Source organism: Mycobacterium colombiense, assembly GCF_001665835.1.
Lineage (GTDB): Bacteria > Actinomycetota > Actinomycetes > Mycobacteriales > Mycobacteriaceae > Mycobacterium > Mycobacterium colombiense_A.
Genome location: NZ_LZSX01000091.1, coordinates 1 through 56,107, shown reverse-complemented (window position 1 = coordinate 56,107; position 56,107 = coordinate 1). Strand labels below are relative to the sequence as shown.

Annotated in this window: 55 protein-coding genes, 1 tRNA gene and 1 pseudogene (1 of these 57 cut by a window edge); 36 read left to right on the top strand and 21 right to left on the bottom strand. The window is 68.9% G+C overall.

What is annotated here, in order from left to right:
• Positions 1–77, top strand: partial view of an acid resistance serine protease MarP gene (marP, locus tag A5760_RS23505; RefSeq protein ID WP_155764439.1) — the 3' end only. It extends 1,117 nt beyond the left edge of the window; the window shows 77 of its 1,194 coding nt (coding positions 1,118–1,194); its start codon lies off the left edge, out of view; it ends in the stop codon at positions 75–77.
• A 10-nt stretch (positions 78–87) separates the two neighbouring features.
• On the opposite strand, the gene A5760_RS23500 is transcribed toward marP, so the two are convergent.
• Together A5760_RS23500 and A5760_RS23495 are read right to left on the bottom strand one after the other, a co-directional pair.
• Positions 88–1,047, bottom strand: coding sequence for an alpha/beta fold hydrolase (locus tag A5760_RS23500; RefSeq protein WP_064885286.1), 960 nt, complete (start codon positions 1,045–1,047; stop codon positions 88–90).
• Positions 1,048–1,590 carry a phage holin family protein gene (locus A5760_RS23495; RefSeq protein ID WP_064885284.1) on the bottom strand — a complete coding sequence of 181 codons (543 nt, stop codon included), beginning with the start codon at positions 1,588–1,590 and terminating at the stop codon, positions 1,048–1,050.
• A 251-nt stretch (positions 1,591–1,841) separates the two neighbouring features.
• On the opposite strand from A5760_RS23495, the gene A5760_RS23490 reads away from it, so the two are divergent.
• Positions 1,842–2,540, top strand: a complete 699-nt coding sequence (locus tag A5760_RS23490) for a serine protease (protein WP_155764438.1) — start codon at positions 1,842–1,844, stop codon at positions 2,538–2,540.
• A gap of 10 nt (positions 2,541–2,550) precedes the next feature.
• Here the strand turns inward: A5760_RS23490 and acs are convergent, their stop codons facing one another.
• The gene (acs, locus tag A5760_RS23485; protein ID WP_064885282.1) at positions 2,551–4,503 is read right to left on the bottom strand and encodes an acetate--CoA ligase; all 1,953 of its coding nucleotides are present in this window, start codon (positions 4,501–4,503) and stop codon (positions 2,551–2,553) included.
• A 136-nt stretch (positions 4,504–4,639) separates the two neighbouring features.
• On the opposite strand from acs, the gene A5760_RS23480 reads away from it, so the two are divergent.
• Positions 4,640–5,182 carry a DUF4232 domain-containing protein gene (locus tag A5760_RS23480; RefSeq protein WP_196772189.1) on the top strand — a complete coding sequence of 181 codons (543 nt, stop codon included), beginning with the start codon at positions 4,640–4,642 and terminating at the stop codon, positions 5,180–5,182.
• A gap of 5 nt (positions 5,183–5,187) precedes the next feature.
• Here the strand turns inward: A5760_RS23480 and A5760_RS23475 are convergent, their stop codons facing one another.
• On the bottom strand, positions 5,188–5,721 hold the full coding sequence (locus A5760_RS23475; protein WP_155764437.1) for an LppU/SCO3897 family protein: 534 nt from the start codon (positions 5,719–5,721) through the stop codon (positions 5,188–5,190).
• 179 nt (positions 5,722–5,900) lie between these two features.
• Here A5760_RS23475 and A5760_RS23470 point away from each other — a divergent pair, with 179 nt between their 5' ends.
• Genes A5760_RS23470 through A5760_RS23450 form a run of 5 tightly spaced genes read left to right on the top strand, consistent with a single transcriptional unit; the run spans position 5,901 to position 11,693 of the window.
• Positions 5,901–7,529 carry a peptide ABC transporter substrate-binding protein gene (locus A5760_RS23470; RefSeq protein ID WP_419538273.1) on the top strand — a complete coding sequence of 543 codons (1,629 nt, stop codon included), beginning with the start codon at positions 5,901–5,903 and terminating at the stop codon, positions 7,527–7,529.
• 2 nt (positions 7,530–7,531) lie between these two features.
• Positions 7,532–8,458, top strand: a complete 927-nt coding sequence (locus A5760_RS23465) for an ABC transporter permease (protein WP_064885274.1) — start codon at positions 7,532–7,534, stop codon at positions 8,456–8,458.
• Positions 8,451–9,314 carry an ABC transporter permease gene (locus tag A5760_RS23460; RefSeq protein WP_064885272.1) on the top strand — a complete coding sequence of 288 codons (864 nt, stop codon included), beginning with the start codon at positions 8,451–8,453 and terminating at the stop codon, positions 9,312–9,314. Before A5760_RS23465 ends, A5760_RS23460 begins: the two co-directional genes overlap by 8 nt.
• A complete protein-coding gene (locus A5760_RS23455) occupies positions 9,311–10,930 on the top strand; it encodes a dipeptide ABC transporter ATP-binding protein (RefSeq protein WP_064885270.1) in 1,620 nt (539 codons plus the stop codon). Before A5760_RS23460 ends, A5760_RS23455 begins: the two co-directional genes overlap by 4 nt.
• Positions 10,931–10,934: 4 nt before the next feature.
• Complete coding sequence (locus tag A5760_RS23450; protein WP_064885268.1) at positions 10,935–11,693, top strand: hypothetical protein; 759 nt, start codon at positions 10,935–10,937, stop codon at positions 11,691–11,693.
• Between the two features lie 450 nt (positions 11,694–12,143).
• On the opposite strand, the gene A5760_RS23445 is transcribed toward A5760_RS23450, so the two are convergent.
• Entirely contained in the window at positions 12,144–13,001 is an 858-nt protein-coding gene (locus tag A5760_RS23445; RefSeq protein WP_064885266.1) for an HAD-IB family hydrolase, read from the bottom strand.
• Between the two features lie 490 nt (positions 13,002–13,491).
• On the opposite strand from A5760_RS23445, the gene ssd reads away from it, so the two are divergent.
• The 7 genes from ssd (at position 13,492) to A5760_RS23410 (ending at position 18,078) form a co-directional block, all read left to right on the top strand.
• Complete coding sequence (gene ssd, locus A5760_RS23440) at positions 13,492–14,544, top strand: septum site-determining protein Ssd (protein WP_064885329.1); 1,053 nt, start codon at positions 13,492–13,494, stop codon at positions 14,542–14,544.
• The gene (locus A5760_RS23435; RefSeq protein ID WP_064885264.1) at positions 14,541–15,704 is read left to right on the top strand and encodes a TadA family conjugal transfer-associated ATPase; all 1,164 of its coding nucleotides are present in this window, start codon (positions 14,541–14,543) and stop codon (positions 15,702–15,704) included. Before ssd ends, A5760_RS23435 begins: the two co-directional genes overlap by 4 nt.
• Positions 15,701–16,498 (top strand): type II secretion system F family protein, encoded by a 798-nt coding sequence (locus tag A5760_RS23430; protein WP_064885262.1) that lies wholly within the window; start codon positions 15,701–15,703, stop codon positions 16,496–16,498. Before A5760_RS23435 ends, A5760_RS23430 begins: the two co-directional genes overlap by 4 nt.
• A 110-nt stretch (positions 16,499–16,608) precedes the next feature.
• A complete protein-coding gene (locus A5760_RS23425) occupies positions 16,609–17,202 on the top strand; it encodes a type II secretion system F family protein (protein ID WP_196772188.1) in 594 nt (197 codons plus the stop codon).
• Between the two features lie 18 nt (positions 17,203–17,220).
• Positions 17,221–17,421, top strand: a complete 201-nt coding sequence (locus A5760_RS23420) for a DUF4244 domain-containing protein (RefSeq protein WP_064885260.1) — start codon at positions 17,221–17,223, stop codon at positions 17,419–17,421.
• Between the two features lie 23 nt (positions 17,422–17,444).
• The gene (locus A5760_RS23415; RefSeq protein WP_196772187.1) at positions 17,445–17,747 is read left to right on the top strand and encodes a TadE family type IV pilus minor pilin; all 303 of its coding nucleotides are present in this window, start codon (positions 17,445–17,447) and stop codon (positions 17,745–17,747) included.
• The gene (locus A5760_RS23410; protein ID WP_082279588.1) at positions 17,716–18,078 is read left to right on the top strand and encodes an Rv3654c family TadE-like protein; all 363 of its coding nucleotides are present in this window, start codon (positions 17,716–17,718) and stop codon (positions 18,076–18,078) included. The genes A5760_RS23415 and A5760_RS23410 overlap by 32 nt, the downstream gene beginning before the upstream one ends.
• On the opposite strand, the gene A5760_RS23405 is transcribed toward A5760_RS23410, so the two are convergent.
• Positions 18,075–19,112: a PAS domain-containing protein gene (locus tag A5760_RS23405; protein ID WP_064885257.1), complete on the bottom strand. Its 1,038-nt coding sequence runs from the start codon at positions 19,110–19,112 to the stop codon at positions 18,075–18,077. The genes A5760_RS23410 and A5760_RS23405 overlap by 4 nt on opposite strands.
• 52 nt (positions 19,113–19,164) lie before the next feature.
• Complete coding sequence (locus A5760_RS23400) at positions 19,165–21,558, bottom strand: DEAD/DEAH box helicase (protein WP_231122722.1); 2,394 nt, start codon at positions 21,556–21,558, stop codon at positions 19,165–19,167.
• A gap of 295 nt (positions 21,559–21,853) precedes the next feature.
• Between A5760_RS23400 and cspA the strand changes: the two genes are divergently transcribed.
• The 3 genes from cspA (at position 21,854) to topA (ending at position 25,861) form a co-directional block, all read left to right on the top strand.
• The gene (gene cspA / locus A5760_RS23395; protein WP_007166602.1) at positions 21,854–22,057 is read left to right on the top strand and encodes a cold shock protein CspA; all 204 of its coding nucleotides are present in this window, start codon (positions 21,854–21,856) and stop codon (positions 22,055–22,057) included.
• A gap of 167 nt (positions 22,058–22,224) precedes the next feature.
• Positions 22,225–22,824 carry a hypothetical protein gene (locus A5760_RS23390; protein WP_064885255.1) on the top strand — a complete coding sequence of 200 codons (600 nt, stop codon included), beginning with the start codon at positions 22,225–22,227 and terminating at the stop codon, positions 22,822–22,824.
• 214 nt (positions 22,825–23,038) lie between these two features.
• Positions 23,039–25,861 (top strand): type I DNA topoisomerase, encoded by a 2,823-nt coding sequence (gene topA, locus A5760_RS23385; protein ID WP_064885253.1) that lies wholly within the window; start codon positions 23,039–23,041, stop codon positions 25,859–25,861.
• On the opposite strand, the gene A5760_RS23380 is transcribed toward topA, so the two are convergent.
• Entirely contained in the window at positions 25,862–27,490 is a 1,629-nt protein-coding gene (locus tag A5760_RS23380; protein ID WP_064885321.1) for an adenylate/guanylate cyclase domain-containing protein, read from the bottom strand.
• Between the two features lie 153 nt (positions 27,491–27,643).
• On the opposite strand from A5760_RS23380, the gene A5760_RS23375 reads away from it, so the two are divergent.
• Positions 27,644–28,852, top strand: a complete 1,209-nt coding sequence (locus tag A5760_RS23375) for a DNA polymerase III subunit delta' (RefSeq protein WP_064885251.1) — start codon at positions 27,644–27,646, stop codon at positions 28,850–28,852.
• A gap of 110 nt (positions 28,853–28,962) precedes the next feature.
• Positions 28,963–29,038 (top strand) — tRNA-Thr (locus A5760_RS23370).
• 8 nt (positions 29,039–29,046) lie between these two features.
• Here the strand turns inward: A5760_RS23370 and A5760_RS23365 are convergent.
• Together A5760_RS23365 and A5760_RS23360 are read right to left on the bottom strand one after the other, a co-directional pair.
• The gene (locus A5760_RS23365) at positions 29,047–29,763 is read right to left on the bottom strand and encodes a hypothetical protein (RefSeq protein ID WP_064885249.1); all 717 of its coding nucleotides are present in this window, start codon (positions 29,761–29,763) and stop codon (positions 29,047–29,049) included.
• A gap of 177 nt (positions 29,764–29,940) precedes the next feature.
• Positions 29,941–31,758, bottom strand: a complete 1,818-nt coding sequence (locus tag A5760_RS23360) for a hypothetical protein (RefSeq protein ID WP_196772186.1) — start codon at positions 31,756–31,758, stop codon at positions 29,941–29,943.
• Between A5760_RS23360 and A5760_RS23355 the strand changes: the two genes are divergently transcribed.
• Positions 31,724–32,668, top strand: coding sequence for an NAD-dependent epimerase/dehydratase family protein (locus tag A5760_RS23355; RefSeq protein WP_155764436.1), 945 nt, complete (start codon positions 31,724–31,726; stop codon positions 32,666–32,668). The genes A5760_RS23360 and A5760_RS23355 overlap by 35 nt on opposite strands.
• On the opposite strand, the gene A5760_RS23350 is transcribed toward A5760_RS23355, so the two are convergent.
• From A5760_RS23350 to A5760_RS23340, 3 genes are read right to left on the bottom strand one after another with little or no spacing between them, the layout of a single operon-like run.
• Positions 32,665–33,006, bottom strand: a complete 342-nt coding sequence (locus tag A5760_RS23350) for a DUF2304 domain-containing protein (RefSeq protein WP_064885245.1) — start codon at positions 33,004–33,006, stop codon at positions 32,665–32,667. The two genes, A5760_RS23355 and A5760_RS23350, sit on opposite strands and share 4 nt — an antisense overlap.
• Positions 33,007–33,019: 13 nt before the next feature.
• Positions 33,020–33,721 (bottom strand): glycosyltransferase family 2 protein, encoded by a 702-nt coding sequence (locus A5760_RS23345; protein WP_064885243.1) that lies wholly within the window; start codon positions 33,719–33,721, stop codon positions 33,020–33,022.
• A gap of 35 nt (positions 33,722–33,756) precedes the next feature.
• Complete coding sequence (locus tag A5760_RS23340; RefSeq protein WP_064885240.1) at positions 33,757–35,037, bottom strand: hypothetical protein; 1,281 nt, start codon at positions 35,035–35,037, stop codon at positions 33,757–33,759.
• Between the two features lie 128 nt (positions 35,038–35,165).
• On the opposite strand from A5760_RS23340, the gene A5760_RS23335 reads away from it, so the two are divergent.
• Positions 35,166–36,245 (top strand): DUF475 domain-containing protein, encoded by a 1,080-nt coding sequence (locus A5760_RS23335; protein WP_064885238.1) that lies wholly within the window; start codon positions 35,166–35,168, stop codon positions 36,243–36,245.
• Between the two features lie 4 nt (positions 36,246–36,249).
• Here A5760_RS23335 and A5760_RS23330 read toward each other — a convergent pair whose 3' ends face one another.
• Both A5760_RS23330 and A5760_RS23325 read right to left on the bottom strand, forming a co-directional pair.
• Positions 36,250–36,942 carry a hypothetical protein gene (locus A5760_RS23330; RefSeq protein ID WP_064885236.1) on the bottom strand — a complete coding sequence of 231 codons (693 nt, stop codon included), beginning with the start codon at positions 36,940–36,942 and terminating at the stop codon, positions 36,250–36,252.
• 76 nt (positions 36,943–37,018) lie between these two features.
• Positions 37,019–37,507, bottom strand: coding sequence for an inorganic diphosphatase (locus A5760_RS23325; protein ID WP_064885234.1), 489 nt, complete (start codon positions 37,505–37,507; stop codon positions 37,019–37,021).
• A gap of 106 nt (positions 37,508–37,613) precedes the next feature.
• Between A5760_RS23325 and dacB the strand changes: the two genes are divergently transcribed.
• From dacB to hpt, 4 genes are read left to right on the top strand one after another with little or no spacing between them, the layout of a single operon-like run.
• Positions 37,614–38,999, top strand: coding sequence for a D-alanyl-D-alanine carboxypeptidase/D-alanyl-D-alanine-endopeptidase (gene dacB / locus A5760_RS23320; RefSeq protein WP_155764435.1), 1,386 nt, complete (start codon positions 37,614–37,616; stop codon positions 38,997–38,999).
• Entirely contained in the window at positions 38,996–40,057 is a 1,062-nt protein-coding gene (locus A5760_RS23315) for a zinc-dependent metalloprotease (protein ID WP_064885317.1), read from the top strand. Before dacB ends, A5760_RS23315 begins: the two co-directional genes overlap by 4 nt.
• Positions 40,036–41,010, top strand: coding sequence for a tRNA lysidine(34) synthetase TilS (gene tilS / locus A5760_RS23310; RefSeq protein ID WP_064885230.1), 975 nt, complete (start codon positions 40,036–40,038; stop codon positions 41,008–41,010). The genes A5760_RS23315 and tilS overlap by 22 nt, the downstream gene beginning before the upstream one ends.
• Positions 41,011–41,060: 50 nt before the next feature.
• Positions 41,061–41,672, top strand: a complete 612-nt coding sequence (gene hpt / locus A5760_RS23305; protein WP_064885228.1) for a hypoxanthine phosphoribosyltransferase — start codon at positions 41,061–41,063, stop codon at positions 41,670–41,672.
• Positions 41,673–41,693: 21 nt separating this feature from the next.
• On the opposite strand, the gene A5760_RS23300 is transcribed toward hpt, so the two are convergent.
• Positions 41,694–42,434: an SIMPL domain-containing protein gene (locus A5760_RS23300; RefSeq protein WP_064885226.1), complete on the bottom strand. Its 741-nt coding sequence runs from the start codon at positions 42,432–42,434 to the stop codon at positions 41,694–41,696.
• A gap of 405 nt (positions 42,435–42,839) precedes the next feature.
• On the opposite strand from A5760_RS23300, the gene A5760_RS23295 reads away from it, so the two are divergent.
• Both A5760_RS23295 and A5760_RS23290 read left to right on the top strand, forming a co-directional pair.
• Positions 42,840–43,139, top strand: a complete 300-nt coding sequence (locus A5760_RS23295) for a PE family protein (RefSeq protein ID WP_064885224.1) — start codon at positions 42,840–42,842, stop codon at positions 43,137–43,139.
• An 11-nt stretch (positions 43,140–43,150) separates the two neighbouring features.
• On the top strand, positions 43,151–44,395 hold the full coding sequence (locus A5760_RS23290; protein ID WP_064885222.1) for a PPE family protein: 1,245 nt from the start codon (positions 43,151–43,153) through the stop codon (positions 44,393–44,395).
• 34 nt (positions 44,396–44,429) lie between these two features.
• On the opposite strand, the pseudogene A5760_RS26825 reads toward A5760_RS23290, so the two are convergent.
• The 5 genes and pseudogenes from A5760_RS26825 to A5760_RS23270 all read right to left on the bottom strand — a co-directional run.
• Positions 44,430–44,621: pseudogene (locus A5760_RS26825) on the bottom strand (HNH endonuclease); the annotation flags it as partial.
• A gap of 1 nt (position 44,622) precedes the next feature.
• Complete coding sequence (locus A5760_RS23285; protein WP_064885220.1) at positions 44,623–45,393, bottom strand: alpha/beta fold hydrolase; 771 nt, start codon at positions 45,391–45,393, stop codon at positions 44,623–44,625.
• Between the two features lie 270 nt (positions 45,394–45,663).
• Positions 45,664–46,677, bottom strand: coding sequence for a zinc-binding dehydrogenase (locus tag A5760_RS23280; RefSeq protein ID WP_064885218.1), 1,014 nt, complete (start codon positions 46,675–46,677; stop codon positions 45,664–45,666).
• On the bottom strand, positions 46,677–47,864 hold the full coding sequence (locus A5760_RS23275; protein ID WP_064885216.1) for an LLM class flavin-dependent oxidoreductase: 1,188 nt from the start codon (positions 47,862–47,864) through the stop codon (positions 46,677–46,679). Before A5760_RS23275 ends, A5760_RS23280 begins: the two co-directional genes overlap by 1 nt.
• Entirely contained in the window at positions 47,861–48,826 is a 966-nt protein-coding gene (locus A5760_RS23270; protein WP_155764433.1) for an alpha/beta fold hydrolase, read from the bottom strand. Before A5760_RS23270 ends, A5760_RS23275 begins: the two co-directional genes overlap by 4 nt.
• Before the next feature lie 105 nt (positions 48,827–48,931).
• Here A5760_RS23270 and A5760_RS23265 point away from each other — a divergent pair, with 105 nt between their 5' ends.
• The 8 genes from A5760_RS23265 to A5760_RS23230 all read left to right on the top strand — a co-directional run bounded on the left by A5760_RS23265 (position 48,932) and on the right by A5760_RS23230 (position 56,099).
• Entirely contained in the window at positions 48,932–49,345 is a 414-nt protein-coding gene (locus A5760_RS23265) for a VOC family protein (RefSeq protein WP_064885213.1), read from the top strand.
• A 137-nt stretch (positions 49,346–49,482) separates the two neighbouring features.
• Positions 49,483–51,909: an ATP-dependent zinc metalloprotease FtsH gene (gene ftsH / locus A5760_RS23260; RefSeq protein ID WP_064885211.1), complete on the top strand. Its 2,427-nt coding sequence runs from the start codon at positions 49,483–49,485 to the stop codon at positions 51,907–51,909.
• A gap of 16 nt (positions 51,910–51,925) precedes the next feature.
• Complete coding sequence (gene folE, locus A5760_RS23255) at positions 51,926–52,528, top strand: GTP cyclohydrolase I FolE (protein ID WP_064885209.1); 603 nt, start codon at positions 51,926–51,928, stop codon at positions 52,526–52,528.
• Positions 52,525–53,376: a dihydropteroate synthase gene (gene folP / locus A5760_RS23250; protein WP_155764432.1), complete on the top strand. Its 852-nt coding sequence runs from the start codon at positions 52,525–52,527 to the stop codon at positions 53,374–53,376. Before folE ends, folP begins: the two co-directional genes overlap by 4 nt.
• Positions 53,369–53,770 (top strand): dihydroneopterin aldolase, encoded by a 402-nt coding sequence (gene folB, locus A5760_RS23245; RefSeq protein WP_064885205.1) that lies wholly within the window; start codon positions 53,369–53,371, stop codon positions 53,768–53,770. The genes folP and folB overlap by 8 nt, the downstream gene beginning before the upstream one ends.
• Positions 53,767–54,315, top strand: a complete 549-nt coding sequence (gene folK, locus A5760_RS23240) for a 2-amino-4-hydroxy-6-hydroxymethyldihydropteridine diphosphokinase (protein ID WP_064885203.1) — start codon at positions 53,767–53,769, stop codon at positions 54,313–54,315. The genes folB and folK overlap by 4 nt, the downstream gene beginning before the upstream one ends.
• Entirely contained in the window at positions 54,315–54,791 is a 477-nt protein-coding gene (locus A5760_RS23235) for a DUF3180 domain-containing protein (protein WP_064885201.1), read from the top strand. The genes folK and A5760_RS23235 overlap by 1 nt, the downstream gene beginning before the upstream one ends.
• Positions 54,792–54,917: 126 nt before the next feature.
• Positions 54,918–56,099 carry a DUF6779 domain-containing protein gene (locus tag A5760_RS23230; RefSeq protein ID WP_082279587.1) on the top strand — a complete coding sequence of 394 codons (1,182 nt, stop codon included), beginning with the start codon at positions 54,918–54,920 and terminating at the stop codon, positions 56,097–56,099.
• The last annotated feature ends 8 nt before the right edge of the window (positions 56,100–56,107 follow it).

Genomic DNA, 56,107 nt, shown 5'->3' with positions numbered 1-56,107 from the left:
CCGCCGACGAGGTGGCCAGTCAGCTCTCCAGGATCGGTGACACCCAGCTGGTGGGCACCGGCTCCTGCGTCGGCTGAGCCGGCGCGCTCATCTCGCTCGGGTCAGGTGCACCTGTTCGAGGAATTTCGTCAGGTGCCGGTTGATTTCCTCGGGGGCCTCTTCATGGCTGAAATGCCCTGCGCCCGCTATGGATACGTAGCGGCCCTGGGGCGCATAGCGCCGAGTACGGTCGACCGGGTCGGCCAGCACGTACGGGTCCGCCTCGCCGCGCAGGTGTAACAACGGCACGCTGAGCTGCTGGCTCATCGACCTCATGAAGCGCCGGCCCTCGTCGCGCAGCTGGCTGCGCGCCGCCCAGCGCTGGTATTCCAGTGCGCAGTGCGCGGCCGCCGGGATCTGAATCGCCGTCCGCAGGTGGCCGATGGTTTCGGAGAAGTCTTCGGAGGCAAGCCATTTGCCGCAGCTGCGACTGCGGACCAGTCGCTCGATCTCGGCGCCGTCGTCCCGGGTCAACACGCGCTCGGGCCACAGCGGTATTTGGTACTGAAGCAGCGTCGGCAACAGCGCATAGCCCTGATCGCGTCGCGTCAACGTGGATCGCCGCAACGCCGCCGGATGCGGTGAACTGATCAGCGCGATCGCCGACACCAGCCGCGGATGCAGCAAGGCGGTGGCCCAGCACGCCAGCCCGCCGTCGGCATGGCCCACCAAGGTGGCAGAGGAGTGGCCCAGTGCCCGAATGAGTCCCGCGGTGTCGCCGGCCATCGTCCAGCCGTCGTAGCCGCGGGGCGGCTTATCGGTGCCGCCGTAGCCGCGCAGGTCGACGGCGACCACTCGCGCGCCGCGCAGTGCGCGCAGCTGATGACGCCACGACCACCAGAACGATCCGAAACCGTGCAGCAGCATCACCAGCGGGCGCGCCGTCGCGGGCGTGCCGTCGGCGTCGCTCCGCGCCTCGACGACGTGGAACCGGATGCCATTGGCGTGCACATCGAGATGGCGCCACGGTCCCTCGATGCGGGTTACCGACGGATCCGGCGGCGCCATCTACCAACCCGACGGATCGCCGGCAACGCCGTTGCCGGGCTTCGCGTGCTTGCCTTGGGGTTCGGGGAGCGCCTTGGCGCCGCCGGGGGCCTTGTCGTGGCCCGGCGTCAGCGCGCTGCGCGTCTCCTTGACCGATTCGATCGTCTCGCGCGGTCCGCGGATCCGGCGCACCTTGAGGAAGCCGAACAGGGCCAGCACGGCGCCGACCACCACCATGATCCCGAACACGATCAGGAACGACACCCAGCGCCACAGCCAGGTGTCCAGCAGCTCGGCGAGGAAGAAGAAGAAAAAGAAGGTGGAGTAGAACAGCACCACCAGCGCGGCGATGAAGAAGACGCTGCCGGTGAGACCCTTTTTGACATCCCGGGTTATTTCGGCGCGGGCCAGTTCGACTTCGGCGCGCACCAGCGTGGAGACCTGGGTGGTCGCGTCTTTGATCAGATCACCGATCGACGGCTCGGCAGGTTTGGCATGCGGGTCGGTCAACGGAATCGTGGTCAGGGTGCTGGGCACACCGTTCTTGCCATCGGCTTTGCTCACAGACGGTCCTCTTTCGTCGTCACCCGGCTCGCTGTCGTCGCGGTTTATGTTGCCATGTGGCGCGATGCCAGACGAGGCCAGCCGAGTACCGCGCCGCAGGTTCGAGCGCCCGGCGGCCAGTTCGGTTCGGCCAGAAGGCGGTCGGCGACGACGCGGGGCCACGGCGCTTTCGGAGCGCGAACATCACATCTCGGCCGATTAGACTCGGCCAAGCCGGTCGTGATTTCCGGCCTACTGATTGGAGTAAGGCTGTGCGAAGGGCGCACCGATGCTTCTTGGTGGCGATGGTTGCCCTGCTTGTGGCCACGATGGGTTCGTTTGGCCGCGCCGCCGCGGCTGACGTCCGCATCCCGATGGGCGGTGGAGCGGGCATCGTCATCAACGGGGACACGATGTGCACCCTGACCACCATCGGCGGCGACGCCGCCGGTGAGCTGATCGGCTTCACCTCCGCGCACTGTGGGGGCCCGGGAGCGCAGGTTGCGGCCGAGGGCGCCGAGGGTGCGGGAATCCTGGGCGCCATGGTTTCGGGCAATGACAACCTGGACTACGCGGTGATCAAGTTCGACCCGGCCAAGGTGACACCGGTGGCCAACTACAACGGCTTTCTGATCAGCGGCATCGGACCCGACCCGGCCTTCGGCCAGATCGCCTGCAAACAGGGCCGAACCACGGGTAATTCGTGCGGCGTCACCTGGGGACCGGGGCAGGACCCAGGCACGATCGTCATGCAGGTGTGCGGCCAGCCGGGTGACTCCGGCGCGCCGGTCACCGTCAACAACCTGCTCGTCGGCATGATTCACGGCGCATTCAGTGACAACCTGCCGACGTGCATCATCAAGTACATCCCGCTGCACACCCCGGCGGTGGTGATGTCGTTCAACGCCGCCCTCGCCGACATCAACGCAAAACACCGGCCGGGTGCGGGGTTCAGCCCGCTGCCGGGCTGACCGGCAGCGACTACTTCGCCGCCCTGATCGCGTCGAAGACGCCGGGATCCAGCAGCGTCGAGGTGTCACCCAATTCGCGGTTTTCGGCGATGTCGCGCAGCAGCCGGCGCATGATCTTGCCGCTGCGGGTCTTCGGTAGTTCGGGCACCACGTGCACCTCGCGCGGGCGGGCGATGGGTGAGATCTCCCGGGCCACCTCGACGCGCAACTCGTCGACGATCCCGTCGTGCACTTGGTAATCCGCGCACAAGACGACGAACGCGCAGATGGCCTGGCCGGTGGTCGAATCGGTCGCCCCGACCACCGCCGCCTCGGCCACCGCGACGTGGCCGACCAGCGCCGACTCCACCTCGGCGGTGGACAGCCGGTGTCCCGACACGTTCATGACGTCGTCGATGCGGCCCACCACCCAGATGGCGCCGTCGCGGTCGTAATAGGCGCTGTCGCCGGCGAAATACCAGCCCTGGTCGGCGAACCGGGACCAGTAGGTCTCGACGTATCGCTCAGGATCACCCCAGATGCCGCGCAGCATGGACGGCCACGGCTGGTCCAACACCAGGTAGCCGGTGATGTGCTCGCCCTTGTGGACGCCCGGCACCAGTTGATCGCCGTGGTCGTCGACGATCTTGGCCGAGATGCCCGGCAGCGCCCTCATCGCCGAACCCGGTTTGGCCGCAGCGACTCCCGGCAGCGGGGAGATCATCGTGGCGCCCGTCTCGGTCTGCCACCAGGTGTCGACAACGGGAATGCTGTCGGCGCCGATCACCTTGCGGTACCAGCGCCACGCCTCGGGGTTGATCGGTTCGCCCACCGAACCCAGCAGCCTCAGGCTGGACAGGTCGTGTGCGTCCGGGATCTCGCGGCCCCACTTCATGAACGTGCGAATCAGCGTGGGCGCTGTGTAATAGATTGTCACACCGTACTTTTCGATGATCTCGAAATGCCGGTGCTGGCTGGGCGAGTCGGGCGTGCCCTCGTAGAGGACCTCGGTCACGCCGTTGGCCAGCGGACCGTACACGCCGTACGTGTGCCCGGTGACCCAGCCGATGTCGGCGGTGCACCAGAACACATCGGTTTCGGCCTTGATGTCGAAGACGTAGTAGTGCGTGTAGGCGGCGTGGGTCAGATAGCCGCCGCTGGTGTGTACGATTCCCTTGGGCTTGCCGGTGGTTCCCGAGGTGTACAGCAGGAACAGCGGCTTCTCCGCGTCGAAGGATTCCGGGGTGTGCTCGGCAGAGGCGGCGTCGACGACGTCGTGCCACCACAGGTCGCGCTCGTCGTTCCAGGACACGTCAATTCCGGTGCGCCGCACCACAAGAACGTGCTCGACGGGGCTGTCATCGCCCTTGACGGCCTCGTCGGCCGCGTCCTTCAACGGCGCGGGCTTGCCGCGGCGGAACTGGCCGTCACTGGTGATGAGCAGCTTGGCCTGCGCGTCGGCGATCCGGGCCTGCAAAGCCTTGGCGGTGAAGCCGGCGAACACCACGCTGTGCATCAGGCCCAAGCGTGCGCAGGCCAGCATCGCGATCACCGCCTCCGGAATGAGGGGCAGGTAGATCGCGACCCGGTCGCCGGCGACCAGGCCGAGATCGGTCAGCGCGTTGGCGGCCTTGCACACCTCGGCTTGCAGATCCGAATAGGTCAGGCTGCGGTGATCGCCGGCGGGTTCGCCCTCCCAGTGGATGGCGACCCGATCCCCGTGCCCGGCCTCCACATGGCGGTCCACGCAGTTGTAGGCGACGTTGAGCTTGCCGTCGGCGAACCACTTGGCGAACGGTGCCTCGGACCAGTCCAGCACCTCGCTGAACGGCGTCGCCCACGACAGCCGGTTGGCCTGCTTGGCCCAGAAGGCCAACCGGTCCTGCTCGGCTTCGCGGTACAACTCCTCGCCGGCATTGGCCTGCTCGGCGAATTGCGCGGGCGGCGGGTACGACGACGGACCTGCGGTATTGGTGGCGGTCACTGGGTTCTCCTGTGTCGAGACTGCGCCGTTCGGTGGCCGACTGCGAGCCTAGCCGTGTGAGGTGTAGCTGTGCGAGTGGTAGCCGCGCGCGTGAATCCGGGGTCAAACCGTGCCCCGATGCCGGATAATCACCTGTGTGCCGGGTCATGGGCGGGGCATCCGCCGACTAACCCCCAGCTTTGCCGGGGCCGCAACGATTTACGCGGCGACCACCACGCTGGGATGGCCCGCATCGGCCATGCCTGCCGACAACGCCGACGCGCCGACGCCGTGCTGGTCGGACCAGATCGCCGTCACCGCCTCGCCCGCCGAGGGCGCCGTAGGGCATCGCGCGCTGACCCTGATGTTCAGCCTCGCCGGCGGCGCCGACCCGTGCACGCTCACCGGATACGCCGGGGTCGACTCGGGTGCGGGCGGACCGTTGATTCATGCCCAGCCCTCGCTGCGCGGATACATGGGCGGCCTGCCCGCCGGAGTCACTGAGCCGCCGACGGTCATGCTGTCGATATCGACGCAGGGGCAGGCCATCGTCGAGGGCATCGCCGTCGACGCCGACGGCAAGCCGTGCCCCACCTATACCGATCTGATCGTCAATCCGCCGGACACCACCAATGTGGTGACCGTGTCGGCGACCATCGACGCCTGCGCGTTGCAGGTGCACCCGATCACCGCAGTCTGAGCGACTCAGGAGTCGACGATCACCAAGCAATAGAGGCGCGGGGGCTTGGGGTAGGCGTTGGCCCTGGTTTCGGGCGGGCATTGCATTTTATCCGTGCTGCCGTCGATGCGTTTGTCGACCTTGAACCGTGCGAACCGAGATTGCGTGCAATCGACCGGTGTCCACGTCGCCGTCGTACGCTCGTCGGTCCTGAGGTAGCACTGCCCCTGTTGAAGGTTGGCGGGTTGAAGGTTGGCGGCAAAACGCAGTATGTGGGATTCGTTGGTGAGGCGCGAATAGACAGAGTCATCGCGTTTGCCATCGGGGCACATGGTTGTCGGACCGCCTTTGGCGGCGAGTTCGTAGGTCGCCACAGCATCAGCGCAGTCAGTGGGTCGGTCGAACGAGCCCATGCCGACCTCGAATTCACTGAAGCGCTGACCGATCTCAGGCCCGGCGGTTGCGGTAGACGGAGACGACTGACCGGTAGTGCGCGATGCACGACCGTGCTCCCACAGGACCCGCACTGCGTTGCCGAGGATGCCCAGGACGAGCAGCACAGCACCGATGGTGATGAGCGTGGAGGCCGAGTTCGGCGTCCGCGGCCGCGGCGGATAGCCGGCCGTGTGACCCGGATGGGCCGGATACGGCGGAACCGGATAGCCCGGCGGCGGCAAGCCGTACCGGGCACTTCACCGTCGCGCGACTTCAGGCCCTAGGGTCGGGTGTCATGCGTCGGATGCGGACCCCGGTGGCCTTGCTGGCCCCGGTTGCCGCCGCGATGCTGACGATCGCCTCGCTGGCCGGTTGCGGTGGCGGCGCGCTGAGCCCGGATCTGGTGGTGGTCAACGGCGGGGAACCGCCGAATCCCCTGATTCCCACCGGCACCAACGACAGCCAGGGCGGCCGGATCCTCGATCGGCTCTTCGCCGGGCTGATGTCCTACGACGCCGCCGGCAATCCGTCGCCGGAGGTCGCCCAGTCGGTCGACACCACCGACAATGTCAACTACCGGATCGTCCTCAAACCCGGCTGGACGTTCACCGACGGCTCGCCGGTGACGGCCCATTCCTTCGTCGACGCATGGAACTACGGGGCGCTGAGCACCAATGCCCAACTGCAGCAGAGCTTTTTCAGCCCTATCGACGGGTACGACGCCGTCGCCGGGCTGATCGGCGACGGCAAGCCGACGGCCACCACCATGAGCGGCCTACGGGTGATCAACGACCGGGAGTTCACCGTCCGGCTGAAGGCGCCGACCATCGACTTCAAACTGCGGCTGGGGCACAGCGCGTTCTATCCGTTGCCGCAGGCGGCCTTTCGGGACATGAGCGCTTTCGGGCAGCACCCGATCGGCGACGGCCCGTACCAACTCGCCGACGGTCCCGACGCGCCTGCGTGGGAGCACAACGTCCGAATCGACCTGCGGCCCAACCCCGATTACCGCGGCAACCGCAAACCACACAACAGGGGACTGCGGTTCGAGTTCTACTCGAACCTGGACACCGCCTACGCCGACCTGCTGTCCGGCAACCTCGATGTGTTGGACACGATCCCGTCCAGCGCGTTGACGATCTACCAGCGCGACCTGGGCGGCAACGCCGCCCGCGGACCCGTCGCCGTCAGCCAATCCGTCGACACCCCGCTGCGGCTGCCGCACTTCGGCGGCGAGGAAGGCCGGCTGCGCCGGCTGGCGCTGTCGGCGGCGATCAACCGTCCGCAGATTTGTCAGCAGATCTTCAACAACACCCGCAGCCCGGCCCGCGACTTCACTGCCAGCTCGTTGCCGGGATTCGATCCGAACATCCCGGGCAGTGACGCACTGGACTTCAATCCAAGTCGGGCACAACAACTCTGGGCCCAGGCCAACGCGATCTCGCCGTGGAGCGGGCGGTACGCCATCGCCTACAACGCCGACAGCGGCCATCAGGAGTGGGTGGACGCGGTGGCCAACAGCATCAAAAACGTACTGGGCATCGATGCCGTCGGTGCGCCGCAGCCCACCTTCGCCGGGTTTCGCACCCAGATCACCAACCGCACCATCGACACCGCGTTCCGGGCCGGCTGGATGGGCGACTATCCGTCGATGATCGAATTCCTCGCCCCGCTGTACGCCACCGGTGCGGGATCCAACGACGTCGGATATTCCAGCCGCGAATTCGATGCCGGCCTGGCTGCCGCCGAGGCGGCTCCCGACCTACGGCAGGCCGCCGCGCTGGTCAACGTCGCGCAGCGAATCCTGTTGCACGACATGCCCGCCGTGCCGCTGTGGTACTACATCGCCGTGGTCGGATGGTCGCCGGAGGTCAGCGCCGTCAAGGTCACCTGGAACGGGCTGCCCGACTACGAGAACATCGTCAAGGCGTGAACATGGGTTGGTACATCGCACGCAGGATCGCCGTCATGGTGCCCGTCTTCCTGGGCGCCACCCTGCTGATCTACGGCATGGTCTTTCTGCTGCCCGGCGACCCGCTGGCCGCCATCGCCGGGGATCGCCCGCTGACGCCGGCCGTGGCCGCCGCGCTGCGCGCTCGCTATCACCTCGACGATCCCTTCATCGTGCAGTACCTGCGGTACCTGGGCGGCGTCGTGCACGGCGACCTGGGCCGCGCCTATTCCGGCTTACCGGTCAGTGCCGTTCTCGCACATGCGTTTCCGGTGACGCTCCGGCTCGCCTTGATCGCCCTGGTCGTCGAGGCGGTGTTGGGCGTGGGGTTCGGCGTGATTTCCGGGCTACGCCAGGGGGGACTCTTCGATGCCACGGTGCTGATCGCCGGACTGATCATCATCGCGATCCCGATCTTCGTGCTGGGCTTCCTGGCCCAATTCCTGTTCGGGGTCAAGCTGGGTATCGCGCCGGTCACCGTGGGCGAACGGGCGACCTTCGCGCGCCTGCTGCTCCCCGGAATCGTCTTGGGCTCGGTCTCGTTCGCCTACATCGTCCGGCTGACCCGATCGGCGGTGGCCGCCAATGCGCACGCCGACTATGTCCGCACCGCCACCGCCAAGGGACTGTCGCGGCCACGGGTGGTGACCGTGCACATCCTGCGCAACTCGCTGATCCCGGTCGTGACGTTTCTGGGCGCCGACCTGGGGGCGCTGATGGGCGGGGCCATCGTGACCGAAGGCATTTTCAACATCCACGGCGTGGGCGGCGTGCTCTATCAGGCCGTCACCCGGCAAGAGGCTCCCACGGTGGTCTCCATCGTGACCGTGCTGGTGCTGATCTATCTGATCACCAACCTGATGGTCGACCTGCTCTACGCCGCGCTGGACCCGAGGATCCGCTATGGCTGAGCACTCTGGCTTTTGGGGTGAAACCTGGCGAAAGTTGCACCGCCGTCCGAAGTTCGTCGTCGCCGCCGTGCTGATCCTCCTCATCCTTCTCATCGCACTGTTTCCCGCGTTGTTCACCCACGCCGACCCCGGCTATGCCGATCCCGCCCAAAGCCTGCGCAGCCCTTCGGCGGCGCACTGGTTCGGCACGGACCTGCAGGGCCATGACATCTACGCGCGCACCATCTATGGGGCGCGGGCGTCGGTGACGGTCGGGTTGGGCGCCACGCTGCTGGTGTTCGTCGTCGGCGGGGCGTTGGGCGCGTTCGCCGGCTTCTACGGGGGCTGGCTCGACGCCGTCATCTCCCGCGTCACCGACATCTTTTTCGGGCTGCCGCTGCTGCTGGCCGCGATCGTGCTCATGCAGGTTCTGCACCATCGCACGGTGTGGACGGTGATCGCCATCCTGGCCCTGTTCGGCTGGCCGCAGATAGCCAGGATCGCCCGCGGCGCGGTGCTGGAGGTGCGGGGCAGCGACTATGTGCTCGCGGCTAAAGCGCTGGGGATGAGCAGGTTTCAAACGCTGCTCCGGCATGCCCTGCCCAACGCGGTGGGGCCGGTGATCGCGATGTCCACGATCGCGCTGGGGGCCTTCATCGTCACCGAGGCCACGCTGTCCTACCTCGGCGTCGGCCTGCCGAGTTCGGTGGTGTCGTGGGGCGGCGACATCAACCTCGCCCAGACGCGGCTCCGGGCCGGATCGCCGATCCTCTTTTATCCCGCCGGTGCGCTGGCGATGACGGTGCTCGCGTTCATGATGATGGGCGACGCGCTGCGCGATGCCCTCGATCCGGCCTCCCGGGCCAGGCGCGCATGAGCACGGAGGAAGCGCCGTTGTTGACGGTCGAGGGCCTGGAGGTCAGGTTCGGCGACCACGCCCCCGCGGTGGCCGGGGTGGATCTGAGCGTCCTGCGCGGCCAGACCGTCGCCGTGGTCGGCGAGTCGGGATCCGGGAAGTCCACCACGGCCGCCGCGATCCTCGGGCTGCTACCCCCGGGAGGGCGAATCACGGCCGGCCGCATCACGTTCGACGGGATCGACATCACGTCGGCGGATCGTCGGCTGCTGCGCTCGATCAGGGGACGTCGCATCGGCTACGTGCCGCAAGACCCGATGACCAACCTGAACCCCGTCTGGAAGGTCGGCTTTCAGATCCGAGAAGCGTTGCGGGCCAACACCGATGGTCGTCGGGCCCGGCGGCGGGCGGTGGAACTGCTCGCCCAGGCCGGCATGCCCGATCCGGCCAAGCAGGCGGGCAAGTACCCGCATCAATTGTCGGGCGGCATGTGCCAGCGCGCGCTGATCGCCATCGGGTTGGCGGGTCGTCCGCAGCTGCTGATCGCCGACGAGCCGACGTCCGCGCTCGATGTCACCGTGCAGCGCCAGGTCCTCGACCATCTGCAGCGGCTCACCGACGAACTGGGCACCGCGCTGCTGCTGATCACCCACGATCTGGCGCTGGCCGCCGAACGGGCGGAGCGCGTCATCGTCGTCCACCGCGGCGTCGTCGTGGAAACCGGTGCCGCACAGACTATTCTGCGAGAACCTCAACACGAGTACACCCAGCGGTTGGTGGCCGCGGCTCCGTCGCTGACACGCGCGGGCCGGCCGACGCCCGCCCCGACCGACGACATCCTCGTCGCCTCGGAACTCACCAAGATCTACCCGGATTCGCACGGCGCACCGTGGCGGCGTGGCGAGTTTCGCGCGGTCGACGCGGTGTCGTTCCGGCTGCAGCGGGCCCGCACCCTGGCGATCGTCGGCGAATCCGGCTCGGGAAAGTCAACGGTGGCCCGCATGACGCTCGGCCTGCTCCAACCCACTTCCGGCACAGTCGTTTTCGACGGCATGCAGATCTCCGACGCGGCGGACCGGGACACGATGATGGCCTTTCGCCGGCGCGTGCAACCGGTCTTCCAGAATCCGTACAGCAGCCTGGACCCCATGTACTCGGTGTTTCGCGCAATCGAGGAACCGCTGCGGATCCACCGCGTGGGCGACCGCAGACACCGCGAGAAAACGGTGCGCGAACTCGTCGACCAGGTGGCGCTGCCGTCGTCGGTGCTGAGCAGGTTGCCGCGCGAACTCTCGGGCGGCCAACGTCAGCGGGTCGCGATCGCGCGGGCCTTGGCCTTGCGGCCCGAGGTGCTGGTCTGCGACGAGGCGGTGTCCGCGCTCGACGTGCTGGTGCAGGCGCAGATTCTCGATTTACTGGCCGAGCTGCAGGCCGAACTGGGCCTGGCCTACCTGTTCATCAGCCACGACCTGGCGGTGATCCGGCAGATCGCCGACGACGTGTTGGTGATGCGGGCGGGCCGCGTCGTGGAACACGCGCGCACCGAGGAGCTGTTCACCGACCCCGGGCACGAATACACCCGGCAGTTGCTGGACGCCATCCCGCGGGCGCCGAAACCCGACGGGGATAGGTTGTGAAGTTGTGACAGCTGATCCGCTGGCCCCCCTGATGGAGCTGCCCGGCGTCGCCGAGGCCAGTGACCGCGCCCGCGACGCGCTGGGTCGTGCGCATCGCCACCGCGCCAACCTGCGCGGCTGGCCCGTGACCGCGGCCGAGGCGGCGCTGCGGGCGGCGCGCGCGTCGTCGGTGCTCGACGGTGGCCCCGTCCGGCTGGAGGATCTGGCCGATGCCGGGCAGATCAGCGATCCGGTGTTCGCAGGGGCGCTCCGGGTGGCCCAGGCGCTGGAGGGCGGCGAAGGCCCCGTCGTCTCCATCTGGCGACGGGCGCCGCTGCAGGCACTGGCCCGCCTGCACGTGCTGGCCGCGGCGGAGCAGGTCGACGACGAGCGGTTGGGGCGCCCGCGGGCCGATGCCGGCGTGGGCCCGCGACTGGAGTTGTTGGCGGACTTGGTGAACGGACGCACGCGCGTCCCGGCGCCGGTGCTTGCCGCCGTCGCCCACGGCGAACTGCTGACGCTGAAACCGTTCGGCAGCTCCGACGGTGTGGTGGCTCGCGCGGTGTCCAGATTGGTGACCATCGCCAGCGGGCTGGACCCACACGGGCTGGGTGTGCCCGAGGTCAGCTGGATGCGCCAGCCCGCCGCGTATCGCGATGCCGCGCAGGGATTCGCCGGGGGCACACCGGAGGGCGTGGGGGCCTGGCTGGTGCTGTGTTGCCGGGCGATGAAAGCCGGTGCGCAAGAGGCCGTCTCGATTGCCGACTCGATGTCGAACCGGTAGCTGAAGCGGTGACCGAAGGCCGGGAAACGGCACCGGAAAAATGTAGAGCGGGCGACGTTCCGAATGTTCGGTCCGCCGCCCGCCAACACGGGGCTCGGTTACCAAGCGTGCATCTCTGGGCTGCGTGGGTTGGCCTCGGCGATCTCACGACGCTTATGGTTGCAACCCCACCCAAAGGGTCGTCGATACCTTCCGCATTTTCGCAATTTCGCAGGCCCGCAACGCTTCTGCCATTTTCGCGGCTATGACTCCGCGTGGGTGCCGAACACCGTGCTGGGCGCCCGGGTCGGGAGAACGAACCTTCTCTTCCGGATCGACCTAGGCCTCACCGGGCTTCCGTGGTTTCCTTTGTACTACTAGACCCCTAGCACAGCAAGGCCCAATTGCGAATAGCAACGAATCCGTTTTGGATTGCGCGTTTGTCGGGTTTGCTGTCGCGTCCCGGGGCCGTCAGAACGCGTAGCGGCGCAACAACGAATACGTGACCGCGCCGGCGGCCAGGGCGCTGATGCCCACCGCGGCCGTCGTGGCGATCGCCGCGCCGGACGGCGCCGGGATGCGGTCGCGCAGGGACACCGGCCGGGAGAACGAGATCACGGGCCAACCGCGTTCGACGGCTTCGCGGCGCAACCCGCGGTCGGGATTGACCACGCTGGGGTGGCCGACCGACTCGAGCATCGGCAGATCGGTGATCGAGTCGGAGTAGGCGTAGCAGTGTTCGAGCGGATAGCCCTCGCGCGCGGCCAGCTCGCGGATCGCCTGCACCTTGCCCTCGCCGTAGCAGTAGAACGCGATCTCGCCGGTGTACCGACCGTCCTCGACGACCATCCGGGTCGCCATCGCGTGGGTGGCACCGAGGGCCCGGGCGATGGGGGCGACGATTTCCTCACCGGACGCCGACACCACCACGACGTCGCGCCCGCACAACTTGTGGGCCGCAATCAGGTCGGCCGCCTCCGCGAACACGAGCGGAGTCACGATGTCGTGCAGCGTCTCGTTGACGATCGACTTGACCTGTTCGACGTCCCAGCCGGTGCACATGTTGGTCATGTGCGCGCGCATCCGATCCATCTGGTCATGATCGGCACCCGAGAGCAGATAGATGAACTGCGCGTAGCTGGACTTGAGCACGGCGCGGCGGTTGAGCAGGCCCTGGTTGAAAAACGGTTTGCTGAACGCCAGGGTGCTGGACTTGGCGATGATCGTCTTGTCCAGGTCGAAGAAGGCCGCCGTTCGGGCGTGGGGAGCGGTGCTTGCCGCTGATTGCTCCGGGGCCGACTGCTCCGCGGTGGGCTCGAAGACGGTCACCGACCCAGCATAGGTCGACGGTCCCGCGACGCCGCGATCCCGCACCGGAAATGGCCGCTCAGGGAGGGTCGGGGGGCAGACGGAGCAGTGTTTACGCGGCTCAAGCTGTTTTTTCAGATAATGATCTCTTGCGTTACTCCGGCTTGTCATGTGTATAGTAAGCATTACTCGGCCTGAGCCGAGGGTGCATCAGCCCGACCCCCCGGGGCTGATGCACGACGACCCTCGCCTCCTCCCCCCCTGGCGGGGGTCGTCCCTTTTCTAGGGTCAGTTTTTCTCGCTGCACTGCGTCGGGCTCGGCTCTCGGCGCGTTGCGGGCAAATGTGTCCGTCGTCGCTGGCGGCGTACCCCGCGACGCGTTTGTGCACACTCGCGTCTCTATCCACAAATCCGCATTTGGGACTGTTGTGCCAAGGCCACGGCCCGGCACAGTGGTCGGGTGGCTAGCAGCTCCGGAGTTGACGCGGCGGGTTCCGCGGGCGTGTTGGCGATGCTGACGGAGCCCGATATGCGCACCGAGGTGGACCGGGTGGCGGCCGCCGCCGGTGTCCGAGTGGTGCATGCCGGTGACGCGTCGCCGGTCAGCCGCAAGAGTTGGGTGGCGGCCGCGGCCGTCGTACTGGACGCGCGGGCGGCGGCGCGCTGCGAGCGATGGGCGCTGCCGCGCCGCGATCACGTGACCGTGCTGACGGTCGCCGAACCGGAGACGACGACGTGGGCGGCCGCCGTCGGGGTGGGCGCCGCACATGTGTTGCGCCTGCCGGCGCAGGAAGCGGACTTGGTCCGTGCACTCGCCGAGGCCGCCGAGTCGTCGCGAGACGACGGGGCGCGCGGTCACGCGGTCGCCGTCATCGGGGGCTGCGGCGGAGCGGGCGCGTCCCTGCTCGCGATCGCCCTGGCCCAGGCCGCCACGGACGCGCTGTTAGTGGACCTCGACCCTTGGGGTGGCGGCCTCGACTTGTTGCTGGGCGGTGAAAGCGCGCCGGGGCTGCGCTGGCCGGATCTGGCGTTGCAGGGCGGACGGCTGAACTGGTCGGCCGTCCGCGACGCGCTGCCACGACACCGAGGCGTCAGCGTGCTGTCCGGCACCCGGCGCGGTTACGAGCTGGACGCCGGGCCGGTGCATGCCATTGTCGACGCGGGCCGCCGCGGCGCGGTCAGCGTCATCTGCGACCTTCCCCGTCGCCTCACTGATGCGGCCCACGCCGCGCTGAGCGCGGCTGATCTGGTCGTCGTCGTCACCCGCTGTGACGTGCGGGCGTGCGCGGCGACCGGGGCGCTGGCGCCGGTCCTGGCGTCCATCAATCCCAACGTCGGCCTGGTGGTGCGGGGGCCGTCGCCCGCCGGATTGCGGCCGACCGAGATCGCCGAGATCGCCGGCGTGCCGCTGTTGGCCTCGATCAAATACCAGCCGCAGCTCGCCGAGCAGATCGATCGCGGCGGCCTGCGGTTAGGGCGGCGCTCGGCGCTCGCGGTGGCGGCCCGCCAAGTGCTCGGCGTGCTCCCGCCCGCCGGGTCGCGGCGGAACGGCAAGGCGGCGTGAGCGGTTCGCTGATCGAACGGGTCCGCGAGCGGTTGGCCGGCGAGGCCGGCCCGCTCGGGCCGGCCGTGGTGGCCGCCGCGATCAGGGCCGAGTCCGGCGGGATGCTGGGCGACACCGAGGTGCTGGCCAACCTGCGGGTGCTGCAGACGGAGCTCACCGGGGCCGGCATCCTCGATCCGCTGCTCTGCGCGGACGGGACGACCGACGTGTTGGTCACCGCACCGGACGCGGTGTGGGTCGACGACGGCACCGCCCTGCGGCGCACCGAGATTCGCTTCCCCGACGAGGCGGCGGTGCGGCGGTTGGCGCAGCGGCTGGCGCTGGCCGCCGGCCGGCGCCTAGACGACGCGCAGCCGTGGGTCGACGGCGAGCTGACCGGTATCGGCGCCGGCGGGTTCGCGGTGCGGCTGCACGCCGTGTTGCCGCCGGTGGCGGCGGCGGGCACCTGCCTGTCGCTGCGCGTCCTGCGGCCCGCCAGTCAGGATCTGGCGGCCCTGACCGCCGCCGGCGCGATCGAGCCCGCGGCCGCCGCGCTGGTCACCGACATCATCGGTGCGCGGCTGGCATTCCTGGTCAGCGGTGGCACCGGCGCGGGGAAGACGACACTGCTCGCCGCGATGCTGGGCGCCGTGCCGCCCGGCGAACGGATCGTCTGCGTCGAGGATGTCGCGGAGCTGGCGCCGCGGCACCCGCACCTGGTGAAGCTGGTCGCGCGGTGTGCCAACGTCGAAGGCGTCGGCGAGGTTCCGGTACACGAGTTGGTCCGGCAGGCGCTGCGCATGCGGCCCGACCGCATCGTGGTCGGCGAGGTCAGGGGCGCCGAAGTCGTGGACCTGCTGGCCGCGCTGAACACCGGCCACGACGGCGGCGCGGGCACCGTGCACGCCAACAATCCCGGGGAGGTGCCCGCCCGCCTGGAGGCGTTGGGCGCGCTCGGCGGCCTCGACCGGGCCGCGCTGCACAGCCAACTCGCCGCCGCCGTGCAAGTGCTGCTGCATGTCGAGCGCGACCGCGCCGGCCGGCGGCGGCTCAGCGAAATCGCCGCGCTGCAAAGCGATCACGGCCGGGTGCGCGCGGTCACTGCCTGGCATGCGGATCGGGGAATGACGGATGCCGCCCCCCAGTTGCAATGCCTGCTGCGCAGCCGGATGCCGGCATGAGCGGCCCGCTGGCCGGCGCGCTGCTGTTGTCGCTCGCGCTCATCGTCGTTCGGCCCTCGCCGCGACGACGCCTGTCGGCCCCACCACGCCGGCGGCTCCCGACGGCCGGGCTTCGTGAGGCGGGCTGCGTCGCCGCGTGTGTCGGCTGCTTCGCCGCCATCGTCCTGCCGCTGACCACCGTCCTGTGCCTCGCGGTCGTGGGCGCGACCGCGGGTCTGCGATATCGGCGCCGGCGGAGCATCCGGCGCGCCACGGCTGAGGGTGACGCGCTCCAATCCGCGCTCGAGGTGCTGGTCGGTGAATTGCGGGCCGGTTCGCATCCGGTGCGCGCCTTCGGCGTCGCCGCCGACGACACCGCCGGCCCGGTTGCGGTGTCGCTGCGTTCGGTGGCGGCGCGGGCCCGGCTGGGAGCCGACGTCGCGGCCGGCCTGGCCGCCGCGGCCCGCGGCTCGGCGCTGCCCGCGCACTGGGAGCGGCTCGCGCTGTGCTGGCGGCTGGCCAGCGACAACGGGCTGGGAATAGCCACCCTGATGCGCGCCGCCCAGCGCGACATCGCTGAGCGGCAACGGTTCTCGGCCCGCGTCTCGTCGAGCATGGCCGGCGCCCGGGCAACCGCGACGATATTGGCCGCGCTGCCGGTGCTCGGCGTGCTGCTGGGCCAGTTGATCGGGGCCAGGCCACTGGGCTTCTTGCTGGGCGGGCACGCGGGCGGGTGGTTGTTGCTCGTCGGCTCGACGCTGGCCTGTGTCGGGCTGCTGTGGGCGGATCGCATCGCCGATCGGGTGGCGTCGTGAGGAGTGGCGCATGAACCGCGCCGTCGACGATGCGGATCGAAGCGATGAGGAGGAGTGGCGCATGAACCGCGCCGTCGACGATGCAGCGAAGCGATGAGGAGGAGTGGCGCATGAACCTCGTGGCGGTGCTGCTGGCCGTGGCACTGTGGGTCGGCCCCGGTCCCTCGCTGGTGCGCAGCCGCGCCGGGACGCCGATGCCTGGCGGTCGACGGTCGCGGCGCCAGGCACCGTCGCGCGGGCCGGATCCGCTGGCGGTCGCCTCCTGCCTGGACGTGCTGGCCGTGTGCCTGGAGGCGGGCATGGCCGTGTCGACGGCCGCTGCGGCCGCGGCCCCGTCCGCGCCCCCGAAGCTGGCCAGGGTGCTGCGCCGCGCCGCCGACCTGCTCGCGCTCGGTGCCGATCCCGCTGTCGCATGGTCTATTCCACCCGGCCCGCAGAACGCGGCCGATCCGCAGATCGAAGCGCTGCTGCGGTTGGCCAGGCGTTCGGCGTCCTCGGGCGCGGCGCTGGCCGGTGGCGTCACCGAGCTGGCCGAGGAGTCCCGCCACGACGCCGCGCACGCGGCGACCGCCGCGGCCGAGCGGGCCGGCGTGCTGATCGCCGGACCGTTGGGCCTGTGCTTCCTGCCGGCGTTCGTCTGCCTGGGCATCGTCCCGGTGGTGGCCGGCCTGGCCGGCGATGTCTTGCAGTCGGGCCTGCTGTGAAACGAAAGGAAACGATTGATGGTCAACATGTTTCGCGAATTCTCGGCACGCGTGGCCGTGCTGGTGGCCGACGAGTCGGGCATGTCGACGGTCGAGTACGCCATCGGCACCATCGCGGCGGCCGCGTTCGGCGCGGTGCTCTACACCGTCGTCACCGGCGACTCCATCGTCTCGGCGCTGACCAACATCATCGGCCGTGCACTCAACACCAAGGTGTAGCCGGCGATGCCGGTGCCTCCACCGTGGAGGCGGCACTGGGCATCGCCGCGCTCGTGGTGGTGTTGGTGCTGTGCCTGGCCGGTGTCAGCGCGGTGTCGATGCAGGTTCGCTGTGTCGACGCCGCCCGCGAAGCCGCCCGGCTGGCGGCGCGCGGCGACGAGCGCTCCGCGGTGGCCGCCGCGCGCCGGCTGGCGCCCGGTGGCGCGCGAGTCGACCTGCACCGCGACGGCGACTTCCTGGTGGCGACCGTGGTCGCGCATTCGAAGTTGCTGCCCACCATCGACATTGCGGCCAATGCGGTCTCGGCGGCCGAGCCGTCGCGGTGAGCGGGGCTCGGCCACCCTGGTCGCGGCCTGGATGATCGTGGTGCTGCTGACGGCGACCGGCGCCGGCGCGTACCTGGGCTCGGCGGTGGTGGCGCGGCACCGCGCCCAGACGGTCGCCGACCTGGCCGCCTTGGCGGGAGCGGCGCGGCTGGGCTCGGGAACGGATGCGGCCTGCGTCAGCGCCGCGGGCGTGGCACGCCAGATGCGGGTCGACGACATCGGCTGTGCCGTGGACGGTCTCGATGTCATCGTCACCGCGCGGGTGGCCGTGGCGTTCGGCGGCGCGGCGCGGGCCGCCGCGCGGGCGGGGCCGGGGGACAAGTCTTACTAGGGCGCGGCGTCGGGGCTCGGCGACAATCCCGCGGTGGCCAGTTCCTCGTCGGTGGGCAGGCGCAGCGAGACCAGTCCGGCGTACGTATCCGGTTCGAGTTCCACCCGGTTGACGGTGATGTGCACCGGCACCCAATCCCCGTCGTGCGCGGGCATCCGCAACACCCGGCTGGTGGCACCCCCACTGAATTCCCTTGTCATGGTGGACATCAAATCGTGGTCGTCGGGGTGGACCCTGGGCGTGCCCGTCATACTGCTGCGCCAGTCGTAGAAGGGGCAGGGCTCGTCGAGCCATTTCAGCAGGGACCAGGTGTTGAGGTCGATCAGCGCCCTATGCACCCCGGCCTGGGCCAGGCCGCTGAGGATCCGTTGCGCGAGATCGTCGGTCGAAACCTCCGGGCCCTTCAGTTCGGACTGCCAGTTCATCGCCCGCGCCACCAAGTGCTCCCGCCCATCGGGTCCCGGTTCCAGAATCGTGCGTGCGACGAAACCTATCCGGATCGACTCGCCTCGCCAGTCGGTGAGATCCCAGGTGCTGCATAGTGTTTGGTCGGGCTTGGCCTTGACCGCCATGGCCAGGACTTTGGTCTCGTTCGGGTTGAGTTCACGCGACGGGAGGTCTTCGGCGAAGGCCCTGCCGAAGGTGACCTCGACTTCGGGATTCTTCCCGCTGTTGATCAGCGATTCGCGGGTATCGGTGGCCACGCCGAAGGTCAGGTCCCACTTCAGGGGCCCCGGAATCGGCCGCTCGGGCGGCTCGACATCAGCCGGGCCTGTCCAGACATGCACGCCGTGGATGAAGCCGTCGGACATCACCACCGGCTCGGTGCGAATAATGCGGTCACGCTTGGGCGTGATGCTGGTCAGGGCCTGGCCGGTCTGCACCGACTCGGCGATCGCCGTGCGAACCGCGGCCAGAAAGGGACTGCGGCGCAGGAATGTAGTGATGGGGACGAGATTTTTGAGCTGGCGGCCCTGCGCCACCACGGTGGGATCCCCCCCGAGGGTCTCCACGAGCAACCAGTCGTGGGCCATGCGGCCGATTTTACCGGTGCGGCGACGGGTCTAGGGCGGTGCGGGCGAGGCGTCACGAGGCAAATCCAGTGGGTCGACCGTCGAGGGGTCGGTCGTCATCCGCGGAACTGTTCACCCGGGGCCCCAGCGCCAACTCTGCGAGGACCAGCTTCAGCACCAGCACCGCGCCCGCCTTGTCGAGCGGGTCGTTGCCGTTGCCGCACTTGGGGGACTGCACGCACGACGGGCAGCCCCGGGGGCACTCGCATGCTTCGATGGCGGCTGCTGTCGCACCCAGCCAGGTGCGGGCCTGGCGAAAGCCCCGTTCGGCGAATCCCGCGCCGCCCGGGTAACCGTCGTAGACGAAGACGCTGGGCAGGCCAAGGGGATCGGGCCCGACGGCGGTGGACAGCCCGCCGATGTCGCCGCGGTCGCAGCTGGCCACCAGCGGCAGCAGCCCGATCGCCGCGTGCTCGGCGGCGTGCAACGCTCCGGGGATTCGCATCGCCTCAATACCCTTGCGCTGCAATGCATCTTCGGTGATGGTGTACATCACCGCAGTGGTGGCCAGGGTGTGTTCCGGCATGTCCAATTCGATGAAGTCGATCACCTCCCCGGAGAGCCGGCGACGCAGATACCCCACTACCTGATGGGTGACCCTGACCGGCACCAGGCCCAGCGTGACCGGCCCGAACGTCAGGCGCTCGCCGGGTCCGGTGACGGCGATATCGGTGATCTCACGCGCGAACGTCGCGTAACCGGGGTCCTCGGCGTGCACGAAGGCAATGCCTTCCTCGGTGTCCAGGGAGTCCACCACGTAGCTGTCGCCTTGATGCAGGTACACCGCGCCGGGGTGGACGGTGGCCGGCGCCTGACCGGCACCGGCGCTGCCCAGCAGCCTTCCGGTGTCGGCCTCGACGATGACGATCTGGCCGCCCGCCGAGCCCCGGATGTCCACCGCGGCATGGGGTTCCAGGCCGGGCACCGGGAAGTACTTGCCGCTGCGCCGCCGCAGCAGGCCGTCGTCGACCAGGCCGTCGGCCACCTCGGTGGCGTCGAGGGCGCGCACCTCCGCTTCGTCCAGGGGGAGTTCGGTTGCCGCGCACAGCAGCTGCGGGCCCAGGATGTAGGGGTTGGCCGGGTCGATCACGACCCGCTCGACCGGCTTGTCCAGCAGCGCGGCGGGGTTGTGCACCAGATAGGTGTCCAGCGGATCGTCGCGGGCCACCAGCACCACCAGCGCGCCCTGGCCGCGCCGCCCGGACCGCCCGGCCTGCTGCCAGAACGAGGCGACCGTGCCCGGGAAACCGGCGAGCACCACCGCGTCCAGTCCGGCGATGTCCACGCCCAGTTCCAGCGCGTTGGTGGTGGCCAGACCCCGCAGCCGGCCCTCGGCCAGCGCCCGCTCCAAGGCGGTGCGGTCCTCCGAGAGGTAACCGGCCCGGTACGACGCGACCTGTCGGGACAGTTCCGGAGCGATGTCGTCCAACCTGGCCTGGGCGCCCAGCGCGGTCAATTCCGCGGCGCGGCGCGACCGCACGAACGTCAGCGTCTGAGCGCCCTCGGCGATCAGGTCGGCCATCACGCGCGCCGCCTCGGCACCGGCGGAGCGGCGCACCGGCGCCCCGTTCTCGCCGGTCAGGTCGGCCCGCAGCGCGGGCTCCCACAGTGCCACCGTCCGGGCGCCCTGCGGGGAACCGTCCTCGGTGACCTCCTCGACCGGCAGCCCGATGAGTTCGGCGGCCGTCGCGCCCGGTGAATCCGTTGTCGCGCTGGCGAAGATGAAAGTCGGCTGGGAGCCGGGCTGAGCCGAATAGCGGGCGCACAACCGCAACAGGCGGCGCAGCACCATCGCCACGTTGGAGCCGAAAACCCCACGGTAGTAATGACATTCATCGACAATCACGAAACGCAGGCCACGCAACAGGACGGCCCAGCGGGCGTGATTGCGCAGGATCGACAAATGGATCATGTCGGGGTTCGAGAACAACCACCTCGAACGTTCCCGCGCGAAGCGTCGGACCTCGGTCGGGCTGTCGCCGTCGTAGGCGGTCGGCGCGACGTCGTGCAGCCGCGGAATCGCCGCGGTGAGCGCGTGCGCGGCCCGCAATTGGTCGTGGCCCAACGCTTTGGTCGGTGACAGGTAGAGCACCCGGGCCCGCGGATCGGTGGCCAACGCGTTGAGGACCGGGAGCTGGTAGGCCAGTGACTTGCCCGATGCGGTACCGGTGCTGAGCACCACGTGACGGCCCGAGTACGCCAGGTCCGCGGCCGCGAACTGATGCGACCACGGTGATTTGATCCCGCGGTCGGCGAACGCGCCGACCACGTCGGACTCGGCCCAGGCCGGCCAATCGAGCGGCCGGCCGGTGCGCGGTGGCAGTTCGGCGACATGGCGCAGCGGGTGCTCGTCCGGCGCAGTTCCGGCGAGTGCGGCGGCAAGCAGGTCACTGCCGAAACTCGCCATCTAACTCCCTCCGGGATCCGTTGTGAGGTCGGCCTTCGCATCGGCCCTGGAATCGGCCTTCGAATCGGCGCAAGACACAAGTCTGTCGCCGACGCGATGAACATGGTTGACTATTTGCGGTCGCAGCTTCTGTGTTCGTGTCAAACTTTCGCAGGATCGACGTTGCGGCCGCGGTTCCTGCGAGGTTAATCGGTCGGGTGAAGTTCCGGCGACTCCGCGAGGTATGGCGGTCGTGCGAGGCCCGGGGCATCGAAAAGCGATGCCCCGCACCCAGAAGAAAAGGAAAGATCGAGAGATGCCACAGGGAACTGTGAAGTGGTTCAATGCGGAGAAGGGCTTCGGGTTCATCGCCCCCGAAGACGGTTCCGCGGATGTGTTTGTCCACTACACGGAGATCCAGGGTTCGGGCTTCCGCACCCTCGAAGAGAACCAGAAGGTCGAGTTCGAGATCGGCCATAGCCCTAAGGGCCCCCAGGCCACCGGGGTCCGCTCCGTCTAAGACAGAGCAGACCTGAAACGGATGCCCCCCGTGCAGACCCGCCCAGTGGGTCCGGCCGGGGGGTTTCCTCATTTACCGGCGCGACCAGGTGCGCATCCTCGTTGGCCTCGGACGCCGCGCCGATTGCCTCAAGACGCGGATGGGCCCCCTGGCCTACTGTCGGTGGCGTGAGCCAGCTTTCCTTCTTTACAGCGGAGTCGGTGCCGCCCGCGGTCGCCGATCTTTCCGGGGTGCTGGCGGCGTCCGGGCAGATCGTCACCGTGGGTGCCACCGGTGAAAGTCAGGTCGCGGGTGCCCGGCTGTCGGTGGTCGTGGACCAGTCCTGGCGGGCCTCGGCGCTCGCCGACATGATCCGGGAGGCCGGCCTGGTGGCCGAGATCAGCCGGACCGACGAGGACACCCCGCTGGTACGCACGGCGGTGGACCCCTCGCTGAGCACGCTGGCCACCGAATGGACGCGCGGTGCGGTCAAGACCGTGCCGCCGCGCTGGCTGCCCGGGCCGCGCGAGCTGCGGGCGTGGACGTTGGCGGCCGGAAACCCGGAGGGCGAGCATTACCTGCTGGCATTGGACCCGCACGCGCCGGACACGCACTCGCCGCTGGCGTCGGCATTGATGCGCGTCGGCATCGCGCCCACCCTGATCGGCACCCGCGGCGGCCGGCCGGCGTTGCGGATCAGCGGGCGCCGCAGGCTATCGCGCCTGGTAGAGAACGTGGGCGAGCCGCCCGACGGCGCTGAGGCGCTATCGCGGTGGCCGCGCGTCTAGGCTGGCGACAACGCCCGAAATTGTGTCGGCTTTACCTCGTTTTCGCGAGAGTCAGTTTGCGCGGGCCCGCCCAAGGGTGCGAAATTGTCAGGTGCCGCAGGGCGAAGGAACGGTCGCGTACCTGAATTTCACCGGAATTTTCGATGCCGACCTGTCATTCTTCCTGCAGGTGGTCTCGCAGGGGGGACCAATCAGGGATGGAGCGTAAGGGCAGTTGGCTGACCCGAAACTAAAAGACACCGGCGGCGGGCATGGCAGTCGGCGGCGACTCGTGATTGTCGAGTCGCCCACCAAGGCGCGCAAACTGGCCAGCTACCTGGGCTCCAGGTACATCGTCGAGTCGTCGCGCGGTCACATCCGCGACCTGCCCCGGGCCGCTGCCGACGTGCCGGCGAAATTCAAGTCGGAGCCGTGGGCCCGCCTCGGGGTCAACGTCGACGCGGACTTCGAACCGCTGTACATCATCAGCCCCGAGAAGAAGAGCACGGTCACCGAGCTCAAGGGCCTGCTCAAGGATGTCGACGAGCTCTATCTGGCCACGGATGGTGACCGCGAGGGCGAAGCGATCGCCTGGCACCTGCTGGAAACCCTGAAGCCGAACATCCCGGTCAAGCGGATGGTGTTCCACGAGATCACCGAGCCGGCCATCCTCGAGGCGGCCGAGAACCCCCGCGACCTGGACATCGACCTGGTCGACGCGCAGGAAACCCGGCGCATCCTGGACCGCCTGTACGGCTACGAAGTCAGCCCCGTGCTGTGGAAGAAGGTCGCGCCGAAGCTGTCGGCGGGGCGGGTCCAATCGGTGGCCACCCGGATCATCGTGCAGCGCGAGCGCGACCGCATGGCGTTTCGCAGCGCCTCCTACTGGGACATCGTGGCTCAGCTCGATGCCAGCGTGTCCGACCCGCAGGCCTCGCCGCCCACCTTCACCGCCCGCCTGACTGGCGTCGACGGCCTGCGCGTGGCCGCCGGCCGCGACTTCGACTCCCTGGGGCAGCTGCGCAAGGCCAACGAGGTCACCATCCTCGACGAGGTGAGCGCGACGCAGCTGGCAGCCGGCCTGCACGGCGCCCAGCTCAGCGTCGCGTCGGTGGAGGAAAAGCCCTACACCCGGCGCCCCTACGCGCCGTTCATGACCTCGACGCTGCAGCAGGAAGCCGGCCGCAAGTTGCGGTTCTCCTCCGAGCGCACGATGAGCATCGCCCAGCGGCTCTACGAAAACGGCTACATCACCTATATGCGTACGGACTCCACCACGCTGTCGGAGTCGGCGATCAACGCCGCGCGCACCCAGGCCGGCCAGCTCTACGGCGCCGAATACGTGTCCCCGTCGCCGCGCCAGTACACCCGCAAGGTCAAGAACGCCCAGGAGGCCCACGAGGCCATCCGCCCCGCGGGTGAGACCTTTGCGACCCCGGACGCGGTGCGCCGCGAACTCGACGGCGACGAATTCCGCATCTACGAGCTGATCTGGCAGCGCACGGTGGCCTCGCAGATGGCCGACGCCCGCGGAACCACCCTGAGCCTGCGGATCAACGGCCAATCAACGGCGGCCGGGGTCCCAAGAGAAGTCGTGTTCTCGGCCAGCGGTCGCACCATCACATTCGCGGGCTTCTTGAAGGCCTACGTGGAGACGGTGGACGAATTGGCCGGCGGCGAGGCCGACGACGCCGAGAGGCGGCTGCCGCATCTGACCCAGGGCCAGCGGCTGGACGCCATCGAACTCACCCCCGACGGCCACGCCACCAACCCGCCGGCGCGCTACACCGAGGCGTCACTGGTCAAGGCGCTCGAAGAGCTGGGCATCGGCCGCCCGTCGACGTACTCGTCGATCATCAAGACCATCCAGGACCGCGGCTACGTGCACAAGAAGGGCAGCGCGCTGGTGCCGTCCTGGGTGGCGTTCGCCGTAACCGGTTTGCTGGAACAGCATTTCGGCCGCCTCGTCGACTACGACTTCACCGCCGCGATGGAAGACGAGCTCGACGCGATCGCATCGGGACAGGAACGACGCACCGACTGGCTCAACAACTTCTACTTCGGCGGCGAGCACGGGGTGGCCGACTCGGTGGCCCGCTCCGGGGGCCTGAAGAAACTCGTCGGCGTCAACCTGGAAGGCATCGACGCTCGAGAAGTCAACTCCATCAGGCTCTTTGACGACGAGCAGGGCCGGCCGGTCTACGTCCGGGTGGGCAAGAACGGGCCGTATCTGGAACGCATGGTGACCGGCGACGACGGCGAGCCCAAGCCGCAGCGGGCCAACCTCAACGACTCGCTGACGCCCGACGAGCTGACCCTGGAGGTGGCCGAGCAGCTGTTCGCCACGCCGCAGGAGGGTCGCGTGCTGGGGGTGGACCCGGAAACGGGTCACGAGATCGTCGCGAAGGACGGCCGTTACGGGCCATACGTTTCCGAGGTCCTGCCGGAGCCGCCGCCCGACGATGACGACGGCAGCGCCGCGACGGCGAAGAAGGGCAAGAAGCCCACCGGTCCCAAGCCGCGCACCGGTTCGCTGCTGCGCACCATGGACTTGCAGACGGTCACGCTGGAGGACGCGCTGCGGCTGCTTTCGCTGCCCCGGGTGGTCGGCGTCGACCCGGAGTCCAATGAGGAGATCACCGCGCAGAACGGCCGCTACGGCCCATACCTGAAGCGCGGCACCGATTCTCGATCGCTGGCGACCGAGGAGCAGATGTTCGACATCACCCTCGAGGAAGCGCTGAAGATCTATGCCGAGCCCAAACGCCGTGGCAGGCAAGGCGCCGCCGCGCCGCCGCTGCGCGAACTGAGCGCCGATCCGGCGACGGGCAAGCCGATGGTGATCAAGGACGGCCGGTTCGGTCCGTACGTCACCGACGGTGAGACGAACGCCAGCCTGCGCAAGGGCGACGACGTCGCCTCGATCACCGACGAGCGCGCCGCGGAACTGCTGGCCGATCGCCGGGCTCGTGGTCCGGCGAAGCGTCCCGCCAAGAAGACCACCCGCAAGGCCCCGGCCAAGAAGGCCGCCGCCAAAAAGGCCGCCAAGCGCAGTTGATCAGTAGCCCGGGCCGATGGTTTCGCCGGACATCTCCTCGGCGCGAGCCCGAGGGGGCTCCGAGTCGGCCACTCCGGCCAGGTGCACGGGGCGCGCCAGTTGGGTGGGCGCCCGACGGCCCCGCAGCTCGACCACCTCGCCGACGTCCCAGCACAGGGCCTCGGCGTCCAGCGCCCCGCTGACCGCGATGGCCGACGCGAGCACGTGGCCGGGCTCCAGCTTGGCGAGTTCGGTCAACCGGGCGGCCTCGTTGACCGGGTCGCCGATCACCGTGTACTCGAAGCGGGCCTGCGCGCCGATGTGACCGGCGATGGCCCGCCCGGATGACACCCCGATGCCGAACTCCGCCGAACCGATCACCGGCAGCAGCGCGTCGTGCAATTCCCGGGCCGCCGCCAGCGCCCCGCCGGGTGAGTCGGGATGCTCGATCGGCGCGCCGAAGATGGCCAGCGCGGCGTCACCCTGGAACTTGTTGACGAAACCCCCATGCTTACCAACGGTGTCCACGACCACCCGGAAGAACTCGTTGAGCAGGTTGACGACCTCGGCGGGCGGCCGGGTCGAGGCCAGCTGGGTGGAGCCGACCAGGTCGACGAACAGCACCGCGACGTCGCGCTCCTGGCCGCCCAGTTCGGTGCCGCGCTCCAGCGCCCGGCGGGCCACGTCCTCGCCGACGTAGCGGCCGAACAGGTCACGCAGCCGCTGCCGCTCGGACAGGTCGCGCACCATGTCGTTGAAGCCCGCCTGCAGCAGGCCCAATTCGCTGGCGTCGTAGATCTGCATGTGCGCGTTGTAGTTTCCGCGCTGCACCTCCGAGAGCGCCCAGCGCAGCTGGCGCAGCGGGTCGGCGATCGACATGGCCACCAGCAGCGTGCTGACCAGTCCGATGCCCAGCGCCGCCACCGCCAGCAACAGGATGGGCGTGAACAGCTTCTCCGGCGTGGCGTGCAGCAGCGAGGTCTTGTCGGCCACCACCGCCAGCACGATCGCCAGCACCGGCACGGCGGTGGACAGCATCCAGGTCAGGATCTGCCGCAGGATGACGCCGGGCGCCTTGACGTTCTCGGGCACACCGCTGCGCAGGGCGGCCACCGCCACCGGCCGCAACACCCGCTCGGACTGCAGGTAGCCGATGATCGAGGTGGCCGCGGCGCCGAGCCCGGTGGACACCGCGACCACGGGCGCGGCGAATCGGGCCACCGACCAGCTGGCGATGATGAACACCACGCTGCCGATGGCCCAGGCCACGATGCTGATCAGGGTGCGGTAGAACGGCATTCGCAGCGCGCGGCTGCGGGCCAGTTCGGTGGCCGCCGGGTCTGCTTCGGCGAGCATGTTGTCGCGGCGCTGCCACCGGAACACCGGCATCAGCAGCCGCAGCGTCACGGCCAATCCGGTGAGGAAGACGACCACCAGTGCGGTGGCGAAGATCGCCAGGTTCAGGACCGGCAGATCCTGCAACTGGATGCGGTCCTCGGGCGGCAGCGCGTAGCGGAGGAAGCCGAGCACGAACAGGGCGCCGATGATGTCGGCCTGCAGCATGCTGAGCGAGAACAGCGGCCACGGCGTGCGCATCACCCAGCGGACGAATGCGCTGATCCGCCCCGGTAGTGCCGCCGCCGTTGTCACCAACCCACCGTATCGGTCAGCGGCGACGTCCCGGAAACTTAATAACGATGTCGCCAGGGCGCCGGGGCGCCGCGACGACGCCGAAGATCACGGAATGGTCGCGGTACGGTGGCCGGTCGGTATCTGTCGGCACCGCCACTACTGTTACCGGTGATGTCCGGGGTGTTTACGCGGCTGGTAGGCCAGGACGCGGTGACGGCCGAGCTGCTGTCCGCCGCCAGAGCCGCTCGTGGTGACTCAGGCCACAGCGGGGCGGGTGCCGGGACTATGACACATGCGTGGCTGATCACCGGCCCGCCGGGTTCGGGCCGGTCGGTGGCGGCGTTGTGCTTCGCCGCCGCGCTGCAGTGCACGTCCGACGGCGACCCGGGCTGCGGGCGCTGCCATGCGTGCACGACGACCATGGCCGGCACCCACGCCGACGTGCGGCGGGTGATTCCCGAAGGCCTGTCCATCGGCGTCGACGAGATGCGGTCGATCGTGCAGATCGCGTCGCGGCGCCCGGCCACCGGGAACTGGCAGATCGTGGTGATCGAGGACGCGGATCGGCTGACCGAGGGCGCCGCCAACGCCTTGCTGAAGGTGGTCGAGGAACCGCCGCCGTCGACGGTGTTCCTGCTGTGCGCGCCGTCGGTGGATCCCGAGGACATCGCCATCACGCTGCGGTCCCGGTGCCGGCATGTGGCGCTGGTGACGCCGTCGACCGAGGCGATCGCGCGCGTGCTGGTCGACAGCGACGGCCTGAGCCCGGACACGGCGAGCTGGGCGGCGTCGGTCAGCGGCGGCCATGTGGGGCGGGCGCGCCGGCTGGCCACCGACCCCCAGGCCAGGGAGCGCCGCGAGCGGTCGCTGTCGCTGGTGCGCGACGCCGCGACCCCGTCGCGGGCCTACGCCGCCGCCGAGGAGCTGGTGGCCGCGGCCGAGGCCGAGGCCGTAGTGCTGACCGCCGGCCGCGCCGAGGCCGAGACCGAGGAGCTGCGCACCGCCCTGGGCGCCGGCGGCACCGGCAAGGGCACCGCGGGCGCGATGCGCGGTGCGGCCGGGGCGATGAAGGACCTTGAGCGACGGCAGAAGTCGCGGCAGACCCGGGCCTCGCGCGACGCCCTGGACCGCGCGCTGATCGACCTGGCCACCTATTTCCGGGACGCGCTGATGGCCTCCGCCAACGCCGGGGCGGTGCGGGCCAACCATCCGGATATGGCCGAGAAGGTCGCGGCGCTGGCCGCCCACGCCCCGCCCGCGCGGCTGCTGCGCTGCATCGAAGCCGTGCTCGAATGCCGCGAGGCGCTGGCGATCAACGTCAAGCCCAAGTTCGCCGTCGACGCCATGGTCGCCACCATCGGCCAGGAACTGCGCGACTGATCGCCCCGCGACGATGCAGACGGCGTAGCCGTGTGAGGAGGAGCGGGCAATCCTGATTTCGTGGTGCCAGCCCGGCTGCCGTAGACTCGTGCCGCCCGGCGTGCGGGTATGCCGCCTTAGCTCAGTCGGTAGAGCGATTCACTCGTAATGAATAGGTCGGGGGTTCGATTCCCCCAGGCGGCTCCAACAACGAATTAACTGGTGTCCTTGAGAAACGAATAGACCCCCTGCAAGGGAAAGCGGAACGGTGCGTCGATCGTCTTGCGCAGGACGACGCAGGCGAGACTTTCCTGGATGTCTGGATTGGCGGCGACGACCTCGGAGGTGATCTGGCCGGGGATCAGCGGCACCATCATGCTGGTGCTCGACAGCACGGCGAGCAGGATCTCATAGCCATTCGCGGTGGCCAGGTCGTAGAAAAATCCCGGCTGGACATTGTAAAGGCCGTGGTCGACCCAGCCCAGGCACGGCGTCCAGTGGATCATCACGCCCCCTGGGGCGGTGTGGTCGTGAATCGCCTTGTAGCAGTTGGCCTGATTGAAGACATGCTCGGTGGTGCCGTTATTGATGCAGACGTCGAACCTTGTCCCCAGATCGAAGGGCATGTTGAGATCCTGCTGCAGGCGATAACGATTGGGCGGCAGCAGATCGATGGCGTTGTAGCTGCGGTAGTCGAACAAGGCTTTGTAGATCAGCTTGGCGTCGGCGTAGGTCTTGGCCATGCCGTCCGGCGCCGGCTCGGCCAGCAACGTATCGCGCCGTTGCCCTTCGGCGAGAACAAGCGGGATCGCCCGGGCCGCATCAAAGATGGTCTCGGCTTCGCCGAATTCCAGGAGGCTGCCTTGCTGAGGAAGCAGGCCGAGGCGTGACGCCTCCAGCAGGAAGTTGAACTCGACCAGCGTAATTGCCATATGACACTCCCGAGCCGCCGGTGCTCGACTGTAACGCCTTGTCCGATTGAGGCGAGCCGGTACCGCGAATGTTGCGCAGGTGTTTGCTTGCGCGTTGCCCGCTTTCGCTGCACGAGCCTCGCCGAAGCTAACTTCGGCCGAGCGCCCGCGAAGATCGCCAATACGCGCGCGGCCCCGTCAGGCCGGCGCCACGAAGCCCACCGGGCCCGACGCGATGCACAACGCCAGCGCGGTGGTGTTGGCGTGCACGGTGATCGCGTCCCCGGCGCCCGGCAGCCTGGCGAAGACCCGGTTGAGCCCGGGGTGCAGCGGCACCTTGACCTCGGGGCCCTGCGTCATCTTCAACGTCATCGAGCCGTCGCTGTTGGCCAGATAGTTCAGTTCGACGGTCCAGTCGGCGGGCAGCAGCGGGCCGTCGAGGACCAGGCGGGCCGGCTTGTCCGGCTGGGCGAAGTAGCCGCACTGCGGCATCGGCCCGGGCACGATGGTCCGCACCCAGGTGACCCGCGCCTCGATCAGCCGGCCCGACCTGTCGAACATGCGCAATTGCGTTGTCGCGGGCGCGAATTCGGGTCTGTCCCGCAGCAGCGCGAACAGGTGGCTGGCCAGATTCTCCGGTGCGGCCACCCGCTGCAGCACCAACGGGTCGACCTCCTGGTCCAGCAGCGGCGGGTCCGAGGCGGCGTGGGCCGCGGCCAGCGAAGCCCGGGCGTTGCGCAGATAGGGCTGGGCGGGGTTGTCGCGCCAGCTGGTCAGGAACGTCGCGGTCGAGTACAGGCTGCTGGCGGCGAACAACACCGCCAAAACCGCGACCACCGCGGTGCGCTTCGGCGAGGCGTCGAGCCAGCGTGGCGCGGCCTGCCGGTTGGGGGCACACAACGCCACAGCGGCCAGCAGCGCCAGCACCACCACCAGATCCGGCAGGTAGCGCAGCGTCTGTGCGAGTTCCAGCGCGGTCTGCTTCGACGACCTCATCAGATAGATCGGCACCTGGCAGGCGACGGCGTAGCCGACGGCGATCAGCCACACCGGCCCGATGCGCTCCTTGCGCACCAGCGACACCGCCAGGATCGCGGCCAGCACCAGCCAGCCCAGCGCCATCACCGGCGCCGGGGGCGTCGCCCAGGGTGAGGCCGGCGCCCACCGGTCCCAGTGCCACGGCCCGCCGGCCAGCCCCGGCACGATGCCGTGCGTGATCGAGCGCATCAGCAGCCGTCCCGTCATCGGCAGGTCGGAACTCCACCGCTGCTGATTGACCACGGCCAGATACAGCGCGATCCAGGCCGCGGTGAGGGCCAGTGCGGCGATCCACAATCGCAGGCCGGCCCGCCACACGGTCGCCAGCGCCGACCCCAGGCGCCGATCGCCGGTGACGTGGCACAGCAGCGCGGTCACCGCGAACGCGACGAACGGGATCACCGCGGCCTTCTCGAAGAACAGCAGGCCGCCGAAGTAGACCAGCATCCCGGTCACGACGTACCGCTGTTTGCCGGTGCGCACCAGCAGGATGGCGTCGGCGCACACCCAGGCCAGCGCGGCCAGCATCGGCAGCGAGTTCAGCGCCGCCGCCCACCACGCGAATCCGGGCACGGCCAACGGCGTGAACAAGGCGAACGTCAATGGGATCAGCAGCACCGGCCGCCAGCCCAGGATGACGTACAGCGCGCGCAACAACGTCAGCGACGCCAGCAGTTGCAGCACCAGCAGGCTGACCGCCGGCCAGGTCCAGTTCAGCGGCGCCAGCCGGATGATGGTGCCCGCGACCAGAAATGCCCCTGGCATGACGTGCCCGTCGTGGTCGTCGAACAGATACGAGGGCGCGAGCAGGTTGTGGGTGCCGGCCTTGCCGATGAGGATCAGATCGTCCCAGTAGAAGTAGCCACCGAACGCCAGCGCAGCCCGCACCGCCAGCTGCACCGCGATGAGCACGACGGCCGCGGTCGCTATGTATGGTGGGCCGGTGCGTGCACTGGTTACCGGGGCGGCCGGATTCATCGGCTCGACGCTAGTCGACCGTCTGTTAGCCGACGGTCATGCGGTGGTGGGGCTGGACAACTTCGCCTCCGGCCGCGCGACCAACCTCGAGCACCTGGCCGACAATCCGGCACACGTCTTCGTCGAGGCCGACATCGTGACCGCCGACCTGCAGGCCATCCTCGGCGAGCACCGCCCGGAGGTGGTGTTCCACCTGGCGGCCCAGATCGACGTGCGGCACTCGGTGGCCGACCCCCAGTTCGACGCCTCGGTCAACGTCATCGGCACGGTGCGCCTGGCCGAGGCGGCCCGCCGGGCGCAGGTCCGCAAGATCGTGCACACCTCCTCGGGCGGATCCATCTACGGCACCCCGCCGCGGTACCCCACCCCCGAGACCGTGCCGACCGACCCCGCGTCGCCGTACGCCGCGGGCAAGGTGGCGGGCGAGATCTACCTGAACACGTTCCGGCATCTCTACGGCCTGGACTGCTCGCACATCGCCCCGGCGAATGTCTATGGCCCCCGCCAGGATCCGCACGGCGAGGCCGGCGTGGTGGCGATCTTCGCCCAGGCGCTGCTGTCGGGTAAGCCCACCAAGGTCTTCGGGGACGGCAGCAACACCCGCGACTACGTCTTCGTCGACGACGTTGTGGACGCCTTCGTCAGGGCGTCCGGGGATGCCGGCGGCGGGCAGCGCTTCAACATCGGCACCGGCGTCGAAACCTCGGACCGCCAATTGCATTCGGCGGTGGCCGCCGCTGTCGGGGGACCCGACGACCCGGAGTTCGCGCCGCCGCGGCTCGGCGACCTCAAGCGGTCCTGCCTCGACATCGGTTCGGCCGCAGAGGTTTTGGGCTGGAAACCGAAGGTCGAACTATCCGACGGGGTGGCCCGCACGGTGGAATTCTTCCGGCAGGCTCACGCCGGTTAGCCCGCTTCGGGCGCCTGCGCGGAGTCCATTGCCACCGCCCGGGCCAGCCGCGCGTAGCGCAGCTCCAAGTCCTTGAACCGCATGTAGGTGCTGAGCGTAGTGAAGCAGAACGCCATGATCAGCGCGTAGAGCATCAGGTCGGTGCCGCGCCGCACCCCGAACCAGTGCGCCACCACCGTGGTGTCGTCGGGCCGCAGCACGGCGTAGATGCCGGCCAGCACGAACACCACATAACCCACCTTGACCCAGGCGCGGGACCGCGCGTTGCGGCGCGAGCGCAGCAGATAGACCAAGAGCGCGACGATCGATCCGATCAGTAGCACCTGAATCCAGTTCATCTTCCAGCCCTTTTCATCTCGGGAGCCGTCCTCGCAGGAACCCGTCGAAAATGATGTTGACGCCGTTGAGCAGGGGTTGCCCCTTCGACCTCGAGTATGCGGTGTAGAGCACCTCGATCGGCTCTTCGGCGACGCGCCAATGGTTTTCGTCGATCAGCATGATGAATTCGTTGGCGTGGCTCATGCCGCTCATGGTGATGTCCAGGCCGTCGGCGACCTTCTTGTTGAACACCCGCAGCCCATTGTTGGTGTCGGTCAGCCCAAGTCGGCGGCCGCGCCTGCTCAACCGCGCGGCGGTCTGCAGCACGATCCGCTTGACGAACGGCGGCCGGGCACTTTGTGGCGTGCCGAACCGGGTGCCGATGACGACGTCGACATCGCCGGCCCGCAACCGATCGACCATGGTCGCCAGGTCCTTGACGCGGTGCTGGCCGTCGGCGTCGAAGGTGGCGAAGATCTGGGCCCCCGGCTGCCTGCGGGCGTACTCGACGCCGGTCTGGATGGCGGCGCCCTGCCCGAGGTTGATCGGATGCCGCACCAGGTGAGCTCCCGCCCTCAGCGCGATCTCACCGGTGTCGTCGGCGCTGCCGTCGTCCACGCAGACGACATGGTCGAACACCGAGCGCACATCGGCGACCACCTCGCCGATGACAGCTGCTTCGTTGAAGGCGGGAATGACGACCCAGACGACCGAATAATGCGTTTCAGTACCCATCTAAGCCCACAAGGTACACGCTGGTGCAGGTCATATCAGCCGGTAGAGCGCGCGGCGCGCGACAGCGCCAGCAGATGGACGCCGATCCCCACCACCGGCCCGCACAGCAACCCGACCACGGTCCGCGTCTGCAGGGACAGCGGCAGCAACAGCAGCAATCCCGACGCGACCGTGGCGCTGACCCAACCCAGCGAGTAGGCGCGGTGCAGCGCGGCGGCCACCGCCGCCGCCCCGGTCAGCGTCAGCATGGCGATCGCCACCGCGGCCGCGGTCAGCCACGCCAGCAGCGCGCTGCTGGCGTGGTACTGCGGCCCGAACGCGACCCGCAACAGCCACGGGCCCAGCACGCCCGCGGCCGCCACCCCGACCGCGCCGATCGCCCCGACGATCGCCGCCGGGGCGAGCAGCGCGCGGATCCGGTCGCTGCGCTCGTCGACGAAATGGGCAATCAGGTTGCCCTGCATGGCCGTCAGCGGCACCAGCAGCGGAGCGCGGGTCAGCGTGACGGCCAGGATGATCACCCCGCCCTGCGCGCCGAGCTCGGCGCTGGTCAGCTTCAGCAGCACCGGAAATCCCATCACCAGGATGGCGCTGGCGCCGGCCGCGGTGATCGAATGCGCCGCGCCCCGTAGGAAGGTCGCGGTGCCGCCCGGGGTGAGCAGGCGGGCGGTGGCCCTGGTGGCCGGCGAGGCCACCAGCAGGATCAGCCAGGCGACCGCGCCCGCCACCGTCGCCCACAGGAAGCCGACCAATCGCCAGCCCAGCGCCACGGTGGCCGCGGCCACCAGCACCCGGATGACGGCGTCGGTCACCATCAGGGCGCCGTAGCGGGTCCACTGGTTGGTGCCGGCCAGCATGCCCAGCAGGGTGGCATGCACGCAGAACCCGGCCAGCCCGACGGACAGCAGCGCCACCGACAGCAGCCGCGACTCGACGAACACCCGCCCGCTCCACAGCGGGGAGCTGCCGGCGATCAGGACGGCCGCGGCGATCCCGACCAGCATGGCGACGCGCATCGGGTGGGTGCGGGGTTCGCCGGGCGCCGGCAGGGCGGCCAGGTCGCTGATGTAGGGCCCACGAACGGAACAAGAGCGGACTTCCCGGGTGGTTTCCTGCAGCAGGCCGTTGGCCGCGCCGGTGACCAGTCCGAAAGCCCCCCAGAACACGCCGAATATCGAAAAGCCGCTCGGCGCCAGGTCACGAGCGGCCAGGTAGATCACTGCGTAACCGCACAGCGCCGTCACGGCGGTGGCGGTACCGACCCGGGCCATGCTGCCGCGCGCCACCGGCCCCTGCGAGGCGCTGATCTCGGTCATCGGGGCGGCGGCGCTTTCGGCCGACTGCCCCGATGTTTCGCCACAATTTGAAAATTCTATGCGGCCCGCAGCGATCGCCCATCGCGGCGATCCGGTTCACTAATGTGGTCGGCTGTCGGAAAGGATCCATGTCCGCTTTGCGCACCTTCGGGATCTCGCTGGTGGTCACCGCGGCGGCCCTGTGCCTCGGATATTCCTATGGCGGTTTCAAAGGTCTCTATCTGCTGCTGGTGCTGGCCGCCCTCGAGGTGTCGCTGTCGTTCGACAACGCCATCATCAACGCCTCGATCCTGAAGCGGATGAGCCGCTTCTGGCAGCGGATGTTCCTGACGATCGGGATCCTCATCGCCGTGTTCGGCATGCGACTGCTCTTCCCGCTGCTCATCGTGTGGGCGACCGCGGGGCTCGAACCGGTGCGCGCGATGCAGCTGGCGCTGCATCCGCCGCCGCACGGCGCGCTGGAGTTTCCGGACGGTTCACCCAGCTACGAAAAGCTCGTCATCGCCGCGCATCCCCAGATAGCCGCATTCGGTGGGATCTTCCTCTTGATGCTGTTCCTGGATTTCGTCTTCTATGACCGAGACATCAAGTGGCTCAAGTGGATTGAGATCCCCTTCGCGCGCATCGGCCGGCTGGGGCAGGTGTCGCTGGTGGTCACCGGTCTGGCGCTGGTGCTGGTGGGCACCCAATTGACGCACTCGGGTGACGAGGCGGCGACGGTGCTGACCGCCGGGCTGCTGGGCATGGTGACCTATCTGGTGGTCAACGGATTGAGCCGGGCGTTCCGGCCGGCCGACACCGACAGCGACACCGGCACGGCCGGCGCGGCGACGCGCTGGGCCGGTCTGACCCTGTTCGCCTACCTCGAGGTCCTCGATGCCGCCTTCTCATTCGACGGCGTCACCGGCGCATTCGCCATCACCTCGGATCCGATCGTCATCGCGCTGGGGCTGGGACTGGTCGGCTCGATGTTCGTTCGGTCGATCACCATCTATCTGGTCCGCCAGGAGGCCTTGGGCCGGTACGTGTACCTGGAACACGGCGCGCACTGGGCGATCGGGGCGCTGGCCGTGATCATGCTCGCCTCCATCGAGCCGAAGTTCGAGGTCCCCGAGGCCGTCACCGCCTCGGTTGGCGTGGTCTTCATCGCGGCGGCGCTGGGCTGGAGCATCCTGCGCAATCGCCGCGACGCCCGCGCCAAGGCATGACGGTCTAGGCCTCGATCTGCCCGGCGATGCGCCGTTCGATGGCGGCCCGGGCGGGGGCGGGAAGCGCGATCAAACCGTCGAGCTCCTTGGTCGCCCGCGTGTAGGCGTTCTGCCGCTCCTCGCGCGTCGCCGCATCGTCGTTCGCCAGGTGCAGCAGGTTCTGGGCGCGCGCCAGCCGCTGCTGGTCGTCGGCCGAGAAGTCGCTGCGCCGCCGCCGGATTGCCTCGGCCTCGGCGATCTCGAACGCACTGAGGTACTCGTGGACGGCATCGCGGTAGTCCAGCAGCGCATCCCGGTCGCCCACCAAGGCGTCGGGCGGTTCCGGCCGCAGCAGGTCGGCGCGGCGCTTCGCCTTGTGGAACGCGATGGTGAGCGGGTCGCGCATGTTGGTCATCAGCGGGAAGTCCAACAGCTTCGCGATGTCGACCTCATAGTCGAACCACCGGGCGTCAACACGGTCATGCGCGGCAACGAGCTTGGCGAGTTCCCGGCGGTCGGCTTCCTCGCGGGTCCGCCCCCGCCCGGATGCCTCCGCCACCGCGATCTTGGCCTGCTGCTTCAACCGGTAGCGCTCCATCCGGCGCTCGGCTCGGCGCTCGTTGGCCGCGCCGATGGCCCGCAGCCCGCCGCCGATCACACCGCCCAGCGGGAAAACCAGCCACCAGAAATTCGCGGCGAAATGCAGCACCGGGGTCACATCGCCAGGATGCCACCGAGAATCCGGCAGCGGCGCGGGCGCGATTACGCCGAAAGCATCAACGCGCCGGTGTGGTTCAGTGACCTTCGGTCTTGAACCGCTCGATCGAGCGGTGGATCTCCGCCTCGGCCTCTTCGCGGCCGACCCAGTCCGCGGCTTTGACGAACTTGCCCGGTTCCAGGTCCTTGTAGTGCACGAAGAAGTGCTTGATCACTTCCAGCTCGAACTCCGGAACGTCGCCGATGTCCTGGATGTGGTCCCAGCGGTGGTCGCCGGCCGGCACGCACAGCACCTTGTCGTCGCCGCCCTTTTCGTCGGTCATCCGGAACATGCCCACGGGACGGGCCTCCACGATGACGCCGGGGAACACCGACTGCGGCAACAGCACCATCGCGTCCAGCGGGTCGCCGTCCTCGCCGAGGGTGTCCTCGATGAAGCCGTAGTCGGTCGGATAGGCCATCGCGGTGTACAGGTAGCGGTCCAGACGTAGCCGTCCAGTCTCGTGGTCGACCTCGTACTTGTTCCGCTGGCCCTTTTGGATCTCGATGGTCACGTCGAATTCCACCGCGTCGGCTCCTTGTCTTTTAGGCAGGCCAATTTTGCTCTGCTACACCCTAGTCGAGCGCATCTCCGCCGATTCGGCAGAATGGGTTCAGACAGTCAGGAGAGTGATGGCCCGTACTCGCTGGCAAAAATCCACCCCAGTGTTCATCGGGTTGGGTGTGCTGGCGTTTGTCGCCGCCGTGGTGGTCGCGGCAACGTTCTTCACCACGACCGGACACGGCGCCAACAGCGCGCATGCCCCGATACCGCCCCCGCACGCCCCGGCGGTGAAGCCCGGCATGGTCCCGGTGAGCGACTCCGCCGAGCTACCCAGCGGACCCGGCGTCGCCGCGATGCTGGCGCCGGTGGCGGGCGACCCCAACCTGGGCCGGCTGGGCGGACGGATCACCGACGCCATCACCGGGAAAGAGCTGTGGCAGGTGGGCGACGACATGCCGCTGGTGCCGGCGTCGACCAACAAGGTGCTCACGGCGGCCGCGGCCTTGCTGACGCTGGACCGCCAGGCGCGGATCAGCACCCGCGTGGTGGCCGGCAGTCAAAACGCCCAGGGGCCCGTCGTGCTGGTGGGCGCGGGCGATCCGGTGCTGTCGGCGGTACCGCCCGGCGTGGACACCTGGTACCGGGGCTCGGCGCGGATCAGCGACCTCGTCGAACAGATCCGCCGCAGCGGCGTGACGCCGACCGCGGTGCAGGTCGACATCTCCGCGTTCAGCGGGCCGACGATGGCGCAGGGCTGGGACCTGGCCGACGTCGACAACGGCGACATCGCGCCGATCGAGCCGGTGATGATCGACGCCGGCCGCATCCAGCCCACCACGGTCAACTCTCGGCGGTCCCGCACCCCGGCGCTGGACGCCGGGCGGGAACTGGCCAAGGCGCTGGGCCTGGACCCCAACGCGGTGACGATCGCGACCGCGCCCTCGGGTGCCCGGCAGCTGGCGGTCGTGCAGTCGGCGCCGCTGGTCCAGCGGCTGTCCGAGATGATGGACCACTCCGACAACGTGCTGGCCGAAAGCATCGCCCGTGAGGTGGCGGCCGCCATCAACCGGCCGCGCAGCTTCGCCGGCGCCGCCGACGCGGTGACCAACCGGCTGACCACCGCGCACGTCGACACCGCGGGTGTGGCGCTGCTGGATTCCAGTGGGCTCTCCGTCGACGACCGGCTGACGGCCAAGACGCTCGACGGCGTCCTGCAGGCCGCGGCGGGGCCCGACCAGCCGCCGCTGCGGGCGCTGCTGGACCTGCTCCCGATCGCCGCCGGCAGCGGGACGTTGGCCGATCGCTTCACCGACGCCTCCACGGCCCAGGGCCCGGCGGGCTGGTTGCGGGCCAAAACGGGCTCGCTGACCGGCATCAACGCGCTGGCCGGGGTGCTCACCGACCGCAGCGGCCGGGTCCTCACCTTCGCTTTCGTCTCCAACAACGCCGGCCCGAACGGCCGCAACGTGATGGACGCCCTGGCCACCCGGCTGTGGTCCTGCGGGTGCTCATGACGCCGTCGCCGGACCTGACGCTGGGTACCGCCGTCGACTGGCAGTTCGCGGCGACGGTCGGGCGGCGGCTAGCCCGTCCGGGTCCGCCGTCCAGCGACTACACCCGTCGCCAGGTGATCGACGAGCTCGCCACCGCGTCCACCAAAGCCGAACCGCTGGTGCGTGACGTCACCGGCCTGGTCACCGATGGCGCGGTGCCTGCCGCGCGGATCGTCGACCGCCCGGACTGGATCGCCGCGGCCACCGAGTCGATGCGGGTGATGATGAACGGCGCCGAGAAGCCGCGCGGGTTTTTCACCGGCCGCGTCACCGGCGCGCAGACCGGCGCCGTCCTGGCCTATGTGTCCTCGGGGATTCTGGGCCAATACGACCCGTTCGCCGCCAACGACGGGGCCAGAACCGGCTGCCTGCTGCTGGTGTATCCCAACGTCATCGCCGTCGAGCGGCAGCTTCGGATCGAGCCGTCCGATTTCCGGCTGTGGGTGTGCCTGCACGAGGTGACTCATCGCGTGCAGTTCACCGCCAACCCGTGGCTACCCAACTACATGTCGCAGGCGCTGGGCCTGCTGACCCGCGACGTCGGCGAGGACATTGGGCAGGTGATCGGCCGGCTCGCCGACTATGCCCGCAACCGCGGCACCGGAACGCCGGAATCCGACACCAACCCGTCGGGCATTCTCGGGCTGGTGCGCGCGGTGCAGTCCGAACCGCAGCGGCAGGCGCTGGACCAGCTGCTGGTGCTGGGCACACTGCTGGAGGGCCACGCCGACCACGTCATGGATGCCGTCGGGCCGATGGCGGTGCCGTCGGTGGCCACCATCCGCCGCCGGTTCGACGAGCGCCGCCACCGCAAGCAGCCCCCGCTGCAGCGGTTGTTGCGCGCGCTGCTGGGGCTCGACGCCAAGCTCAGCCAGTACACCCGCGGCAAGGCGTTCGTCGACCACGTGGTCGGCCAGGTGGGGATGGCCCGGTTCAACGCCATCTGGACCGGCCCCGACACGCTGCCGCTGCCCACCGAGATCGAAGAACCCCAGCGGTGGATCGACCGGGTGCTGTAGACCGGCTGCGCGCGGCTGTCGAGGCGTTCGTCAAGACCCACCTCGCCACCGTCGAACAGTGGTGCGTGGCGCTGTCCGGCGGTCCCGATTCCCTGGCCCTCACCGCGGTGGCGGCCCAGCTGCGGCCCACCACGGCGGTGATCGTCGACCACGGCCTGCAATCCGGCTCGGCCGCCGTCGCCGAGACCGCCCGGGCGCAGGCCATCGCGTTGGGATGCGTTGCCGCTCAAGTGGTCCGGGTGCAGGTGGGCAACCAGGGCGGTCCCGAGGCGGCGGCCCGCGCGGCCCGCTACACCGCGTTGAGCGCCTATCACACCGGGCCGGTGCTGTTGGGGCACACGCTCGACGACCAGGCCGAGACGGTGCTGCTGGGACTGGGCCGCGGGTCCGGGGTGCGCTCGATCGCCGGGATGCGCCCCTACGACCCGCCGTGGTGCCGGCCGTTGCTGGACGTCCGGCGCGCGGTGACGCACGCCGCCTGCGCGGAGCTGGGGCTGACCCCCTGGCAGGATCCGCACAACACCGACCGCCGCTTCACCCGAACCCGGCTGCGCACCGAGGTGCTGCCGCTGCTGGAAGACGCGCTCGGCGGCGGCGTGGCCGAGGCGCTGGCCCGCACCGCGACATCGTTGCGGGAGGACTCCGAGCTGATCGACACGCTGGCGGCCCGGGCGCTGCCCGAGGCCACGGCGGACTCCGGCCTGCGGGTGCAGGCGTTGGCGACGCTGGACGCCCCGGTGCGGCGCCGGGTGATCCGGGCCTGGTTGTTGGCCGGCGGCGCAACGAACTTGACCGACAAGCAGATTCGCGGGGTGGACGCCCTGGTCACCGGCTGGCACGGGCAGGGCGGAGTGGCGGTCGGCTCGTCGCCGTCCGAGGAGCGACTGTTCGCGGGCCGCCGCGACGGCGTGCTGACGCTGTGGCGCGAGCCGGTCGGCAAACCGATCCGTTAGCCGCAATACCGGGGCTGCCGTTGGTTATTCGCCCGCCGTCGTGGCACTCTGTGGGCGTGGCCCAGATCTCCTCGGCGATCACCCCCGCCCAACCCGCGGAGCTCTACCCCGGGGATATCAAGTCTGTTCTGCTGACGTCGGCGCAAATTCAGGCGCGGATCGCCGAACTCGGCCACGAAATCGGCGAGAGCTACCGCGACGCCGCGACCGAGACCGGACAGGACCTGCTGCTGATCACCGTGCTCAAGGGCGCTGTGATCTTTGTCACCGACCTGGCCCGCGCGATCCCGCTGCCCACCCAGTTCGAATTCATGGCCGTCAGCTCCTACGGGTCGTCGACGTCCTCCTCGGGCGTGGTGCGGATTCTCAAGGACCTGGACCGCGACATCGAGGGCCGCGACGTGCTGATCGTCGAGGACGTCGTCGACTCGGGCCTGACGCTGTCCTGGCTGCTGCGCAACCTCAAGACGCGGCACCCGCGGTCGCTGCGGGTGTGCACGCTGCTGCGCAAGCCCGACGCGCAGGGTGCGCACGTCGACATCGCCTACGTCGGCTTCGACATCCCCAACGACTTCGTCGTCGGCTACGGCCTCGATTACGACGAGCGCTACCGCGACCTGTCCTACATCGGCACCCTGGACCCGAGGGTCTACCAGCAGTAGACCCGGCCCGAGCCGTCGGGCTCAGTCCAGCTCCCACACCGCCGTCACCGAGAAGTTCACGGTCTGCTGGCCGGGCTCCAGCGGAACCATCGACGGCATGGCCCGCGGCGCCCCGACCGGCGGCGGGGTGTTGCCGGTGGCTTCCGAGATGGACAGCACCCGACCCAGCCGGAGACCGGACAGCTGGGCGTACTGATCGGCGCGGTTCTTGGCGTCGTTGAAGGCCCGCGACCGGGCGTCCTTCACCAGCTGGGAATCGTCGGCGATGGAATAGCGGACGGACTTGATCCGGGTGGCGTCGCCGCCCGTGCCGACGATGAGGGCCAGCAGGCGCGACGCGGCGTCCGTCGGGTGAATCTTGACCGCGATGGCGTTGGTGGCGCGATACGCCGTGATGGCGGCAGTACCGCTGGGCCCGGGGTTGTTGTATTCCGGCGACAGGGTGACCTCGGTGGTGCTGATGTCCTTGCGGTCGATGCCGGCGCCGGTCAGTGCGTTGATGACCGCCTGTTGACGGTCGTTGGTCTGGTTCATCGCCGTGGTGACGTCGGGCGCGGTGAATTCGATGCCGACGTCGGCGGTCAGGGTGTCCGGGACGCCCTGCACCTGACCGGTGCCCACCACCGTGACCTGACGGGGGTTGGCCCCGGGCTGCGGCGGGTTGTGTTCGTCGCACGCCGAGATCGCGGCGATCGTCAGGCCGGCCGCGGCCACGGCGATCGATCGGCGGATGAACTTAGAGGCGTTCGTTGCGACCGGCATGCCTGGCACCCTAGCCGCTGGGCCGCCGTATATGGGAGCGATCTTGGCTCAGTGTGCGGCGGCGTTGTCGTTGGCGGTGCTGGCGGGGCCGCTATTGATGCGAATGATTCTGTACGACACCAGGATTCATGCCATAGCCACGGTTGGCAAAGTCGATGCAATACTTCAGCAAACTCATATAAGCTCATATATGGCTCCAATCATATTGGTTTGTAATACTTTTCATGCGAAATCCAAATGTTGCAGCATGTCAGCTCAGCTAAGTGAACAGTTCCCGTCCCGGTCATGAATTGGCGACTCTCGGGCTGTCATCTCCGGACGTGCCTGCCCTAACGTGTCCAGGCGTCCGACTCGGTACGGGTATTAGTGCCGAGAGCTATTGATTTGAAAGGATTTTGAGAAGAAATGTCTTTCTTGATGGCGCAGCCGGAAATATTGGACGCTGCTGCCCGCGAGCTGCATAGAATCAATGCGTCCGTGCGGGAAGGAAGTTCGGCGGTGGCAGCCACCACGACCAGGGTGGCGCCCGCCGCAGCCGACGCGGTATCGATTTTGACCGCGCAACAGTTCTCCCGGCACGGCCAGCTCTTCCAGGAGATCAGTGCGCAGGCTGCGGTAGTTCGTGAGCAGTTAGCGACAATGCTTGGTATCAGCGCTGGTTCGTACGCCGCCACGGAGATCGCCAACACTGCCGCGGTCGGTTAGGCAAGGGCGCCATGCTGGACTTCGCGCAGTTGCCGCCGGAGATCAACTCCGCGCTGATGTATTCGGGCCCCGGCTCGGCGCCCCTGCTGGCTGCCGCGGCGGCCTGGGACGGTTTGGCCACCGAGTTGGATTCGGCAGCATCCGCCTATGGGTCGGTGATCGCGGGTCTCATCGACGGACCATGGCAGGGGCCGGCCTCGTCGGCGATGGTGACCGCGGTGGTTCCCCAAGTGGCATGGTTACGCGGCACGGGCGGGCAGCTGGAACAGGCCGCCCTGCAAGCGGTGGCGGCGGCGGGCGCCTATGAGTCGGCGTTCGCCGAAACGGTGCCGCCGCCGGTGATAGCGGCGAACCGGGCGTTGCTGATGGAGTTGCTCGCGACGAACTTCCTCGGTCAGAACACCCCGGCTATCGCCATTGCCGAGGCGCAATACGGCGAGATGTGGGCTCAAGACGCTGCAGCGATGTACGGATATGCCGGTACGTCGGCAGCGGCGGCGGCGTTGCCGCCGTTCGGGCCGGCCGAACCCGTTACCGACCCGGCCGGCGCCGCTCGTCAGGCTGCTGCGGTGGCCCGAGCGGCCGGCACCAGCGGAAGTGAGAGCGCGCAGGCGCTCGACGCGGTGCCCCAAACGCTATCGGCGCTTGCCGGGTCGACGAACAATCCCGCGTCGTCGGCCAATCCCATGCTTTCCCTGGGGGGAATCAGCCTGAACCCCGAAGGCGATGGCCTCGTGGTTGGCGGCCCATTGGGTGATCTTCTGGAGGGCCTGACCGGATCGCAAACATTGGATGCCAGCACGCCTTTCGACGCGTTCATCCGATTGATTTCTCCAACGCGGCTGTTCACCACCTCGTTCAAAGACATCCAAGGAATCGCTCAGGGCATGATGCCAGCGGCTAAGTCGGCCACCGAGGGCGTCGCCAAGGCCGCAGAATCCATTGCCCCGGCGGCTATTTCGGGCGCCGGCCTGGGCCCGATGGGAGCGATCGGCGGAGCCGTCGGCAAGGCGGCGTCGGTCGGTGGACTATCGGTACCGGCGGCCTGGGCGAGCGCGGCCCCGACGGCACCCTCGGTCGCCGTGGCACTCAACGCCGCGACTGGTGCGGGTGCGGTTGAACGTGCCACCAATGCGGTGGGAGGGGTGCCGATGATGCCCACCGGCGGGGCTGGACGCAGCGCCGGCGCCCACTTCGTGACTCCCAGATACGGTTTCAAGCCCACTGTCATCGCGCAACCCCCGCCCGGAGGCTGATTCGAAGACCGAACCGGCGATTGTCGCGGATGAATCAGAAGGGTGGGTCGTCGGGCAAGGGCCGCAGAACCGGCTCCGCGGGCGTCCAGTCCGGCGGTAGGTCCTCAGGCTCTCGTGGATCGTTCACCCAGGTGCAGTAGGGGCTGGTGCTCGGTGCGCCCTTGAACAGGAAGAGCATGTCGCGCATGTGGTTTCGGAACTTGCGGTCGTGACGGTCGGGTTCGGCGTCAGCGCGGCGCGAGTGCCCGGGTGGTTGCGAGGATCGTGTCGGCGCATAGGCGCGGATTGTCGATCATCGGCACGTGACCGACGTCGGGGAGTAGCAAGTACTCGGCTCCGGGGAGCTGTTCTCGGGCGGTGGTGCCGTAGACGTGCGGCGGAAGAATGCGGTCGTTGCCCGACCATGCCAGGGTCATTGGGCAGGGCAGCGGATCGAGAGGTTCGACGCTCTCCGATGGTTGCAGCATGTCTTCGGCGGCGGTGCATCTTGCAAGGTCGAGGAGGGCATCGAGGGCCTGCGCGGGGGTGAGTCGTTCACCGTGATCGGCGGCATCCTGCATCGCCAGTCGGCGAAGACATGCGAAGCGGAGCAATGCCGGTGCTACCGGCCGAACCAGATGCGCCCGACGTCTGGCGCGCCGAACCTTGTCGCTGGCACGAGTTTCGTCGCTTGTACCGTGCGTCCAGAATCCTGCCGGTGAGAAGGCGCAGACGCTAAGTGCTCGGCCTCGGCGGGCCAGTTCGATGGCCATCCACCCACCCATCGAATTGCCGGCGATGTGAATGCGATCGAGTCCTCGGGCGTCCAGGAGGCGCTCCATTTCATCGGTGAGGGCCGCAACGGTGGCTTTGCCGGTGAGCTTTGGCCCGCCGCGATGGCCGAGGGCGGTGGGTGCCATGACGTCATGGCGATCGGCCAGCAGCGGGATGACGTCGGCCCACACACCGGCGGACATCATCAGGCCGTGCAGGAGAAGAAGCGGCTGGTTGGTGGCCATGGGGTTCCTTCGCTGTGGTGCCGTTTGCCTGAGCCAGGATGGCGGCTATCGCCAACCAACCCGCGGCGGCATACTTCGCCGAACTCGTGGATGGCCTTTAGACACCGCTCGGTTGCGCAATGTGACAACACGGCCACTCGGTGTGACCTACCTCATAGCCTCTGCACGCGCACAAAGGGGCGTGTCAGCTCGACGTAGATCATCCCGTTCGGGCTATGTGATTTGCTCGCCGAAAGGCACTCATCACATCTGCGGGCCGACCGACAACCTTCAGGGCGTGACGAGGATCTTGCAGTGCCGCTCGGGGTCGGCGAGGTCGTCGAACGCCGTACCGACCCCGTCGAGGCCGACCTCGCCGGTGATCAGCGGGCTGACGTCGATGTTGCCCTCGGCCAGGGCGCGCAGCGAATCGCCGAACTCCTCGGGCGTGTAGGCGAGCACGAATTGCACGTTGATCTCCTTGGCGATCGCGAAGAAGGGGTGCATGGTGTCGGGTTGCATGCACACACCGGCGACCACCAGGCGGGTGCCGGGCCGCGCTCGAAGGAGTACGTCGTCGATGATGCCGGGCACGCCGACCGCCTCGAACACCACCGCGGGCTTGATGGTGTCGAAGGGTGAGCCCTGTGCCGGATCCAGCGTCTGGTGGGCTCCCATCGAGGTGGCCAGCTCGCGCCGCTTGGGCGAAAAGTCAGACGCCACAATGAATTCCACGCCCCTCGCCTGCAGGGCGGCGATGATCGCGATGCCGATCGGGCCGCAGCCGAGCACCAGGGCCGCCTCGCCGGGCGCGATATTGGACTTGTTGACCGCGTGCAGCCCCACCGCCATCGGCTCGGTGAGGGAAGCGTGTTTGAAGTCCAGGCCGTTGGGAATGGGCAGCAGCAGCGGCGCCGACAGCAGCATTCGCTCGGCGTAGCCGCCGACCGTGCTGTTGCTGTAGACGATCGGCTCGACACCCTTGGCGGACAACAGCACCGGCAACGAGGTGACCAGGGTGCCCGGCGGATGGGTATCGGTGCCGGGGCCGGCTTCGAGTATCTCGGCGCTGAACTCGTGGCCCATGAAGATGTCGTGGTCCAGATCGACGTGCATGGCGCCCGTCCCGCCGGCCACCCGATCGGTCATCTCCAGCACCTGCGCGCCGTGGGCGGCGAAATGCAGGTCGGAGCCGCAGATTCCGCACGCGCGCACGCCGACCAGCACCTGGCCGGCTTCGGGTATCGGGTCAGGCACGTGGTCCCGATAGACCATGCGGCCGTCCCGCAACACCGCGGCGCGCATCAGTGCACCGCGTCTTTCTGCTCGTCGACGTGCTCGGTGATGGCCTTGACGACGGCCTCGCCGGCCCGGCCGATCAACTGGTCGCGCTTGCCCCTGGCCCAGTCGTGCGACGAGCGGGACGCTTCGAGCTGCCGTTTGAAGTGCGGAATCACCTTGCGCGCCATCAGGTCGTAGCTGTGGTAGGTCGCCTGCGGCGAGGCCCAGTCGTGGCCGAGCATCAGCAGGGTGCCGAAGCCGCCGGAGCGGTCGAGCAGGTCCTCGATGTGGGCGATGGCGTCCTCGGGCGTGCCGATGCAGCAATTTCCCTTGGCCGCGTAGTCGGCGACGAACTCGTGCGGCGTCTGGGTGCCTTCCACGCTGTTGGCCAGCGGCACAAATCCGGCGGCGCCAAAGTAATTCGCGAAATCCTGCAGCCCGTAGGTGCAGTCGTCGATGGCCTGCTCGCGGCTGTCCGCGATATGCATGATGCTCAGCACGCGCCAGTCGCCCCGGTCCGGCTCGTCCCGCCCTACCTTCGCGGCCTGTTCGCGAACCACGTCCCAGGTGGTTTCCAGCGCCGCGTAGCCGCCGGGCACCGACATCGACAGCGACAGCAGCGAGGTGCCGAGCGCGCCGGCCAGCCGAGGTCCCGACGGCGAAATCATTGCCGCCGTGGAGATTTCGGGGTAAGGCCAGGTGTAGGGCCGGATGTGCAACTGGGCGTCGCGCAGGGTGAACCAATCGGTGTGCCGGTCGATGCGCTCGGTGGGTGCGGCGCGGAACAGCGCCAGGATCGCCTCGAGGGATTCCTGCATCATCCGGCGCTGCTCGATGGGGTCGATGCCCATCATGTAGGCGTCCGACGGCAGCGCGCCGGGCCCGGTGCCGAACATCACCCGGCCGCGGGTCAGGTGATCGAGCAGCACCCACCGGTCGGCCACCATGAGCGGATGGTGGTAGGGCAGCGACACCACGCCGGTGCCCAGCCGGATGTGCTTGGTTCGCTCCGCCGCCGCCGCGATGAATACTTCCGGGCAGGCGATCAGCTCGTAGCCGCCCGAGTGGTGTTCGCCGAACCACGCCTCATCGAATCCGAGCCGATCCAGGGCGACCACGCGCTCCATGTCGTATTCCAGTGCCACCGTTGGGGATTGGCCGGTGGGGTGAAACGGGGTGATAAAGACACCGAAACGCAGGGGCGCGCTCATTGCAGCTCCAATCCGTTGAGGAATTCCAGTAAGGCCGCATTCACCTCGTCGGGGCGCTCCTGCTGCAGCCAATGCCCGGCGCCGTCGATCATCACCTGTCGGTACGAGCCCGAGATCGCGTCGGCGGCGCGGTCGGTGCGGGTGAAGGACAGGACGGGATCGGCCGTGCCGCCGATGAACAAACACGGGACCGCGATCTTCACGCCGTCCAGCTCGGCAGTGGTCTCCCAGTTGCGGTCGAAATTGCGATACCAGTTCAGGCCGCCGGTGAAGCCGGTGCGGGTGAACTCGGCGATGTAGTGGTCGAGCTCGTCCTGGCTTATCCAGTCCGGCAGCCCGTCGGGCTCGGGTAGCCGCTCGATGAAGCCTTCCGGACCGGGCGCCACCATCCGCAGCGCCGCGGCCTTGTCGCCGGACGTGCGCAGGCTGCCCATCATGCGTCGCATCACCCGGGCGGGGTCGGCGTTCAACTCGGCGTCGGCGACGCCGGGCTCCTGGAAGTACAGGATGTAGAAGAAGTTCTCGCCGAAGGTCTTGCGCCACGCCGTCGTCGGCGCGACGCGCGGGCGCGGGGTCACCGGCACGCTCATCGCCGCGACGGCCGCGACCCGGTCCGGGTGCAGCAGCGGGGCGTTCCACACCACGGCGGCGCCCCAGTCGTGCCCGACCCACACGGCGCGCTGCGCGCCGACGTCGTCGAGCAGTCCGACCAGGTCGGCGGTCAGCTGATGAATGTCGTAGGCGTCGACGGCGTCCGGGCGATCCGAACCGCCGTAGCCGCGCTGATCGGGCGCCAGCACGTGGTAGCCGGCGTCGGCGAGGACGGGTATCTGGTGCCGCCAGGAGTAGGCGAGTTCGGGAAAGCCGTGCGCCAGGAGCACCACCGGTGCACCGCGGTCGCCCGCTTCGGTCACCCGTAGCCGCGCGCCATTGGTCTCTACTAACCGTTCGGTTGGGGGCACCGTCTCACCAAAGCACAACGATTGCTGACTGAGAAGGCCCGAATCCGTCTCACTGTCCCCCCGGGTGGGCGATCGAAAAGGCGCACGGCGGGAATACTCGATTCGATGCGCTTGGACCACGTAGTGCTCTGGACGAGGAACCCGCGGGCGTCGATGGACTTCTACACCCGCGTCGTCGGGCTGGAACCGGTCCGCTTCGCCGAATTCGAAGCCGGAGACGCGCCGTTCCCGAGCGTGCGGATTTGTGCGGACTCCATCATCGACTTGATGCCCACCGAAGGCATTTCGGCGACCGAGACTTTGACGCGCATCGAGGGCAGCGCCGGCCACCCGGTCAACCACGTCTGCCTGGCGCTGTCGAAGTCCGAATATGACGCGTTGGACCGGCGGCTCCAGGCCGAGGGCGTGGATACCAGCGCGCGGCTGAACCGGAGCTTCGGCGCGCGCGGGTGGGCACCGCAGGGGTACTACTTCGCCGATCCGGACGGAAACGTGCTCGAGGCCCGGTATTACGAGTAGCCGGGAACTCCCGGTCGTTAACTGAGGAGACCGTGGCGACCGCTCTGCCGGAGCTGGCGATCGCCGCTAGCGGTAGCCTGGACTTTTTCAGCTGCGTGTATATCGGGGAAGGACCTGGCCGCTAAGGCCGATGATTGATGAACCGGAAAAACGTGATTCGCACCATCACGGCAATTGCTGTCGTGGTGCTGCTCGGTTGGTCGTTCTTCTACTTCAGCGACGACACCCGCGGCTATAAGCCCGTCGACACGTCCGTGGCGATGTCCCAGATCAACGGCGACAACGTCAAAAGCGCGCAAATCGACGACCGCGAGCAGCAACTGCGATTGACCCTGAAGAAGGGCAATGGTGACACCGACAATTCCGACAAGGTCATCACCAAGTTTCCCAGCGGCTACGCGGTCGACCTGTTCAACGCGCTGAGCGCCAAGAACGCGAAGGTCAGCACGGTCGTCAACCAGGGCAGCATCCTGGGCGAACTGCTGGTCTACGTCCTGCCGCTACTGCTGCTGGTGGGGCTGTTCGTGATGTTCTCCCGCATGCAGGGTGGCGCCCGGATGGGCTTCGGGTTCGGCAAGTCGCGCGCCAAACAGCTCTCCAAGGACATGCCCAAGACCACGTTCACCGACGTCGCCGGCGTCGACGAGGCGGTCGAGGAGCTCTACGAGATCAAGGACTTCCTGCAGAATCCCGGCCGCTACCAGGCGCTGGGCGCCAAGATCCCCAAGGGCGTGCTGCTCTACGGCCCGCCGGGAACCGGTAAGACGCTGTTGGCCCGCGCGGTCGCCGGGGAAGCCGGTGTCCCGTTCTTCACGATCTCGGGCTCCGACTTCGTCGAGATGTTCGTCGGCGTCGGTGCGTCCCGGGTCCGAGACCTGTTCGATCAGGCCAAGCAGAACAACCCCTGCATCATCTTCGTCGACGAGATCGACGCCGTGGGCCGCCAGCGCGGCGCGGGCCTGGGCGGCGGGCACGACGAGCGCGAGCAGACGCTGAACCAGTTGCTGGTCGAGATGGACGGCTTCGACCCACGGGCCGGGGTCATCCTGATCGCCGCCACCAACCGGCCGGACATCCTGGACCCGGCATTGCTGCGCCCCGGCCGCTTCGATCGGCAGATCCCGGTGTCCAACCCCGACCTGGCGGGTCGCAAAGCGGTGCTGGAGGTGCACTCCAAGGGCAAGCCGATCGGCCCGGACGCCGACCTCGCCGGGCTGGCCAAGCGCACCGTCGGCATGACCGGCGCCGACCTGGCCAACGTCATCAACGAGGCTGCGCTGCTGACCGCCCGCGAGAACGGCACCGTCATCACCAGCGCCGCGCTGGAGGAAGCGGTGGACCGGGTGATCGGCGGGCCGCGCCGCAAGGGCCGGATCATCAGCGAGCAGGAAAAGAAGATCACCGCCTACCACGAGGGCGGGCACACCCTGGCGGCCTGGGCGATGCCCGACATCGAGCCCATCTACAAGGTGACGATCCTGGCGCGTGGGCGCACCGGCGGCCACGCGGTGGCGGTGCCGGAGGAGGACAAAGGCCTGCGGACCCGCTCGGAGATGATCGCGCAGTTGGTGTTCGCGATGGGTGGACGCGCCGCCGAGGAACTCGTCTTCCGCGAGCCGACGACCGGCGCGGTTTCCGACATCGAGCAGGCCACCAAGATCGCGCGCGCGATGGTGACCGAATTCGGGATGAGCTCGAAACTCGGTGCCGTCAAATACGGTTCGGAACATGGCGACCCGTTCCTGGGCCGCACCATGGGGACGCAGGCGGACTACTCGCACGAGGTCGCCCGCGACATCGACGACGAGATCCGCAAGTTGATCGAGGCCGCCCACACCGAGGCGTGGGAGATCCTCACCGAATACCGCGACATACTCGACATTTTGGCGGGCCAGCTGCTGGAAAAGGAGACCCTGCACAGGGCCGAGCTGGAGGCCATCTTCTCCGGAGTCGAAAAGCGGCCCAGGCTAACCATGTTCGACGATTTCGGCGGCCGCATCCCGTCGGACAAACCGCCGATCAAGACGCCGGGCGAGTTGGCCATCGAGCGCGGCGAGCCCTGGCCGCCGCCGACCCCCGAGCCGGCCTTCAAGGCGGCCATCGCGCGGGCCAGCGAAGCCGCTGCCGCCGCCCGGGTAGAGGGCGACCGAAACGCCAACGGCGGCAACGGTTCTCATGGCGCTCAAGGCAGCGGCAATCGTCAGGGGGAGCAGCAGGGGCCCACCCAACCCGACTACGGCGCCCCGGCCGGCTGGCGCGCGCCGGGCTGGCCGCCACAGCAACAACAGCCGACCTATTGGCACCCGCCCGCCCAGCCGCCCTACTGGCAGCAGCCGGCCCGCGGCTACCCGGGCCCGCAGGGTTACCCCGGGCAGCAGGGGCATCCGGGCGGTCAGCAAAGTTATCCCGGTCAGCAGGGCGGCGCGGGTCACCCCGGTCAGGCCCGTCCCGCCTACCCGCCGTATCCGCCGTATCCGCCGCCCGGCCAACCCGCCCCGGAGGGCGGGTCGCCCGACCGGCAGGATGACGACGTAAGCCGGTCCAACCCGCCGGCTCACGGCTGAGCAAACGGAGGATTTGATGGCGCTGCCGAATACCGCGATGCACACGACGCGGGTGTTCGATCAGGAGCGCGCCGAGGCCGCGGTCCGCGAGTTGCTGCACGCGATCGGCGAAGACCCCGACCGGGACGGCCTGCGGGAAACTCCGGCGCGCGTCGCCCGCGCCTACCGCGAGATGTTCGCCGGGCTCTACACGGACCCCGACAGCGTGCTGAACACCATGTTCGACGAGGATCACGACGAGCTGGTGCTGGTCAAGGAAATCCCGCTGTACTCCACGTGTGAGCACCACCTGGTGTCGTTCCACGGCGTGGCCCACGTCGGCTACATCCCGGGCGACGACGGCCGGGTTACCGGCCTGTCCAAGATCGCGCGGCTGGTCGACCTTTACTCCAAGCGGCCCCAGGTGCAGGAACGGCTCACCAGCCAGATCGCCGACGCCCTGGTGAAAAAGCTCAATCCGCGCGGCGTGATGGTCGTGGTCGAGGCCGAGCACCTGTGCATGGCGATGCGCGGCGTGCGCAAGCCTGGAGCGATCACCACCACCTCCGCGGTGCGCGGCCTGTTCAAGACCAACGCAGCTTCTCGAGCCGAAGCGCTCGACCTGATCCTGCGTAAGTGAGTCTGGCGCCTGTGCAGGTAATGGGAGTCCTGAACGTCACTGACGATTCGTTCTCCGACGGCGGCCGCTATCTCGACCCCGACAAGGCCGTGGCGCAGGGTTTGGCCCTGGTCGCCGAAGGCGCGGACATCGTCGACGTCGGGGGAGAGTCGACCCGGCCCGGTGCCACGCGGATCGATCCTCGCGTCGAGACATCCCGAGTCGTCCCCGTCGTCAAAGAGCTTGCTGCACAAGGCATCACCATCAGTATCGACACCATGCACGCCGACGTCGCGCGGGCGGCGCTGTGCGCCGGAGCGCGGATCGTCAACGACGTGTCCGGCGGCCGCGCCGATCCCGCGATGGCCCCGCTGCTGGCCGACGCGAAAGTGCCTTGGGTGCTGATGCATTGGCGTTCGGTGTCGGCCGAGCGGCCGCACGCGGCTCCGCACTACCGCGACGTGGTCGCCGAGGTGCGCGACGAGCTGCTGGCCAGCGTCGACGCCGCGGTGTCCGCCGGTGTCGACCCCGGCCAGCTGATGATCGATCCCGGACTGGGATTCGCCAAGACGGGACAACACAATTGGGCGCTGCTGCATGCCCTGCCGCAGTTGGTCGCCACCGGCATCCCGGTGCTCCTGGGCGCATCGCGCAAACGGTTCCTCGGTACGTTGTTAGCCGGGGCCGACGGTTCGCCGCGACCGCCCGATGGGCGTGAGACGGCCACCGCGGTGGTGTCCGCGCTGGCCGCATTGCACGGGGCCTGGGGGGTGCGTGTGCACGATGTGCGGGCCACGGTCGACGCCCTCAAGGTCGTAGCGGCCTGGACCGATGGGTCGCACACGGAACTGGCTGGAGACGATGGCTGATCGAATCGAGTTGCGCGGATTGAAGGTTCGCGGTCAACACGGGGTTTTCGACCACGAGCGCGCCAAGGGTCAGGACTTCGTCGTCGACATCATGGTGTGGATCGACCTCGCCGGCGCCGCCGCCAGCGACGAACTGGCCGACACCTACGACTACGGGGCGCTGGCCCAGTTGGCCGCCGACGTGGTGGCCGGCCCCGCGCGCAATCTGATCGAAACCGTCGGGGCCCAGATCGCCGACCAGGTGATGGACGACGAACGCGTGCACGCCGTCGAGGTGGTGGTGCACAAGCCGCAGGCTCCGATCCCGCAGCAGTTCGCCGACGTCGCGGTGGTGGTGCGGCGGTCGCGCCGCGGCGGCCGCGGTTCGGTGGTCCCGGCGGGCGGGTTCGTATGACGCGCGTAGTGCTGTCCATCGGCTCCAACCTGGGTGACCGGCTGGCGCGGTTGCAGTCGGTCGTCGACGGGCTCGGGGACAAGGTGCTCGCCGTGTCGCCGGTGTACGAGACCGACCCCTGGGGCCGGGTGGACCAGGCGCCGTTTCTCAATGCGGTCCTGATCGCCGACGACCCGGCCTGCGACGGACAGGGCTGGCTGCGTCGGGCGCAGGAGTTCGAGCAGGCGGCCGGCCGCGTGCGCGGCGAGCGCTGGGGCCCGCGCACCCTCGACGTCGACCTGATCGCCTGCTACGGCCAGACCGAGGTGATCTCCCGGGAGAACAACCTGACCCTGCCGCATCCGCTGGCCCACCTGCGGGCGTTCGTGCTCATCCCGTGGCTGGATGTCGACCCGGACGCGCAGCTGACGCTGGCCGACGGGCCGCAGCCGGCCGCCGGTCTGCTGGCCCAGCTGGAAGCGGCCGACCGGGACGGCGTGCGCCCGACCGGCCTGACCCTTCGGCCGAACGGGAAGCCGCCGGGCGACCAGGGGCCGACGGCCTGATGGGACCCACCCGCAAGCGTGACCTGACCGCCGCGGTGGTCGGCGCCGCCTTTGTGGGATATCTGCTGGTCAAGGGCCTCTACCGGTGGTTTCCGCCGATCACGGTGTGGACCGGCCTGTCGCTGCTGGCGGTGGCCATCGCCGAGGCGCTGTGGGCGCGCTACGTGCGGGCCCGGATCAGCGAGGGCGAAATCGGGTCCGGGCCGGGTTGGCTGCACCCGCTCGCGGTCGCGCGCAGCCTGATGGTCGCCAAGGCATCGGCCTGGGTGGGTGCGGTGATGCTGGGCTGGTGGGTCGGCATCCTGGTGTACTTCCTGCCGCGCAAGTCCTGGTTGCGGGCCGCCGCCGAGGACACCTCGGGGACCGTGGTCGCGGCCGTCAGCGCACTGGCGCTGCTGATTGCCGCGCTGTGGCTGCAACATTGCTGCAAATCACCGCCGGATCCGACTGAGCACGGCGAGGGTGCCGAAACCTAGCCCCGCGCCGCGATTGCCGGCGGCCGGCGGGCGATTAACTCTGCCGGGGACGCCGCCGATAACCCGCGCGAGAATCGCCGGAGCCGCGCGACACGCGGATTGACCTCGCGCAGGTACTCTCAGGCCATGACCGTTCTGTCCCGCGGCGCCCGCGTACGGCGCGGCGGCCGCAGGCCGGGGTGGGTGCTCTTGACCGCGTTGCTGGTCCTCGCGATGGGGGCCAGTTCCGCATTGGTTTTCACCAATCGGGTGGAACTCCTCAAGCTCGCTGTAATCCTGGCGCTGTGGGCCGCAGTCGCCGGCGCCTTCGTCTCCGTGCTCTATCGGCGCCAAAGCGACGCCGATCAGTCCCGCGTCCGCGACCTCAAGCTGGTCTACGACCTGCAGCTGGACCGCGAGATCTCGGCCCGGCGTGAATACGAGCTGACCGTCGAGTCCCAGCTGCGCCGCGAGCTGGCCTCCGAGCTGCGCGCCCAGGCCGCCGACGATCTGGCCGAGTTGCGCGCGGAACTCTCCGCCTTGCGGACCAGCCTGGAAATCCTGTTCGACACCGACCTCGCACACCGCCCGGCCCTCGGCGGCACGCCCGAAGCCGAGCCGCAACCGGAGCGCGCGTACAGCGAGTGGGATCGCAACGGCGAGAACCCCCGCGACAGCCCGGTCGACTGGGTGTCCAGCGACCGGGTGACGTCGGTGCCGCAGGACAACGCCGGCCGCGCCGACGACGCCATCATCGACGTGCCCGAGGAGCCGCTGATTCCGCCGCGGCAGCAGCCGCCGCCCCGGCGGGAGCGGGTCCGTAACCAGTACGAACCGGCCGCGGATCCGGCGTACGCCGAAGAGCCCGCGTACGCCGAAGAGTCCGGGTACGCCGAGGAGTCCCCGTATGCGGGACCGGCGGAGCCGCGCTTCGAGCCTCGTTTCCAACCGCCGCCCGCGGCCCAGTTCCAGCCGGAGCCGCAGCCCGAGCCGGAGCCGGAACCCGAGCGGCAGCCCCAGGCGCAGTGGCCGGGGCGGGGCTGGCAGCCGGCCGCCGCGGAAGGCCAGTGGGCGCCGCCCGGCGCGCCGGGCAGCAATTGGGCCGGTGCGGATATCCCCGCGGAATCGGCCGGTGGACGACGGCGTGCCCGGCATTCGGGCGTCGACGAGGCCTGGGATGGCATGCCCGTCGAGCCGGTGCCGCCACCGCCGTACGGCGATTCCGGTCGCCGGGCACGGTCGCGCCACTCGGCGGAGTACCGCGACTACGGGGTGCGCAACTCGTCGCCCACCAACGAGCCGCCGGCCGGGCCCCCACCCGCGCTCTGATACACATC

What these genes read in the sequence shown, in the direction of transcription:
- A5760_RS23500 (WP_064885286.1), bottom strand. Translation starts at nt 1,047, where the DNA reads ATGGCGCCGCCGGATCCGTCGGTAACCCGCATCGAGGGACCGTGGCGC.
- A5760_RS23470 (WP_419538273.1), top strand. Translation starts at nt 5,901, where the DNA reads ATGCGGACCCCGGTGGCCTTGCTGGCCCCGGTTGCCGCCGCGATGCTG.
- A5760_RS23465 (WP_064885274.1), top strand. Translation starts at nt 7,532, where the DNA reads ATGGGTTGGTACATCGCACGCAGGATCGCCGTCATGGTGCCCGTCTTC.
- A5760_RS23460 (WP_064885272.1), top strand. Translation starts at nt 8,451, where the DNA reads ATGGCTGAGCACTCTGGCTTTTGGGGTGAAACCTGGCGAAAGTTGCAC.
- A5760_RS23455 (WP_064885270.1), top strand. Translation starts at nt 9,311, where the DNA reads ATGAGCACGGAGGAAGCGCCGTTGTTGACGGTCGAGGGCCTGGAGGTC.
- ssd (WP_064885329.1), top strand. Translation starts at nt 13,492, where the DNA reads ATGCTGACGGAGCCCGATATGCGCACCGAGGTGGACCGGGTGGCGGCC.
- A5760_RS23430 (WP_064885262.1), top strand. Translation starts at nt 15,701, where the DNA reads ATGAGCGGCCCGCTGGCCGGCGCGCTGCTGTTGTCGCTCGCGCTCATC.
- A5760_RS23425 (WP_196772188.1), top strand. Translation starts at nt 16,609, where the DNA reads ATGAACCTCGTGGCGGTGCTGCTGGCCGTGGCACTGTGGGTCGGCCCC.
- A5760_RS23420 (WP_064885260.1), top strand. Translation starts at nt 17,221, where the DNA reads ATGGTCAACATGTTTCGCGAATTCTCGGCACGCGTGGCCGTGCTGGTG.
- A5760_RS23410 (WP_082279588.1), top strand. Translation starts at nt 17,716, where the DNA reads ATGCGGTCTCGGCGGCCGAGCCGTCGCGGTGAGCGGGGCTCGGCCACC.
- A5760_RS23405 (WP_064885257.1), bottom strand. Translation starts at nt 19,112, where the DNA reads ATGGCCCACGACTGGTTGCTCGTGGAGACCCTCGGGGGGGATCCCACC.
- A5760_RS23400 (WP_231122722.1), bottom strand. Translation starts at nt 21,558, where the DNA reads ATGGCGAGTTTCGGCAGTGACCTGCTTGCCGCCGCACTCGCCGGAACT.
- cspA (WP_007166602.1), top strand. Translation starts at nt 21,854, where the DNA reads ATGCCACAGGGAACTGTGAAGTGGTTCAATGCGGAGAAGGGCTTCGGG.
- A5760_RS23375 (WP_064885251.1), top strand. Translation starts at nt 27,644, where the DNA reads ATGTCCGGGGTGTTTACGCGGCTGGTAGGCCAGGACGCGGTGACGGCC.
- A5760_RS23365 (WP_064885249.1), bottom strand. Translation starts at nt 29,763, where the DNA reads ATGGCAATTACGCTGGTCGAGTTCAACTTCCTGCTGGAGGCGTCACGC.
- A5760_RS23360 (WP_196772186.1), bottom strand. Translation starts at nt 31,758, where the DNA reads ATGAATCCGGCCGCCCCGGTAACCAGTGCACGCACCGGCCCACCATAC.
- A5760_RS23350 (WP_064885245.1), bottom strand. Translation starts at nt 33,006, where the DNA reads ATGAACTGGATTCAGGTGCTACTGATCGGATCGATCGTCGCGCTCTTG.
- A5760_RS23345 (WP_064885243.1), bottom strand. Translation starts at nt 33,721, where the DNA reads ATGGGTACTGAAACGCATTATTCGGTCGTCTGGGTCGTCATTCCCGCC.
- A5760_RS23340 (WP_064885240.1), bottom strand. Translation starts at nt 35,037, where the DNA reads ATGACCGAGATCAGCGCCTCGCAGGGGCCGGTGGCGCGCGGCAGCATG.
- A5760_RS23335 (WP_064885238.1), top strand. Translation starts at nt 35,166, where the DNA reads ATGTCCGCTTTGCGCACCTTCGGGATCTCGCTGGTGGTCACCGCGGCG.
- dacB (WP_155764435.1), top strand. Translation starts at nt 37,614, where the DNA reads ATGGCCCGTACTCGCTGGCAAAAATCCACCCCAGTGTTCATCGGGTTG.
- A5760_RS23315 (WP_064885317.1), top strand. Translation starts at nt 38,996, where the DNA reads ATGACGCCGTCGCCGGACCTGACGCTGGGTACCGCCGTCGACTGGCAG.
- A5760_RS23300 (WP_064885226.1), bottom strand. Translation starts at nt 42,434, where the DNA reads ATGCCGGTCGCAACGAACGCCTCTAAGTTCATCCGCCGATCGATCGCC.
- A5760_RS23295 (WP_064885224.1), top strand. Translation starts at nt 42,840, where the DNA reads ATGTCTTTCTTGATGGCGCAGCCGGAAATATTGGACGCTGCTGCCCGC.
- A5760_RS23290 (WP_064885222.1), top strand. Translation starts at nt 43,151, where the DNA reads ATGCTGGACTTCGCGCAGTTGCCGCCGGAGATCAACTCCGCGCTGATG.
- A5760_RS23285 (WP_064885220.1), bottom strand. Translation starts at nt 45,393, where the DNA reads ATGGCCACCAACCAGCCGCTTCTTCTCCTGCACGGCCTGATGATGTCC.
- A5760_RS23280 (WP_064885218.1), bottom strand. Translation starts at nt 46,677, where the DNA reads ATGCGCGCCGCGGTGTTGCGGGACGGCCGCATGGTCTATCGGGACCAC.
- A5760_RS23275 (WP_064885216.1), bottom strand. Translation starts at nt 47,864, where the DNA reads ATGAGCGCGCCCCTGCGTTTCGGTGTCTTTATCACCCCGTTTCACCCC.
- A5760_RS23265 (WP_064885213.1), top strand. Translation starts at nt 48,932, where the DNA reads ATGCGCTTGGACCACGTAGTGCTCTGGACGAGGAACCCGCGGGCGTCG.
- ftsH (WP_064885211.1), top strand. Translation starts at nt 49,483, where the DNA reads ATGAACCGGAAAAACGTGATTCGCACCATCACGGCAATTGCTGTCGTG.
- folE (WP_064885209.1), top strand. Translation starts at nt 51,926, where the DNA reads ATGGCGCTGCCGAATACCGCGATGCACACGACGCGGGTGTTCGATCAG.
- folB (WP_064885205.1), top strand. Translation starts at nt 53,369, where the DNA reads ATGGCTGATCGAATCGAGTTGCGCGGATTGAAGGTTCGCGGTCAACAC.
- folK (WP_064885203.1), top strand. Translation starts at nt 53,767, where the DNA reads ATGACGCGCGTAGTGCTGTCCATCGGCTCCAACCTGGGTGACCGGCTG.
- A5760_RS23235 (WP_064885201.1), top strand. Translation starts at nt 54,315, where the DNA reads ATGGGACCCACCCGCAAGCGTGACCTGACCGCCGCGGTGGTCGGCGCC.
- A5760_RS23230 (WP_082279587.1), top strand. Translation starts at nt 54,918, where the DNA reads ATGACCGTTCTGTCCCGCGGCGCCCGCGTACGGCGCGGCGGCCGCAGG.